The 56,186-nt window shown below is 60.9% G+C and carries 54 protein-coding genes, 5 pseudogenes and 1 CRISPR repeat array (1 of these 60 running past the window's edge); of the genes and pseudogenes, 44 read left to right on the top strand and 15 right to left on the bottom strand.

The genetic code is table 11. The features are described from left to right. The 8 genes in view from EPD82_RS02335 to EPD82_RS02300 are tightly spaced (at most 58 nt apart) and all read left to right on the top strand, a layout consistent with a single transcriptional unit that may run on beyond the window. Positions 1-30, top strand: the final stretch of a protein-coding gene (locus tag EPD82_RS02335) for an NADH-quinone oxidoreductase subunit J (protein ID WP_055423525.1). The gene continues 567 nt to the left of window position 1, outside the view; 30 of the gene's 597 nt are visible here — the last part of the coding sequence; its start codon lies off the left edge, out of view; it ends in the stop codon at positions 28-30. 13 nt (positions 31-43) lie between these two features. Then, on the top strand, positions 44-349 hold the full coding sequence (nuoK, locus tag EPD82_RS02330; protein WP_055423550.1) for an NADH-quinone oxidoreductase subunit NuoK: 306 nt from the start codon (positions 44-46) through the stop codon (positions 347-349). A gap of 13 nt (positions 350-362) precedes the next feature. Continuing rightward, positions 363-2,363 (top strand): NADH-quinone oxidoreductase subunit L, encoded by a 2,001-nt coding sequence (nuoL, locus tag EPD82_RS02325; RefSeq protein ID WP_055423526.1) that lies wholly within the window; start codon positions 363-365, stop codon positions 2,361-2,363. Between the two features lie 58 nt (positions 2,364-2,421). After that, complete coding sequence (locus tag EPD82_RS02320; protein ID WP_055423527.1) at positions 2,422-3,909, top strand: NADH-quinone oxidoreductase subunit M; 1,488 nt, start codon at positions 2,422-2,424, stop codon at positions 3,907-3,909. A gap of 32 nt (positions 3,910-3,941) precedes the next feature. Continuing rightward, positions 3,942-5,414 carry an NADH-quinone oxidoreductase subunit NuoN gene (gene nuoN, locus EPD82_RS02315; protein ID WP_141054986.1) on the top strand — a complete coding sequence of 491 codons (1,473 nt, stop codon included), beginning with the start codon at positions 3,942-3,944 and terminating at the stop codon, positions 5,412-5,414. 15 nt (positions 5,415-5,429) lie between these two features. Next, positions 5,430-5,999 (top strand): NUDIX domain-containing protein, encoded by a 570-nt coding sequence (locus EPD82_RS02310; RefSeq protein WP_206202151.1) that lies wholly within the window; start codon positions 5,430-5,432, stop codon positions 5,997-5,999. Further along, on the top strand, positions 5,996-7,243 hold the full coding sequence (locus EPD82_RS02305; protein WP_141054983.1) for a 6-phosphofructokinase: 1,248 nt from the start codon (positions 5,996-5,998) through the stop codon (positions 7,241-7,243). Before EPD82_RS02310 ends, EPD82_RS02305 begins: the two co-directional genes overlap by 4 nt. A gap of 52 nt (positions 7,244-7,295) precedes the next feature. Next, positions 7,296-7,793 carry a hypothetical protein gene (locus EPD82_RS02300; protein WP_055423531.1) on the top strand — a complete coding sequence of 166 codons (498 nt, stop codon included), beginning with the start codon at positions 7,296-7,298 and terminating at the stop codon, positions 7,791-7,793. Between the two features lie 7 nt (positions 7,794-7,800). Here EPD82_RS02300 and murJ read toward each other — a convergent pair whose 3' ends face one another. Next, a complete protein-coding gene (murJ, locus tag EPD82_RS02295) occupies positions 7,801-9,351 on the bottom strand; it encodes a murein biosynthesis integral membrane protein MurJ (RefSeq protein ID WP_141054979.1) in 1,551 nt (516 codons plus the stop codon). A gap of 72 nt (positions 9,352-9,423) precedes the next feature. Between murJ and rpsT the strand changes: the two genes are divergently transcribed. Then, on the top strand, positions 9,424-9,687 hold the full coding sequence (rpsT, locus tag EPD82_RS02290) for a 30S ribosomal protein S20 (protein WP_055423533.1): 264 nt from the start codon (positions 9,424-9,426) through the stop codon (positions 9,685-9,687). A 44-nt stretch (positions 9,688-9,731) separates the two neighbouring features. Here the strand turns inward: rpsT and EPD82_RS02285 are convergent, their stop codons facing one another. Further along, entirely contained in the window at positions 9,732-10,076 is a 345-nt protein-coding gene (locus EPD82_RS02285) for a DUF3579 domain-containing protein (protein WP_141054976.1), read from the bottom strand. Positions 10,077-10,256: 180 nt separating this feature from the next. Between EPD82_RS02285 and EPD82_RS02280 the strand changes: the two genes are divergently transcribed. Next, positions 10,257-11,846, top strand: coding sequence for a peptidylprolyl isomerase (locus EPD82_RS02280; protein ID WP_170210770.1), 1,590 nt, complete (start codon positions 10,257-10,259; stop codon positions 11,844-11,846). Between the two features lie 39 nt (positions 11,847-11,885). Here the strand turns inward: EPD82_RS02280 and EPD82_RS02275 are convergent, their stop codons facing one another. Both EPD82_RS02275 and smpB read right to left on the bottom strand, forming a co-directional pair. Continuing rightward, positions 11,886-12,677: an enoyl-ACP reductase FabI gene (locus EPD82_RS02275; RefSeq protein WP_141054970.1), complete on the bottom strand. Its 792-nt coding sequence runs from the start codon at positions 12,675-12,677 to the stop codon at positions 11,886-11,888. Between the two features lie 66 nt (positions 12,678-12,743). Beyond that, a complete protein-coding gene (gene smpB, locus EPD82_RS02270; protein ID WP_028874893.1) occupies positions 12,744-13,190 on the bottom strand; it encodes an SsrA-binding protein SmpB in 447 nt (148 codons plus the stop codon). A 69-nt stretch (positions 13,191-13,259) separates the two neighbouring features. Between smpB and EPD82_RS02265 the strand changes: the two genes are divergently transcribed. From EPD82_RS02265 to EPD82_RS02245, 5 genes are all read left to right on the top strand, one after another. Then, positions 13,260-13,703 (top strand): type II toxin-antitoxin system RatA family toxin, encoded by a 444-nt coding sequence (locus EPD82_RS02265; RefSeq protein ID WP_141054967.1) that lies wholly within the window; start codon positions 13,260-13,262, stop codon positions 13,701-13,703. Continuing rightward, positions 13,696-14,013, top strand: coding sequence for an RnfH family protein (locus EPD82_RS02260; protein ID WP_206202150.1), 318 nt, complete (start codon positions 13,696-13,698; stop codon positions 14,011-14,013). The genes EPD82_RS02265 and EPD82_RS02260 overlap by 8 nt, the downstream gene beginning before the upstream one ends. A 45-nt stretch (positions 14,014-14,058) precedes the next feature. Next, the gene (gene guaB, locus EPD82_RS02255) at positions 14,059-15,519 is read left to right on the top strand and encodes an IMP dehydrogenase (RefSeq protein ID WP_141054965.1); all 1,461 of its coding nucleotides are present in this window, start codon (positions 14,059-14,061) and stop codon (positions 15,517-15,519) included. Positions 15,520-15,523: 4 nt separating this feature from the next. Further along, a complete protein-coding gene (guaA, locus tag EPD82_RS02250; RefSeq protein ID WP_141054963.1) occupies positions 15,524-17,092 on the top strand; it encodes a glutamine-hydrolyzing GMP synthase in 1,569 nt (522 codons plus the stop codon). Positions 17,093-17,378: 286 nt separating this feature from the next. Continuing rightward, positions 17,379-18,659, top strand: coding sequence for a tyrosine-type recombinase/integrase (locus EPD82_RS02245; RefSeq protein ID WP_082438393.1), 1,281 nt, complete (start codon positions 17,379-17,381; stop codon positions 18,657-18,659). 10 nt (positions 18,660-18,669) lie between these two features. Here the strand turns inward: EPD82_RS02245 and EPD82_RS12335 are convergent. The 3 genes and pseudogenes from EPD82_RS12335 to EPD82_RS02230 all read right to left on the bottom strand — a co-directional run. Further along, positions 18,670-18,801 (bottom strand): annotated as a pseudogene (locus EPD82_RS12335) (helix-turn-helix transcriptional regulator); the annotation flags it as partial. A gap of 702 nt (positions 18,802-19,503) precedes the next feature. Then, entirely contained in the window at positions 19,504-21,210 is a 1,707-nt protein-coding gene (locus tag EPD82_RS02235) for an ATP-dependent helicase (RefSeq protein ID WP_141054958.1), read from the bottom strand. A gap of 3 nt (positions 21,211-21,213) precedes the next feature. After that, positions 21,214-21,825, bottom strand: a complete 612-nt coding sequence (locus EPD82_RS02230; RefSeq protein WP_170210769.1) for an AcaB family transcriptional regulator — start codon at positions 21,823-21,825, stop codon at positions 21,214-21,216. Between the two features lie 345 nt (positions 21,826-22,170). On the opposite strand from EPD82_RS02230, the gene EPD82_RS02225 reads away from it, so the two are divergent. The 6 genes from EPD82_RS02225 to EPD82_RS11870 all read left to right on the top strand — a co-directional run bounded on the left by EPD82_RS02225 (position 22,171) and on the right by EPD82_RS11870 (position 28,851). Next, entirely contained in the window at positions 22,171-22,518 is a 348-nt protein-coding gene (locus EPD82_RS02225; RefSeq protein WP_141054952.1) for a hypothetical protein, read from the top strand. Positions 22,519-23,374: 856 nt separating this feature from the next. After that, positions 23,375-24,211 carry a PD-(D/E)XK nuclease-like domain-containing protein gene (locus EPD82_RS02220; RefSeq protein ID WP_170210768.1) on the top strand — a complete coding sequence of 279 codons (837 nt, stop codon included), beginning with the start codon at positions 23,375-23,377 and terminating at the stop codon, positions 24,209-24,211. A 151-nt stretch (positions 24,212-24,362) separates the two neighbouring features. Then, a complete protein-coding gene (locus tag EPD82_RS02215) occupies positions 24,363-25,406 on the top strand; it encodes a recombinase RecT (protein WP_170210767.1) in 1,044 nt (347 codons plus the stop codon). 236 nt (positions 25,407-25,642) lie between these two features. Next, on the top strand, positions 25,643-26,299 hold the full coding sequence (locus EPD82_RS02210) for a hypothetical protein (RefSeq protein ID WP_141054943.1): 657 nt from the start codon (positions 25,643-25,645) through the stop codon (positions 26,297-26,299). Positions 26,300-26,667: 368 nt separating this feature from the next. Further along, positions 26,668-27,741, top strand: coding sequence for a DUF7146 domain-containing protein (locus tag EPD82_RS02205; RefSeq protein WP_206202149.1), 1,074 nt, complete (start codon positions 26,668-26,670; stop codon positions 27,739-27,741). A gap of 768 nt (positions 27,742-28,509) precedes the next feature. Then, positions 28,510-28,851 (top strand): type II toxin-antitoxin system PemK/MazF family toxin, encoded by a 342-nt coding sequence (locus EPD82_RS11870; RefSeq protein WP_170210766.1) that lies wholly within the window; start codon positions 28,510-28,512, stop codon positions 28,849-28,851. Here EPD82_RS11870 and EPD82_RS02195 read toward each other — a convergent pair. Further along, a complete protein-coding gene (locus tag EPD82_RS02195; protein ID WP_055424276.1) occupies positions 28,848-29,294 on the bottom strand; it encodes a hypothetical protein in 447 nt (148 codons plus the stop codon). The genes EPD82_RS11870 and EPD82_RS02195 overlap by 4 nt on opposite strands. Positions 29,295-29,503: 209 nt before the next feature. Between EPD82_RS02195 and EPD82_RS02190 the strand changes: the two are divergent. Both EPD82_RS02190 and EPD82_RS02185 read left to right on the top strand, forming a co-directional pair. Beyond that, a pseudogene (locus EPD82_RS02190) lies at positions 29,504-30,408 on the top strand (ribonucleoside-diphosphate reductase, adenosylcobalamin-dependent); the annotation flags it as partial. Positions 30,409-30,675: 267 nt separating this feature from the next. After that, entirely contained in the window at positions 30,676-32,610 is a 1,935-nt protein-coding gene (locus tag EPD82_RS02185) for a hypothetical protein (protein ID WP_141054934.1), read from the top strand. 364 nt (positions 32,611-32,974) lie between these two features. Here the strand turns inward: EPD82_RS02185 and EPD82_RS02180 are convergent, their stop codons facing one another. Then, positions 32,975-33,328, bottom strand: a complete 354-nt coding sequence (locus EPD82_RS02180; RefSeq protein WP_141054931.1) for an acyl-CoA dehydrogenase N-terminal domain-containing protein — start codon at positions 33,326-33,328, stop codon at positions 32,975-32,977. A gap of 102 nt (positions 33,329-33,430) precedes the next feature. Here EPD82_RS02180 and EPD82_RS02175 point away from each other — a divergent pair, with 102 nt between their 5' ends. The 12 genes and pseudogenes from EPD82_RS02175 to EPD82_RS02120 all read left to right on the top strand — a co-directional run bounded on the left by EPD82_RS02175 (position 33,431) and on the right by EPD82_RS02120 (position 45,680). Continuing rightward, positions 33,431-34,279 (top strand): ArdC-like ssDNA-binding domain-containing protein, encoded by an 849-nt coding sequence (locus tag EPD82_RS02175; RefSeq protein WP_141054929.1) that lies wholly within the window; start codon positions 33,431-33,433, stop codon positions 34,277-34,279. Next, the gene (locus EPD82_RS02170; RefSeq protein ID WP_141054926.1) at positions 34,272-34,736 is read left to right on the top strand and encodes a hypothetical protein; all 465 of its coding nucleotides are present in this window, start codon (positions 34,272-34,274) and stop codon (positions 34,734-34,736) included. The genes EPD82_RS02175 and EPD82_RS02170 overlap by 8 nt, the downstream gene beginning before the upstream one ends. Then, positions 34,733-35,401, top strand: coding sequence for a hypothetical protein (locus EPD82_RS02165; RefSeq protein WP_141054923.1), 669 nt, complete (start codon positions 34,733-34,735; stop codon positions 35,399-35,401). The genes EPD82_RS02170 and EPD82_RS02165 overlap by 4 nt, the downstream gene beginning before the upstream one ends. A 286-nt stretch (positions 35,402-35,687) precedes the next feature. Next, on the top strand, positions 35,688-36,284 hold the full coding sequence (locus EPD82_RS02160) for a JAB domain-containing protein (protein ID WP_141054920.1): 597 nt from the start codon (positions 35,688-35,690) through the stop codon (positions 36,282-36,284). 238 nt (positions 36,285-36,522) lie between these two features. Next, complete coding sequence (locus EPD82_RS02155) at positions 36,523-37,101, top strand: hypothetical protein (RefSeq protein WP_141054918.1); 579 nt, start codon at positions 36,523-36,525, stop codon at positions 37,099-37,101. Between the two features lie 143 nt (positions 37,102-37,244). After that, positions 37,245-37,634 carry a hypothetical protein gene (locus EPD82_RS02150; RefSeq protein ID WP_141054915.1) on the top strand — a complete coding sequence of 130 codons (390 nt, stop codon included), beginning with the start codon at positions 37,245-37,247 and terminating at the stop codon, positions 37,632-37,634. A gap of 252 nt (positions 37,635-37,886) precedes the next feature. Continuing rightward, on the top strand, positions 37,887-42,797 hold the full coding sequence (locus EPD82_RS02145) for a helicase-related protein (RefSeq protein WP_141054912.1): 4,911 nt from the start codon (positions 37,887-37,889) through the stop codon (positions 42,795-42,797). A gap of 565 nt (positions 42,798-43,362) precedes the next feature. After that, positions 43,363-43,605 carry a hypothetical protein gene (locus tag EPD82_RS02140; protein WP_141054909.1) on the top strand — a complete coding sequence of 81 codons (243 nt, stop codon included), beginning with the start codon at positions 43,363-43,365 and terminating at the stop codon, positions 43,603-43,605. 84 nt (positions 43,606-43,689) lie between these two features. After that, positions 43,690-44,043: pseudogene (locus EPD82_RS12130) on the top strand (transposase); the annotation flags it as partial. Positions 44,044-44,210: 167 nt separating this feature from the next. Beyond that, positions 44,211-44,339, top strand: a pseudogene (locus EPD82_RS02130) (IS5/IS1182 family transposase); the annotation flags it as partial. Between the two features lie 358 nt (positions 44,340-44,697). Continuing rightward, positions 44,698-45,108 carry a hypothetical protein gene (locus tag EPD82_RS02125; RefSeq protein WP_141054906.1) on the top strand — a complete coding sequence of 137 codons (411 nt, stop codon included), beginning with the start codon at positions 44,698-44,700 and terminating at the stop codon, positions 45,106-45,108. Next, the gene (locus EPD82_RS02120; protein ID WP_141054903.1) at positions 45,099-45,680 is read left to right on the top strand and encodes a DNA-binding protein; all 582 of its coding nucleotides are present in this window, start codon (positions 45,099-45,101) and stop codon (positions 45,678-45,680) included. Before EPD82_RS02125 ends, EPD82_RS02120 begins: the two co-directional genes overlap by 10 nt. Positions 45,681-45,699: 19 nt before the next feature. On the opposite strand, the pseudogene EPD82_RS12330 reads toward EPD82_RS02120, so the two are convergent. The 5 genes and pseudogenes from EPD82_RS12330 to EPD82_RS02095 all read right to left on the bottom strand — a co-directional run. After that, a pseudogene (locus EPD82_RS12330) lies at positions 45,700-45,918 on the bottom strand (VRR-NUC domain-containing protein); the annotation flags it as partial. Between the two features lie 112 nt (positions 45,919-46,030). Further along, positions 46,031-46,249: a WGR domain-containing protein gene (locus tag EPD82_RS02110; RefSeq protein ID WP_141054897.1), complete on the bottom strand. Its 219-nt coding sequence runs from the start codon at positions 46,247-46,249 to the stop codon at positions 46,031-46,033. Continuing rightward, on the bottom strand, positions 46,239-46,889 hold the full coding sequence (locus EPD82_RS02105) for a uracil-DNA glycosylase (protein WP_141054894.1): 651 nt from the start codon (positions 46,887-46,889) through the stop codon (positions 46,239-46,241). The genes EPD82_RS02110 and EPD82_RS02105 overlap by 11 nt, the downstream gene beginning before the upstream one ends. After that, positions 46,852-48,729, bottom strand: coding sequence for a tyrosine-type recombinase/integrase (locus EPD82_RS02100; protein ID WP_141054891.1), 1,878 nt, complete (start codon positions 48,727-48,729; stop codon positions 46,852-46,854). Before EPD82_RS02100 ends, EPD82_RS02105 begins: the two co-directional genes overlap by 38 nt. Positions 48,730-48,976: 247 nt before the next feature. Continuing rightward, a complete protein-coding gene (locus EPD82_RS02095; protein WP_072247997.1) occupies positions 48,977-49,951 on the bottom strand; it encodes a ParM/StbA family protein in 975 nt (324 codons plus the stop codon). Positions 49,952-50,811: 860 nt separating this feature from the next. Here EPD82_RS02095 and mobI point away from each other — a divergent pair. The 4 genes from mobI to EPD82_RS02075 are packed head-to-tail and all read left to right on the top strand — an operon-like array spanning position 50,812 to position 52,273. Continuing rightward, positions 50,812-51,273: a conjugative transfer protein MobI(A/C) gene (gene mobI / locus EPD82_RS02090; RefSeq protein ID WP_141054888.1), complete on the top strand. Its 462-nt coding sequence runs from the start codon at positions 50,812-50,814 to the stop codon at positions 51,271-51,273. Positions 51,274-51,320: 47 nt separating this feature from the next. Further along, complete coding sequence (locus tag EPD82_RS02085; protein WP_198289083.1) at positions 51,321-51,749, top strand: hypothetical protein; 429 nt, start codon at positions 51,321-51,323, stop codon at positions 51,747-51,749. Positions 51,750-51,792: 43 nt separating this feature from the next. Next, positions 51,793-52,017, top strand: a complete 225-nt coding sequence (gene relB, locus EPD82_RS02080) for a type II toxin-antitoxin system RelB family antitoxin (RefSeq protein ID WP_055424293.1) — start codon at positions 51,793-51,795, stop codon at positions 52,015-52,017. Beyond that, complete coding sequence (locus tag EPD82_RS02075) at positions 52,001-52,273, top strand: type II toxin-antitoxin system RelE family toxin (protein WP_141054885.1); 273 nt, start codon at positions 52,001-52,003, stop codon at positions 52,271-52,273. The genes relB and EPD82_RS02075 overlap by 17 nt, the downstream gene beginning before the upstream one ends. A gap of 26 nt (positions 52,274-52,299) precedes the next feature. Here the strand turns inward: EPD82_RS02075 and EPD82_RS12325 are convergent, their stop codons facing one another. After that, on the bottom strand, positions 52,300-52,578 hold the full coding sequence (locus EPD82_RS12325) for a zinc ribbon domain-containing protein (protein ID WP_420824927.1): 279 nt from the start codon (positions 52,576-52,578) through the stop codon (positions 52,300-52,302). Here EPD82_RS12325 and cas1e point away from each other — a divergent pair. The 5 genes from cas1e to EPD82_RS12320 all read left to right on the top strand — a co-directional run. Next, positions 52,462-53,364 (top strand): type I-E CRISPR-associated endonuclease Cas1e, encoded by a 903-nt coding sequence (gene cas1e / locus EPD82_RS02065; protein ID WP_141054882.1) that lies wholly within the window; start codon positions 52,462-52,464, stop codon positions 53,362-53,364. The two genes, EPD82_RS12325 and cas1e, sit on opposite strands and share 117 nt — an antisense overlap. Then, on the top strand, positions 53,345-53,659 hold the full coding sequence (gene cas2e, locus EPD82_RS02060) for a type I-E CRISPR-associated endoribonuclease Cas2e (RefSeq protein WP_055423122.1): 315 nt from the start codon (positions 53,345-53,347) through the stop codon (positions 53,657-53,659). The genes cas1e and cas2e overlap by 20 nt, the downstream gene beginning before the upstream one ends. A 44-nt stretch (positions 53,660-53,703) precedes the next feature. Further along, positions 53,704-54,100: a CRISPR direct-repeat array (repeat unit 29 nt; unit sequence GTGTTCCCCGCGTGCGCGGGGATGAACCG). An 87-nt stretch (positions 54,101-54,187) separates the two neighbouring features. Further along, complete coding sequence (gene trfA, locus EPD82_RS02055) at positions 54,188-55,063, top strand: plasmid replication initiator TrfA (protein ID WP_141054879.1); 876 nt, start codon at positions 54,188-54,190, stop codon at positions 55,061-55,063. Between the two features lie 529 nt (positions 55,064-55,592). Continuing rightward, complete coding sequence (locus EPD82_RS02050; protein ID WP_141054876.1) at positions 55,593-55,994, top strand: hypothetical protein; 402 nt, start codon at positions 55,593-55,595, stop codon at positions 55,992-55,994. A gap of 68 nt (positions 55,995-56,062) precedes the next feature. After that, positions 56,063-56,186, top strand: a 124-nt coding sequence (locus EPD82_RS12320; RefSeq protein ID WP_170210773.1) for a helix-turn-helix domain-containing protein, incomplete at its 3' end; no start/stop codon positions are given.

Genomic DNA, 56,186 nt, shown 5'->3' with positions numbered 1-56,186 from the left:
GTGATCTCCATGCCCGCGGAAAAAGAGTGAGCGGGGAGACATGATGCTGACCTTGTCCCATTTTCTGGTGTTCGGCGCGATCCTGTTCGCGATCAGCGTGGTGGGGATCTTTCTCAACCGCAAGAACCTGATCGTGCTGCTGATGGCCATCGAGCTGATGCTGCTGGCGGTCAATACGAACTTCGTTGCCTTCTCGCGCTATCTCGGCGATATCCACGGCCAGATCTTTGTCTTCTTCATCCTGACGGTGGCGGCGGCCGAGTCCGCCATCGGGCTGGCGATCCTGGTGGTGCTGTTCCGCAACCGCCGCACCATCCACGTCGATGACCTCGACCAACTGAAGGGTTGATCCGATGAGCGCGATGAACGAAATGAAAACGCTCTATCCCTTGGTGCCGCTCGCGCCGCTGGCAGGTTCCATCGTCGCGGGGCTCTTCGGACGCTGGGTGGGTCGCCGCGGGGCGCACACGGTGACCATCCTCGGGGTGCTCGTGGCCTTCCTCGCCTCGGTGGCGATCTATTTCGACGTCAAGGCCGGCAATACCTTCAACGGGCCGCTCTATGTCTGGGGCACGAGCGACGGGCTCTCCTTCCAGGTGGGCTTTCTCATCGATCCCCTCACGGTGATGATGATGCTCGTGGTCACCTTCGTGTCGCTGATGGTGCACATCTACACCATCGGCTACATGGCGGACGATCCGGGCTATACGCGCTTTTTCAGCTATATCTCGCTCTTTACCTTCTCGATGCTGATGCTGGTGATGGCCAACAACTTCCTGCAGCTCTTCTTCGGCTGGGAAGCGGTGGGTCTGGTGTCGTACCTGCTGATCGGTTTCTGGTATACACGCCCCAGCGCCATCTACGCCAACCTCAAGGCTTTCCTCGTCAACCGCGTCGGCGACTTCGGGTTCCTCCTGGGCATCGGGCTGGTGGCGGCCTACGCTGGCTCGCTCGACTATACCGAGGTGTTCGCCAAGGCCGAACATCTGGCGGGGCTCACCGAGACGGTCACCGGTTGGCCGCTGGTGACCGCCATCTGCATCGCGCTCTTCGTCGGCGCCATGGGCAAATCGGCCCAGGTTCCGCTGCACGTGTGGCTGCCGGATTCGATGGAAGGTCCGACGCCGATCTCGGCGCTCATCCACGCCGCGACCATGGTCACGGCCGGCATCTTTATGGTGGCGCGCATGTCGCCGCTCTTCGAGCTCTCCGACACGGCGCTCTCCTTCGTGCTGATCATCGGCGCCACCACGGCGCTCTTCATGGGTTTTCTCGGGATCGTGCAGAATGACATCAAGCGCGTGGTGGCCTATTCGACTCTGTCGCAGCTCGGCTACATGACGGTGGCGCTGGGGGCATCGGCCTATTCGGCGGCGGTGTTCCACCTCATGACGCACGCTTTCTTCAAGGCGCTCCTCTTCCTCGCCGCCGGTTCGGTCATCATCGGCATGCACCACGACCAGGACATGCGCAACATGGGGGGCTTGCGCAAGTACATGCCCATCACCTGGATCACGGCGCTCATCGGCTCGCTCGCCCTCATCGGCACGCCCTTCTTCTCCGGGTTCTATTCCAAGGACATCATCATCGAGGCGGTGGCCGAGGCGAACGTCTTCGGCGCGGGGTACGCCTATTTCTGCGTGCTCGCCGGCGTCTTCGTCACGGCCTTCTACACCTTCCGCATGTACTTCCTCGTCTTCCACGGCAAAGAGCGCTTCGGCAAGGCGCACCATGGGCACGAAGCGCACGGACACGACGAACACCACGGACTCGCGCCGGGAGAGAAGCCGCACGAGTCGCCCCCGGTGGTGACGGTGCCGCTGGTGCTGCTCGCCATCCCTTCGGTGGTGATCGGCTACTTCACGATCGAGCCCATGCTCTACGGCGGCTGGTTCGGCGACGCCATCCGCGTGCTCGCCGAGAGACATCCGGCCATGGAGAAGCTCGCCGAGGAGTTCCACGGGCCGCTGGCGATGGCGCTGCACGGCTTTACGGCCGCGCCTTTCTGGCTCGCGCTCGCCGGCGTGGTGCTCGCCTGGTTCTGCTACCTGGTGCGGCCGCAGGTGCCGGAATTCTTCGCCCGCACGTTCCGCCCGATCTACGTGCTGCTGGAGAACAAGTACTACTTTGACCGCTTCAACGAGGTGGTCTTCGCCGGCGGGGCACGGCTGCTCGGGCGCTTCCTGTGGCAGATCGGCGATCGCACCATCATCGACGGGGCGGTGGTCAATGGCTCGGCGGCGATGGTGGGCGAGATCGCCGGTTCGGCGCGCTCGCTGCAGACGGGGCGGCTCTACCATTACGCTTTCGCGATGATCGTCGGCATGGTGGTGCTGCTCTGGTTCATCTACCGCGGGCATTGAGGCGGGATCGATTCCCGGTTTTCACGATACAACGACGACGCGCACACGGAAGAGCGACATGGCGGGAATTCCTTTACTGAGCTTGGCGATCTGGATTCCGATCCTCGGAGGGCTGCTGGTGCTCGCGGTGGGTGGCAACGACCGCAATGCGCCGCTGGCGCGGGTGACGAGCCTCTTCGCGGCGGCGCTCGGCTTTGCGGTGACGCTGCCGCTGTGGTTCGAGTTCGACGCGGCTACCTCGGCGCTGCAGTTCGTCGAGATCCGTGACTGGATCCCGCGCTACGCGGTGCACTACCACCTCGGTGTGGACGGCATCTCGATGCCCTTCGTGCTGCTCAATTCCTTCATCACGCTCATCGTCGTCATCGCCGGCTGGGAGGTGATCCAGGAGCGCGTGGCGCAGTACATGGCCGCCTTCCTCATCATGTCCGGCATCATCAACGGCATCTTCTCGGCGATGGATGCCGTGCTCTTCTACGTCTTTTTCGAGGCTTCGCTCATTCCGCTGTATCTCATCATCGGCATCTGGGGCGGGCCGAACCGGGTCTACGCGGCGATCAAGTTCTTCCTCTACACGCTCGCCGGGTCGCTCCTGATGCTGGTGGCGCTGCTCTATCTCTTCTACGCCTCCAACGGCAGCTTCGAGATCCTCGACTGGCATCGCCTGCCGCTCGACCTGCGCACGCAGCAGCTGCTCTTCCTCGCTTTCCTCGTGGCCTTCGCCGTCAAGGTACCGATGTGGCCGGTGCACACCTGGCTGCCGGATGCGCACGTCGAGGCGCCCACCGGCGGCTCGGTGGTGCTGGCGGCCATCGCGCTGAAACTGGGAGCCTACGGTTTCCTGCGCTTCTCGCTGCCGATCGCACCGGATGCGTCCATGAGCTTTCAGTGGCTGATCGTGACGCTTTCCTTGATCGCGGTGGTCTATATCGGCTTCGTCGCCCTGGTGCAGGAGGACATGAAAAAGCTCGTGGCCTATTCCTCGATCGCGCACATGGGCTTCGTCACGCTGGGCTTTTTCGTCTTCAACCGGCTCGGCGTGGAAGGGGCGATCGTGCAGATGATCTCGCACGGCTTCGTCTCGGGGGCGATGTTCCTGTGCATCGGCGTGCTCTACGACCGGATGCACTCGCGGCGCATCGCCGACTATGGCGGCGTGGTCAACGTCATGCCCAAGTTCGCCGCCTTCTTCCTGCTCTTCGCCATGGCCAACTCGGGGTTGCCGGCCACCAGCGGCTTCGTCGGGGAATTCATGGTGGCGCTCGCCGCGGTGAAGTCCAACTTCTGGATCGGTTTCGTGGCCGCCACCACCCTCATCCTCGGCGCAGCCTACTCGCTGTGGATGTACAAGCGCGTCGTCTTCGGCCCGGTGGCCAACGAGCGCGTGGCGGCGCTCACGGACATCGGAGCGCGCGAATTCTGGATGCTGGCGGTGCTCGCGTTCTTCGTGCTGCTGCTCGGGGTGTATCCGGCGCCGCTCCTGGACGTGATGCACGCCTCCGTCGATGAACTGCTGCGGCACGTGGCCGCCGGCAAACTGCACTGAGTCAAGCCCTCTACGCTGGGACGGGATAGAACATGGAATTCGAACGACCGGACTTCTCCTTGGCGGCTGCCGAGATCTTCGTGGCGGTGATGGCGCTCGTCGTCATGGTGGCGGGGACGTTCCTGCGCCGCATCAGCCGGGAGCTCGGCTATGCGCTGGCGCAGATCACCGTCATCGGCGCCGCCTTCATCACGGTCTTCTCGGTGACCGAGCCGACGGTGCGCTACACCTTCGGCACGATGTACGTCTCGGATTGGCTCGGCCAGGTGCTCAAGCTCTTCATCTACCTGTCGGTGTTCGCTTCGCTCCTCTACGGACGGCTCTACCTCATCGAGCGGCGGCTGGAGAAAGCGGAGTATTACGTGCTGATGCTGCTGTCGATGCTGGGGGCGATGATTCTGGTGTCGGCGAACAACCTGCTCGTGCTCTACCTCGGCCTGGAGATGATGACGCTCGCGCTCTATGCGCTCGTCGCCTTCGACCGCGACAACGGCCTGCGCTCCGAGGCGGCAATCAAGTACTTTGTGCTGGGGGCGATCTCCTCGGGGCTGCTGCTCTACGGCATGTCCATGATCTATGGCGCCACCGGCTCGCTCGACTTGGGCACGGTGGCCCAGGCGGTCTATCTGGGGGCGGGCGACGAGACGGTGCTCAAGTTCGGCGTGGCCTTCCTCGTGACGGGTATCGCCTTCAAGTTCGGCGTGGTGCCTTTCCACATGTGGGTGCCCGACGTCTATCACGGTGCCGCCACGCCGGTGACGCTGCTCATCGCCTCGGCGCCCAAGCTCGCCGGCTTCGCGCTCGCTCTGCGGCTGCTCGTCGGCGGATTCTTCGGGCTGGCGGAGACCTGGCAGCCGATGCTGATGCTGCTCGCCGTGGCCTCCATCGTGCTCGGCAACCTCGCCGCGATCGCCCAGAACAACATCAAGCGCATGCTCGCCTACTCGGGTATTTCCCACATGGGCTTCGTGCTCTTGGGCCTGCTCGCCGGCGTTACCGACGGCAGTCACCAGCTTGCCTTCAATGCCTACAGCTCGGCGCTCTTCTACGCCGTTTCTTACGCCCTCATGAGCCTGGCGAGCTTCGGCATGGTGCTGTTGCTCGCGCGCACCGGCTTCGAGGCCGAGCACATCGACGACTTCAAAGGGCTCAACCGCCGCAGCCCCTGGTTCGCGGCGATGATGCTCTTCGTCATGTTCTCCATGGCCGGCATCCCCTTCTTTCTCGGCTTCTTCGCCAAGTTCGCCGTGCTCGAGGCGGTGGTTGCCGCTGGGCACACCTGGCTTGCCGTGCTCGCGGTGATCATGTCGGTGATCGGTGCCTATTACTACCTACGGGTGGTCAAGGTGATGTACTTCGACGAGCCGACGGATCGCACGGCCCTCATCGCCTCCAGCGAGACGCGCGTGCTGCTTTCCGCCAACGCCCTGACCCTGGCGGTGGCCGGCCTCATGCCGCAGGGATTGATGTCGGTCTGCGCCTACGCCATCCTCACTTCCTTCTGAGCGAGGACGCTTTCCGTGTCTGTGGCCGACGACCCTCTGCGCGAAGTAACGCAGGCCTCGGATACGGTATGGGAAGGTGTCTTCCTGCGCGTGCTGCGCGACCGCGTGCGCCTGCCCGATGGGCACGAGACGACGCGCGAATACCTGCGCCATCCCGGCGCCGCGGCGATGATCGCGCTCACCGACGCCGGCGAAGTGGTGCTGGAGCGCCAGTTCCGCTATCCCCTGGGATGCAGCATCGTCGAGCTGCCGGCAGGAAAGCTCGACGCGGGCGAACCGCCGCTCGATTGTGCCCGCCGCGAGCTGGAGGAAGAAACCGGCTACACGGCCGAGTGCTGGGAAACGATCGGGCATTTTCATCCCTGCGTCGGCTATTCCGACGAGGTGATCCACGTCTTCCTCGCCCGCGGACTGCGTGCCGGTCGCCGTTGTCTCGATCACGGCGAATTCCTCGAGGTGCTGCACTGGCCGCTGCCGCGCCTGTGGCAGGCGATCTTTGCCGGTGAGATCACCGACGGCAAGACGCTCTCGGCCTTGTTGCTCGCACTGCCGCGGCTGCGCGCGCTCGGGCTGCCCACGCCATGAGCACGCTCCTCTACGCCCAATCGGGCGGAATGACGGCGGTGATCAACGCGAGCGCCGTGGGCGTGATGCGCGCCTGCGCCGCATCGGGGGTGCCCTTTCTCGCTGCACGGCATGGCATCCTCGGTGTGCTCGAAGAAGATCTCGTCGTGCCCGGCGCGCTCGATGCTTCTGTGCTTGCGCGCATCTCGCGCACGCCGGGCGGGACTTTCGGCTCCTGCCGTTTCGATCTGCCGCCGTTCGACGAAGCGCCGGCCCTGCACGAGCGGCTTTTCGCCGTGCTCGAGGCGCATGAGGTGCGCTGGCTGCTCTACAACGGGGGCAACGGTTCGATGGATACGGTGCGCCAGTTGCACTTGAGCGCGCAGCGCCTGGGGTACCCCCTCACGGTGGTCGGTATTCCCAAGACCATCGACAACGATCTCCTCGGCACCGATTTTTCTCCCGGCTATCCATCGGCGGCGAAGTATCTCGCCACGAGCTATCTCGAAGCGAGCCTCGACCTGGCTTCCCTTTACGTGCGCAAGCCCCGGCTCTTCGTCATGGAGACCATGGGGCGCAACGTCGGCTGGCTCGCCGCCAGCACCTCGATCGTGCAACGCCTCGCTCCCGACGAAGGGCCGCATCTGGTGCTGCTGCCGGAGACGCCTTTTCGCACCGAGACGGTTTTCCCTCGGGTGGAGGAGACGCTCTCCCGCCTTGGTTTTTGCTCCCTCGTCGTCGCCGAAGGGGTGAAAGACGAAGCGGGGCGGCTGCTGTCGATGCGGGGAGTGGAAGCGGGGCGCTACGTCCAGCTCGGCGGGGCAGGGCTGGCGCTCGCGCAGCGGCTCGCGCAGGAATTCGGCGTGAAGTACCACGTCGCCGTGCCCGATTATCTGCAGCGCGCCGCGGCGCATTGGGCAAGCCCCATCGATTACGAGGTCGCCGACCGCTTGGGCGAATTCGCCGTGGAGACGGCGCTTGCAGGGATCTCGGCGGCGATGGTGGCGGTGGAGCGCCAAGGCGAGGCGCCGTACCGATACCGCTGCGTGACGGTGCCGATCGATACCCCGGCCAACCGCGAGCGCGGCTTTCCGCCGCAGTGGATCGATGCCTCAGGCTGTGGCGTCAATGAGGACTTCCAGCGCTGGCTCGCTCCGCTCATCGAGGGGACTTTGCCCACCCCTTGCCGTGGCGGATTGCCGGACGTGCATCTGCCCGCATGGGAGAGCCTGCCGAAGCGCTGCGCACCGTGGTCCGCGCCCTGATCGCCCCTCCCTTGCCTATAATGCTTTGCAGGCGATGCAACAGGAGAGAGGGATGCGTGCCCGGTTGCTGCAAGCCGTTTTCTTCACCGTGGTGCTCACGCTGAGCGCGTGCGCCACGCCGCTCATCCACTCGCCCGTCTTCGAGACCGAATCCCAGCTCCTCGCCGCGCGCGGTTCGCCCACGCGCGTGTGGGAGAACCCCGACGGCACGCGCACGCTGGAATACGCCACTCAACCTTACGGCTGGACCTGCTGGATGTACACGGTAGATCGCGACGGTCGCATCGTCGAGCAGCACGATGCGCTCGCGCCGGAGAATCTGGCGCGTATCAAGCCGGGCATGACCAAGGCCGAAGTCGACCGTCTGCTCGGAGCGCATCGCCGCGAGCACTTCTACTCCCTCTCCGGCGAGGAGGTGTGGGACTGGAACATCAGAAATGAATGGCGCGGCGTGCTCTTCACCCTCTTCAACGTGCATTTCAAAGGGGATGTGGTCGAGCGTACCAGCGTGAGCTACGTCTACAACTGGCTCGATCCGGATGCGATGTAACGCCTTTTCAGGCGCCGTGGCGGCGGAAGTCGGCAAGCCGCATCCCTGAGACGTAGAGCGTGCCGAAATAGGCGAGCGCGCAGGCGGCAAGGAGCAGGGCGAGCCGGCCGCTGCGCTCGAGGGCGGGCAGGTGCAGCCAGTCGCCGAGGCCGCGGGCTCCCCACAAGGCCACGATCCCGAGCGCGAGGGTGGCCGCCGTCACCCGCAGCAGGAATCTTCCCCATCCCGCCAGCGGGCGGTACGTGCCGCGCCGCCACAGGCCATGCAGCAGCAGTCCGGCGTTGAGCCAGGCCGCGAGGCTGATCGACAGCGCCAAGCCCGCGTGCGCGAGGGGCAGCACGAAGACGAAGAGCCCGTTCATCGCCTGGGTGGCCACCAGCGAGACGAGGGCGATTTTCACCGGTGTGCGCACGTTCTGCTGGGCGTAGAAGCCGGGGGCGAGGATCTTCACCGCGATCAAGGCCGTCAGGCCCACGCTGTAGGCGACGAGGGCGCGGCAGGTGGCGAGTGCATCCTGTGCGTCGAAGGCGCCATGGAGGAAGAGCGTGCTCACCAGCGGTTCGGCCAGCAGCGCCATGCCCGCGGCCGCCGGCAGGGTGAGGAGCACCGTCAGGCGCAGTCCCCAGTCGAGCAGAGCCTGGTAGTCTTCGCGGCTCGCGCGCGCGTGCGCCCGCGACAGGCTCGGCAGCAGGATGGTCCCCAGCGCCGCACCCAGTAACCCGGAAGGGAATTCCATCAGCCGGTCGGCGTAGTAGAGCCAGGAGACGCTGCCGCTGGGCAGCAGGGAGGCGAACACGGTATTGATGAGGAGCGAGACTTGGGCTACCGACACGCCCAGCACCGCCGGGGCCATGAGCCGCAGCACGCGGCGCACTCCTTCGTCGCGCGGGGCCCAGTCCCAGCGCGGCCAGGTGCCCAGGCGCCGCAGGGCGGGCACGTGCAGCAGCACCTGCGCGAGCCCACCCACGAGCACGGCCCAGGCGAGCGCCGTGACCGGCGGCTCGAAGACCGGCACGCCGGCGAGTGCGAGCACGGTGAAGGTGATGAAGGAGAGGTTGAGCGCCACGGGCGTGGCCGCCGGCAGGGCGAACCGACCCCAGGTGTTGAGGATGGCCGAGGAGAAAGCCACCAGCGCCATGCACAGGATGTAGGGGAAAGTGATGCGCGTCATCGACACGGCGAGCGCGAAGGTCTCGGGGCGGGCAAGGAAACCGGGAGCCGAGACGGCGATGAGCCCGCCGGCACCGACGATGCCCACCAGCGTCACGGCGCTCACTGCGGCCAGGAGCAGGGTGAAGACGCGGTCGATCAGCCGTTGCGTCGCCTGCGCGCCTTCGCGCTCACGAGTGTGTCCCAGCACCGGAACGAAGGCTTGGGAGAAGGCTCCTTCGGCGAAGAGCCGCCGTAGCAGGTTCGGTAGCCGAAAGGCGACGAAGAACGCGTCTGTGGCAGGGCCGGCGCCGAAGACGGCGGCGATCAGCAGGTCGCGCACGAAGCCGAGGATGCGGGAAGCGAGCGTGAAACCGCTGACGGTGGCCAGCGCGCGCAGCAGGTTCATCGTGTCGGTTGCATCAAAATGGCGGAAAGGCTAGAATTATAGTTTCTTCCAAGTATTTCGGGGTTGAAGGACATGGCCAACACGGCTCAAGCTCGCAAGCGCGCCCGTCAGGCGCTCAAGCGCCGCGCGCACAATCGCAGTCTGCGCTCGCGCCTGCGCACCGCCATCAAATCGGTGCGTCAAGCGCTCGCTACTGGCGACAAACAGCAGGCCCTTGCCGCTTTCCAGGCGTCGCAGGGTGTGATCGATTCGATGGCCGGAAAGGGCATCATCCACAAGAACGCCGCCGCGCGCTACAAGAGCCGGCTGATGGCGCGGATCAAGGCGCTCGGCTGAAGAATCGCCAAAGATCCTTCTTGCCTTGGCGAAGAAAAGGCAGCTCAGGGGCTGCCTTTTTCTTTCCTTGCGTTCTCCGGTCCGTCTTCGTCATCGGAAGGTGGCGTTTCTTCGTCGGGGAAACGCAGCTGGAGGTCGTTGTCCTTGGCGAAGTTGAGCAAGAAGTGGTAGGCGAGGGGTTCGATGTCGTAGAGCCGGGCGTCGACCCGCACGGTTTTGGCGCCATTCTCGTCGGGGCCGGGCTGGACGTAGGGCGAATAGCGCATTTTATGGTCGGAGCCGAACTGCGACATGATGCCGCACAGGCGCTCGGCCCAGTCGCTGGGACGAAAGCGCTTGCCTTCGGAAGTGAGCCCGACGATGACGAAATTGCGCACGGTGGGTTTCATGGGAGGCCCGTCGAGAGTCGATCCGGCGTCACGCGAAAAGTCCAATTATAGCCCAGCCCGCCGTCCGGCCGATGTCGGTGCGGTCGCGATCCGGACGCTTCGGGGAATTTTGATGCGATAATCCTTCGTTCGTTGCGCGGTCGAATCGTTGCCGTGCCCATCGTGGAGGGAATTCGCCTCATGTTCGAAGTCATCCGTCGCAAGCGACGCATCGCCCAGGGTATTCTGCTGCTGCTGATCCTGCCCTTCGCCTTCTTCGGGATCGAGCGTTATTTCTCCGGCGGTCCCAGCCATCAGGAGGCGGCAAAGGTAGGCGATGCGGTCGTGACCACGGCCGAGCTGCGCCAGGCGGTGGAAGAGCGCACGGCGCAGCTGCGCCAACGGTTCGGTGAGAATTTCGACGCGCGCATCGTCCGCGACCCCGCGTTCGTCGAGAGGGTGCTGCGCGAGCTCATCGAGCGCCGTCTCGTACAGGTCGAGGCGGCTCGGCTGGGAGTGGTGGTAACGCCCGAAGCCTTGCAGCGGGCGATCGCCTCTTTCGAGGTGTTCCAGCAGGACGGACAGTTCTCCTATCCGCGCTACGAGGCGGTGCTGCGGGCTCAGGGGCTCACCCCTAAGGCGTTCGAGGCGATGCTCGCCCAGGATCTGGCAGTGCAGCGCCTGGTGGAACCGATCGCGCAGGGGGCCATCGTGCCGCGCGAGCAGACGCTGCAGCTGGTGGCGCAGCAGCTCGAAGAGCGCGAGGTGAGCGTGGCGGTGCGCGCCGCTGCCGACGAAGCCGACCCCGCCGGGTTGACGGAGGAGGCATTGCGCGCCTACTACGAGGCGAACGCGGCGCGTTACGTCGCACCGGCCAAGGTTCGGCTGCAGTACCTCCTCGTCGATGAAGAAGAGATCGGCCGTGGGCTTACGCCGAGCGAGGCGGATCTGCGTGCACTCTACGAGCAGGCACCGGAGCTCTTTCGCGATCCGGCCAGCCAGCAGGTGCGGCCCTTCGAGGAGGTGCGCGAGGCGCTGGCCGATTCCTGGCGCGTGCGTCAGGCTCGGCAGCGCTACGGGGAAGTGCGCGAAGAACTGGGCAACGCCGTGTTCGAGGCGATCGACCGGCTCGACCCCGTGGCCGAGCGTTTTGGCCTAAGAATCCACGAAACTGAACTCGTGCCGCTGGAGGAAGTCGAGATCGCCGGCGTGAAGAGCGACAAGCTCATCGCTGCGCTCAAGGAGGCGCAGGCCCAGGGAGGGCAGAATCTCGAACCGGTCGAACTCGCCCCCGGCAAGCTCGCCGCGGTGCGCGTGGCTGAATACGTGCCGCCGCGGGCTCTTTCTTTCGACGAAGCGCGGGCGCGGGTGATCCAGGACCTGGCGCGGGAAAGAGGCCGTGAGCGGCTGCGGGAACTGGCGCCGCAATGGCTGGAACGCCTGGAAAAGGGTGAGACAGTGCCCGAGCTCGCGTGGCAGCCCAAGCGTAGTCTGACCCGGGCTTCCAATGCCTTGCCGCCGGAGCTCGTCGACGAGATCTTCAAGGCCACGCCTCCCTGGCCGCGCTATCTCGGCTGGGAAGCGTCCAATGGGGATCGCTGGTTCGTGCGCATCGAGGGCGTGCGCCGACCGCAGCTGCAGGCGGACGACCCGATGGTACAGTTTGCCGGCGAGCGCATCCGCTCGGTGGTGGGCAACGTGGAGTGGCGCGGCTGGCTGAAGACGCTGGAGACGCGTCACCCCGTGGTGATCCGGCGCGAAGCGCTGCAGGAGCTCACCACGGCGCCCTGAACTCCCGCCCCCGCCGGTCCGGCGCCGACGGGGACCGCGTCATTCCTGCTCGGGATTGCCGAGGGCGGTGGTATTGAAACCCCCGTCGACGTAGAGAATCTCGCCAGTGATGCCGCTCGCCAGATCCGAGCAGAGGAAAGCGGCGGCGTTGCCCACCTCTTCGATCGTGACGTTGCGCCGCAGCGGGGCGTTGTGCTCGTTGAAGCGTAGGAGTTTGCTGAAGCTACCAATGCCCGAGGCGGCCACCGTCTTGATAGGCCCGGCTGAGACGGCATTGACGCGCGTGCCTTCGGGGCCGAGGCAGGCGGCCATGTAGCGTACCGCCGCTTCCAGGCTCGCTTTCGCCAGACCCATGATGTTGTAATTGGGCATGGTGCGCACGGCGCCGAGGTAGGTGAGGGTGAGCAAGGAGCCATTCCGGCCTTTCATCATCGGCCGGGCGGCCTTGGCGAGCAGGGGAAAGCTTGCCGCGCTCACTTCCTGCGAGATGCGGAAGGCTTCGCGGGTGAATCCGTCGAGGAAGTCGCCGTCGAGCGCTTCGGTGGGGGCGTAGGCGATGGAGTGCACCAGGCCATCGAGCCCGTCCCAGTGCTGGCGCAGCGCCGTGAATAGCCCCTCGATCTGCGCATCGTCGGTGACGTCGAGCGGAAAGGCGAGCTCGGAATCGAATTCCGCCGCCAGTTTGCGGATGCGCTCTTCGAAGCGTTCGTTCTGGTAGGTGAAGGCGAGCACCGCGCCTTCGCGGTGCATGGCCTTGGCGATGCCGTAGGCGATCGAGCGGTTGCTCATCATCCCCGTGATGAGGATCTTCTTGCCGGCGAGAAAGCCCATCGGATGTGCTCCATCGTAGTTATCGTGTGGCGGCGATTATACGGCAAGCCCGCAAGGGCTTTCGTATCAACGCTTCTCGCGCATCAGGCGGGCCTTTTCGCGCAACCAGTCGCGCTCTTTCTCGGCCTCGCGCTTGTCGTGCTGCTTCTTGCCCTTGGCGAGCCCGATCGTGGCCTTGATGCGGCCGCGGGAGAAGTGCAGATCGAGCGGCACGAGCGTGTAGCCGGCGCGTTCCACCTGGCCGATGAGCCGGTCGATCTCACGCCGGTGCAGCAGCAGTTTGCGCGTGCGCGTGGGATCGGGGTGGACGTGGGTCGAGGCGCTCGCAAGCGGCGTGACGTGCATGCCGAGCAGGAAGAGTTCGCCGTCCTTGACGATGACGTAGGCTTCCTTGAGGTTCGCCCGGCCGGCGCGGATTGCCTTCACTTCCCAGCCCTGCAGCTCGATACCTGCCTCGAAGGTCTCTTCGATGAAGTAATCGTGGCGCGCCTTGCGGTTTTCGACGATGCTCATGGGCGGCGTTCCGGTGAAGTGCTGGGGTAGAATCGCCGATTATAGGTGAGCAGCCGGCGAAAGCACACGATGGCCGAGGTCCATAAACGCATCTTGATCGATTTGCCGGCGGCGGCGATGTTCGAACTCGTCGACCGCTGCGAAGACTATCCGCAATTCCTGCCCTGGTGCGGCGGCGTCGACTTGCACCAGCGCACCGACACCCTGACCGAGGCGACGCTGCACGTGGATTTTCACGGCATCAAAACCCATTTCACCACGGTCAACGACAAGGAATTCCCCCATCGCATGCACATCCGTCTCAAGGAGGGTCCTTTCCGTCGCCTGGAGGGCGAGTGGCGCTTCGTGCCGCTGGGCGAGGGGGCGTGCCGTGTCGAGTTCGATCTTCATTATGAATTTGCCTCCCGCGTGCTGGAGAAGGTGCTGGGACCGGTGTTCAACCGTATCGCGGCGACTTTCGTCGACGCTTTCGTGCGTCGGGCGCGACAGATGAAGGGTGAGGGCGGTGGCTGAACTGCGCGTCGAGCTCGTCTACGCGCCCGCGCCAGGAGTGATCGAGCGCGTGCCGCTCTTCTTGTCCGCGGGGGCGACGGTGCGCGATGCCGTGCTGCGCTCAGGGCTCATCGAACGCCATCCGGCATTGCAGGAAGGCTGGGAGCGCGCCTGCAGCCTCTTCGGTCGGCTCGTGCCGCCGGAGACGCCGCTTGCCGACGGCGACCGACTGGAACTCACCCGGCCGCTCATCGCCGATCCGAAAGCGGTGCGCTGGCGCCGCGCCCGAACGTCTCGCGACAAAAACCCCGAGGAGCGCAAGGCTCCCTGAAGCCGTCTCGCCGGTATAATTCCGTTTTGGTCCAAGGACTGTACCATGCGACTGCTGAAGAAAGCCCTCACCTTCGACGACGTCCTCCTCGTTCCTGCTCATTCCGCCATCCTTCCGCGCGACGCGGACCTCTCCAGCCAGCTCACGCGCGACATCCGTTTGAATCTGCCGCTGGTGTCCGCAGCCATGGATACCGTCACGGAGGCGCGCCTGGCGATCGCACTCGCCCAGGAAGGCGGCATCGGCATCATCCACAAGAACCTCACGCCCAAGCAGCAGGCGGCGGAAGTCGCCAAGGTCAAGCGGTTCGAATCCGGCATCTTGAAGGATCCGGTGACCATTCCGCCGACGATGACCGTGGGCGAGGTGCTGGCCCTCACTCGTCAGCTCGGCGTCTCGGGCCTGCCGGTGGTCGAGCACGGCAAGGTGGTGGGCATCGTCACCAACCGCGACCTGCGCTTCGAGACGCGATTCGATGTGCCGGTGGCCACCATCATGACGCCGCGCGAGCGGCTCGTCACCGTGCGCGAGGGGGCGACGCTCGAGGAGGCGAAGGCCCTGATGCAGCGCCATCGCCTCGAACGCGTATTGATCCTCGACGAGCACGACGCGCTCAAAGGGCTCATCACGGTCAAAGACATCCAGAAATCGAGCGAACATCCTCTTGCCACCAAGGACGAGCACGGTCGCTTGCGCGTGGGGGCGGCGATCGGCGTGGGCCCCGGGACCGAGGAGCGCGCCGAGTTGCTCGTGGCCGCCGGCGTGGACGTGCTGGTGGTCGATACGGCGCACGGCCATTCGCAAGGGGTGCTCGATCGCGTGCGCTGGGTCAAGCGCACCTATCCGCAGGTGCAGGTGGTGGGCGGCAACATCGCCACCGCCGAGGCGGCGCGGGCGTTGCTCGATGCCGGCGCGGACGGGGTGAAAGTGGGCATCGGCCCTGGTTCGATCTGCACCACGCGCATCGTTGCCGGAGTGGGCGTGCCGCAGATCACCGCCATCGACGACGTGGCCACGGCGCTTGCCGGCACGGGCGTGCCGCTCATCGCCGACGGCGGCATCCGCTATTCCGGCGATATCGCCAAGGCGCTCGCGGCCGGCGCCGATACCGTGATGCTGGGCAGTCTCTTCGCCGGGACGGAAGAGGCGCCGGGCGAGACGGTGCTCTACCAGGGGCGTTCCTACAAGGCCTATCGCGGCATGGGCTCGCTCGGGGCGATGCAGCAGGGGGCGGCCGACCGCTATTTCCAGGACGCGAGCGCCAACGTGGAGAAACTGGTGCCCGAGGGTATCGAAGGCCGGGTGCCCTACAAGGGTCCGGTGAGCGCGGTGATCCACCAGCTGGTGGGCGGCGTGCGCTCGGCCATGGGGTATCTGGGGTGCCGCACCATCGCCGAGCTGCAGGAAAAGGCGAGGTTCGTCGAGATCACCGCCGCCGGCGTACGCGAATCGCACGTGCACGACGTGCAGATCACCAAAGAAGCTCCCAACTACCACGTCGAATGATCCCATGACCCGACACGACAAGATCCTGATCCTGGATTTCGGCTCGCAGCTCACCCAGCTCATCGCCCGACGCGTGCGCGAGGCGCAGGTCTACTGCGAGATCCATCCCTTCGACGTGGGCGAGGACTTCATCCGCGCCTTCGCGCCCAAGGGCATCATCCTCTCGGGGGGGCCGAATTCGGCCTACGCGGCGCTCGATTGGCGCGCGCCCGAGATTGTCTTCCGCCTGGGGGTGCCGGTGCTGGGCATCTGCTACGGCATGCAGACCATGGCCGAGCAGCTGGGCGGCAAGGTGGCGGCGAGCGGCAAGCGCGAATTCGGCTACGCCCAGGTGCGCGTCGTCGCCCCCAACCGTCTCTTCGGGGCGCTCGCCGATCGCCGCGACGAGGAAGGGCGCGCGGTGCTGGAGGTGTGGATGAGCCACGGCGACAAGGTGGTCGAGCTGCCGCCGGGCTTCACCGTGATCGGCAGCAGCGAGTCCACCCCGATTGCCGCCATGGCCGACGAGGCGCGCGGTTTCTACGGCGTGCAGTTCCACCCCGAGGTGACGCATACGCTCAAGGGCAAGGAGATGCTCGAGCGCTTCGTGCATGAGATCTGCGGCTGCGGACGCGACTGGACCATGCCGGATTTCATCGGGGAGGCCATCGCCCGCATCCGGGCGCAGGTCGGCGACGAGGAGGTGATCCTGGGGCTCTCCGGCGGAGTGGATTCGTCGGTCGCCGCGGCGCTCATCCACCGCGCCATCGGCGATCGGCTCACGTGCGTCTTCGTCGACAACGGGTTGCTGCGCCTCGACGAGGCCGAGCAGGTGATGGCCACCTTCGCGCGCAACTTGGGCGTGAAGGTGATCCACGTCGATGCGAGCGAGCGTTTTCTCTCGGCGCTCGCTGGCGTGGCCGATCCGGAGCAGAAGCGGCGCATCATCGGGCGCGTCTTCGTCGAAGTCTTCCAGGAAGAGGCAGCGAAGCTGCCGCGCGCGCGCTGGCTCGCCCAGGGCACCATTTACCCCGACGTGATCGAATCAGCCGGCGGCAAGACGAAGAAGGCGGCGAGCATCAAGAGCCACCACAACGTGGGCGGGCTGCCCGAGACGCTGAACCTGAAGCTCCTTGAGCCGCTGCGTGAGCTCTTCAAAGACGAGGTGCGGGAGCTGGGCATCGCTCTGGGGCTGCCGCACGACATGGTCTATCGCCATCCTTTCCCCGGACCGGGGCTGGGGGTGCGCATCCTGGGGGAGGTGAAGCGCGAATACGCCGACATCCTGCGCCAGGCCGATGCGATTTTCATCGACGAGCTGCGCCGTGCCGACTGGTACGACAAGGTGAGCCAGGCCTTTGCCGTATTCCTGCCGGTGCGCAGCGTCGGCGTGATGGGGGATGCCCGCACCTACGAGTACGTGATCGCGCTGCGCGCGGTGCAGACGCAGGACTTCATGACGGCACATTGGGCGGAGCTGCCGCACGCGCTGCTCGCCCAGGTATCACACCGCATCATCAACGAAGTGGCCGGCATCAACCGGGTGGTCTATGATATTTCCGGCAAGCCGCCGGCGACGATCGAGTGGGAGTGATTAGATGTCTGGAAGCAACCAGAGAGAACAGGCAACAAGTTCTCGGTAAGTCATTGTTAGGGATAAAAAAACAGAAATTTTTCTAGCAAGGTCTAGCAGCGTCAGGCAGGGGTAAGCGGTCGATTTTTGCTGGTATATTTGCTGGCATTCTGCGATCTGGTATCATGGGCTGCGGCGGATGCCATCGACCGAGCGCAGTGCCCGAGATGGTATCGATATCCGATAACTTATTGACGAACAAAGAAAAAATGCCGTATTTCGGCGCTTTTTCGGTGATGGTATCGAGATGCTGTCCGACACCAAGCTTCGCAGCCTCAAACCCAGCGAGAAACCGTACAAAGTCGCCGACCGCGACGGTCTGTATGTGGTCGTCACTCCCGCGGGGACGATCTCCTTCCGTTACAACTACCGACTCAATGGTCGCCAGGAAACGCTGGTGCTCGGCCGTTATGGGGCCGATGGCATCACGCTGGCTGAAGCGCGAGAAAGGCTCCTGGCCGCGAAAAAGTTGGTCAGCGAAGGTAAATCACCGGCGCGACAGAAGTCCAGGGAGATGCGGAAGATCAGAGACGCCGAAACGTTCGGCTCCTGGGCTGAACTGTGGCTCAAGCATTACCCGATGGCTGAGTCCACAAGAGACATGCGCCGGTCGGTCTATGAGCGTGATCTAAAGGAACCGTTTGGTCGACTCAAGATGACGGAGATCGGCCACGAAGATCTTCGGCAACTATGCGACAAAATCGTGGCGCGAGGTGCGCCGGCAACAGCCGTTCATGCGCGTGAAGTCGTCCACATGGTGTATCGGTACGCGCTGGATCGCGGGCATCGTTATGAAAACCCCGCGGAACTCGTGCGGCCCGCATCCATTGCGCGCTTCCAACCAAAAGACCGAGCGCTATCTCCGCAAGAGATCTGGTTGCTTTATCAATACTTGGAGCGCGTATCGACCGCACCGACCATTCGCTTGGCGGTCAAGTTGCTGCTGTTGACGATGGTCAGGAAGTCGGAATTGACCGACGCGACGTGGGACGAAGTCAACTTTACTTTGGCGACCTGGACCATTCCAGCGGAACGGATGAAGAGAAAGCGTCCGCACGTGGTGTACCTGTCCCGCCAAGCATTGGATATTTTTATTGCCCTCAAGACGTGCGCGGGTGGGTCGCGTTACGTCTTGCCGTCCCGCTACGATCCCGACATTCCCATGAGCAAGGCCACACTGAATCAAGTGACGACCCTGGCGTGGAAGGCGGCGCAGGAAGATGGGAAGCCTTTGGGGAAGTTTTGCGTCCACGACTTGCGGCGGACGGCATCCACTCTGCTTCACGAGGCTGGCTACAACACGGATTGGATCGAGAAGTGCCTCGCCCATGAGCAAAAGGGCGTAAGAGCGATCTACAACAAGGCTGAATACGCCGATCAGCGTCGCGTCATGCTTCAGGATTGGGCAGACATGATCGACCTTTGGGTAAAAGGCGACCCGGCGCTTTGGGCTGTTGTGCCGCCGCCTTCCTCTCCGCTATCCATGCTTCGACCTCCCCCAGATCCCATGCCACCGATCGCGGAGTGAGGGCGAATCGTCTCGGGAATTCGCCGCGCTTTTCAAGCTCGTAAATCGTCCGATCCGATAGCGGAACGATCTGTAGAAGCTGCTTGCGGTTGATGAGAACGCGGCCAGGAATCTTGAGTTCGTCTTCTTGGATGATGCGCATATCGGCTGCTCTCAAAAACGTACGCAAAAGTGCGCACTGGTTTTCTTCCTGCCCCGAGCCGTCTCGATGACCGTGCTCGTGCCTGACAGGCGTGACTTTCCCGACTACTCCAGGAACCCCTCCTGAAGCAGCGTCGCCGTTACCGGACGGACTCGCCACGGGTAGGGCAGTTGCGGTTGCCAGCCGTTGAATTTTCCATTAACAGCATCATTAGTTTGCGCGGGAAACCCCGGCCTTTAGGCCGGGGAGGGAGAGCGCGGCGTGCAGGGCACGCCCCTTTTCCCGCTTCCTCCTTTCGTCAAGTCGCTCTCTTGATCCACGAATATCCCTACTTGTTTACGTTCGTCCCTTACGGGACCAGTGACGGGTCCATCAGGACCGCTCCCCTCGACCGTGTGCGATGGCAGCTTCGGCGGTTTCCCGCCGGGAGAGGGACCGTTTCGTGGCGCTCCCTTGCCGTGTCTGCATCCCTCTCTTCCAGAGCTGCGGACTGAGGAAGCATCTGCGGGTGGGTCTTCGCACTTCCATCACACGTCGCGCGATTGCTCGCGCATGGTCTGGTCAACCGAGCTTGGGGCACAAGCTTCGCCCTTTAGGGCGGGGAGGATTGACGGACTAATTTGCACTTTTTGTAGTTTGCGACCAATTTACCAAATGGCAATGCCGTTCTTCCGGGTCAAAAGCGCACACTTTTGAATCATTTCAAGAAAGCCCCGCCTCATCCAGAAAGCGCGATGCAAGACCTTCCTCGATGGCGCTGCTCAGGATGAGCCGATGTCGGGCTCGGGTCATGCCAACATAGAGAAGGCGTCTTTCATCCTCCTCTGTCGAATCCGTGTGGGGCAGGTTGCCTTCCTCGCAACCCATGATCCAGACATTGTCGAATTCGAGGCCCTTCGAGGCGTGCAATGTCATGATCTGCACGGCGGGCTTGCGGCGATTCTGACTTGACCGTCCCAGGATTAAAAGTCGCTTGGCAAGCGATCCGGGCATCCTGACAAGGGATTCCTCCAGCTTTCTCAGCAGGTTCGCCTGGTTTGGCGTGCAATAATCGGACAGGAAAGCGGCGACGCCATGAATGACGAGCGTCGCCCGCCCCTTCGCCGCTTGTTCGCGCCATGAGGTAAGCCCCATGCGCAGGCGCAGGAGCGTCTTCCGACTACCATCGTCGTCTGGAGCTTGTTCGATCGCGGATTCCAGGCGAGCAATGCAACCTCCGAACGAACGACGCGAATGCTCATTGACCCATTCGGCATGGATGCCGCAAAAAGAAAGTGCGTTCGCCAGCCCAGTCCAAGAATCATCCACGACGGAACGCAGCAGGCCGGAAAATACGCTTCCGATCGAATGTTCCCAAACGCTCTTGCCGCCGGTGCGGACGCATGGCCTATCGATGCCGGACAAAGCCAGTTCCGCGGTGTCGAGAATCAGATTGGTTCGGGCAAGGATTGCCCATTCGTCGTCCTGAGCGCCTTTCTCGATGGTTTCGACGATCTGATCGACTTCGGCCCAGCGGTCGGGAGCGCGGATCACCCTGATCTCGCCTACATCTTCGCGGTGGGCGGTGATCTTTTTGGCGGCCCGGTTGCGGTTGTGGGCGATCAGTTTGGCGGCATGAGCAAGGATGTTCGGTGCGCACCGGTAGTTGACCGGCAGGGTGGTCACGGTCGCTGACAACTCGGTTGAGATCTTCTGCAACCCGGCGTATCCCAACGCGTGGCGAAAAGCGTACAAGCTTTGATCGTCGTCGCCAACCAGCGTGATATCGGCTCCGGCGCGCCCATGCAGCAGAATCCACTCCACCTGCACTTCGTCCATATCCTGCGCCTCGTCCACCAGCAGCCAGCGGATCGGGAGCGGTGGCATGCCGCCGCTTGCCATTCGGTGCACAGAGAGCAGTAACAGATCGGCGAAATCCATGGCCCCCTCGGACTCCATGACTTCCTGGTAGCCGTTGAATACGGATTCGAGGGAAGGATCGGAGAACGGAACGGGAGTGAGTCTGGCCTTGCGCGCATCGATAGCTTGTACGACATTTTCGAATGCGATGTTCGGTGCATGCTGTTGCCAGCAACGCCACAAAACGGCCAGGCGCTCGCCTTCAGACAGCAAGCGCGGAGGTTTCCCTCCGCTAAACCGCTTGATCTGCGCAAGCGCCAGAGAGTGAAAGGTGCCAACGGCCAGGCGCCGCGCATGGTCCTGACCGCAGGCAGCAAGAATCCGGGATCGAAGCTCTTCCGCAGCATCGCGGGTAAATGTCACTGCGCAGAGCCGTCCCTTATCGTGATTGGCAAGCAGCCGTGCCGCACGTACCGAAAGAACCCGAGTTTTGCCGGAACCGGGACAGGCGAGAATCGTGCAATGACCAGATGCCGCGACGGCGCGTTCTTGATAGGGGTTGAGTTCCATCAACTATGTGGTGTTCGCGGTCGGCGTCTCGATAGTTTCCGCTTTCGTCGCGACTTCGGCGGTTTCATCGACGGATATGCCTTTCTTGCGTGCAGCCACCATGGCCCGCGCGGAAATCGACCGGGCGGATCCGGCCAGGCGAAGCAGACGGCGCTTCCATCCGAAGATGCTGCGGGAGTAGTCGCCATCAGGGATGACGCCGGATAACCAGAGAGTATCGAACTTGGCTACCATGCCATCGAACTCACGGATGAGACCGACGTAGCGTACGGCACGTGGGGACGAAATCTTCGCTTCGACTTCCTTTGGGTTGGAATATTCGATGCCGTTGAACTCGATCCCGTTCGCTTCCGCAAGCTTCTCGAGGCGGGCGACTTCGCCGCGTATATCCTCGAACATCTTGTTCATCCGCTCATCGACGATGCCCTCTACTTCGCGGGCCTGTTCGTCGGAGCCGACGATTCTCAAGACGACCGACAGGGAGAAGATTGCGTTCGCGTACTGTTCATACCCTCGGTCAAATACCTGTTGCGCATGGAACGAGTGGAGCCTGACCTTCTGGGTGAAGTAAGGATGACTCTTGGATTTGTCTTGCGATGACGTCGGCGCTGCCATAGAACCCCCCGAAGATACCCGCGGCTTCTGTCGCGGAGGACTCGATAAAGGACCACAGACACTCATCCTAGAAAACAGTGTCGCTGAAACCGAGTCGAAAAGCACACCAAAACGTCCTGTTTGGCATCGTGACGGCGCTTGACATTCCCAATTCGGTCGCTAGAATTTATCTAACCATTCGAAGTGCGTGACGCCTTCGAATGTTCACCCTCCTAGCTGGGGAGGCGAAATAAACAGCAATCAGTACGCCGACCGTGCCATGCGCGGCGGCGTGTTTCAACCCCTCGGGGGCATTCACTGCCCTCGCGGGCCGTGGTGCCTCCGCTTCAACCTCAAGGAGGTACCATGGAAAAGTTTTTGCTCATTATGGCCCTGTTTGGGTCTGCGCAGATCGCGCTTCGCGGCTTGGTCAAAGCGGGGAAGCTGGTATTCGCGCTTGCGATGCCGAAACCCGCGCATCCCGGCACTGTCCGCGCGCCGGATGTGAGGCCGATGGCCGTCCGTAAGGATGGCGAGGAAGATTGGTCGAGGTACGAAATCCCGACGTTCATCCGGCGTGGCATGCCGATGCCACAGTTGGAACCGATCCCGGCGAAAACGACCAAGTCCCGCAAGCGTCGCAGCAAGGCGAAAGCCGAAGTCTCCGTGACGCCGGCAACATCCAATACCGCGGCTTTCGAGGTCGTGGCGTAACTTCCCAGGAACTGGCAAAGGAAAATCGTTCATGGACGGGGTACCCCGGTCGGCAAGCGTTAGCTGTTTGCCATGAACTAAGGTTCGAGCCAGGTTCCACCCATTTCATCAACCCTGCGGGGGTATCACGTGCTCCCGCAAGGGGCGTGGTGCCTCCGCTTCAACCTCAAGGAGGCACTATGGAGATCGCAATTATTGCGATGTGCATCTTTGCCGGGCTGATCATCAGCCGCCCGATCGTCCGGGCGCTGGGGCTCCGGTAAAAAAACAAGCCTGCGGAAACCCCCGCAGGCCGGAAGCTTTTCGTGCAGAGAGACTTCCGGCCTGCAGGGGTTGCCACAGAGCGTATCAAAACAGGCAATACCTGCAGGATGCCAATCCTAGTTTTCAATGCCAATCGATTGCGCGATGATGCTGCGTTAACAAGCAGGGAGAATGCCATATGAATCCTATGTTAACCCACTTGTTCCGTTCGATCCCGTTTCGCATGGCCTGCGAACTCCACCAGCGTCTTCAGTCCGGGTGCACGGCACCGGAAACGCGAAAGATGTTGCGACAGGCATTGCGGATGGCCGGGGGCGTTCGCAAAGTGGCTTAATGTTTCGCCGGGCTTTTTAGTCTGGCGTAGATTGAAGCCCCGCGCTTCGGCGCGGGGCTTTCCCAAATGCATCGTGAGGTGCGTTTCGGAAAGCGGAATTGTTCTCTCTGGCTATGCCAAAGAGACATGAAGGTAGCTGGCCTTCTCAAACAAACAGCATCAAAGCGCCGAGCGGGCAACCGCATCGGCATCCATCAACCCCATGCCGGGGACCTCTCCCCGGCTGGGGAGAAGGTGCCCCCGGCGAAAGGAGGCACTATGAAAATTGAAAAAATCGGTCTGCTGTCCATGCCCGCAGATCAATACCATTCCCACTCTGCGGTTGGTCACTCGGCGCTGGTGCGCATCATGCGTTCGCCAGCCCATTACCGGGAATACGTGACCAACCCGCCCGAGCCGACCCCGGCCATGGTTCTCGGGACAGCGTTCCATGCGGCGCTGCTTGAGCCTGATCGGTTCAGCCAATCCTTTGTGGTGGCGCCGAAGTTTGATCGGCGCACCAAGGAAGGTAAGGCGGCAGCAGAGGCCTGGGAGGCGGGAAACGCGGGGAAGACCGCGCTGACCGCCGAGCAGATGGTGGCTATCCAGCAGATGGTCACCAGCGTGATCTCTCACGCTGGAGCGGCCAAGCTGCTGTCCAATGGCCTGGCCGAGATGTCTGGCTTATGGAGTGACCACGAGACGGGCATCGAATGCAAGTGTCGCCCGGACTTCCTGGCCATAACCGGCGAAACAATCACTGGCATCGTCGATGTGAAAACCACTAGCGACGCTAGTGCGGATGGCTTCGCACGTGCCATCGCTACGCTCGGCTACGACACCCAGGCGGCGTTCTACCAGGATGGGCTCAAAGCCCTGACCGGCAGGACAATTCCTTTCTACTTCATCGCCGTCGAGAAGGAAGCGCCCTATGCAGTCGCGGCCTACAAGGCGAGCGACGAGATGATCGAGGTCGGCCGGGCCAAGTATCGCGCAGCTCTTCAGCTTCTGAAGTGGTGCCGCGAGAACGAAAGTTGGCCTGGCTACCAGCCTGGCGGGGAGATCGAGACGATCAACCTACCGCGCTGGGCAGCCAACTTTGATCTCGGCGAGTGAGCGTGGGACGGTAGTGCCCCGATGAACTTCGATCGGGGCGACGGCAGCAAGTAGCAGTCAATTTTTTTAACCGGCGGGAAACGCCATGTCTCCCGTCGGGGGCCATGGTGTGACCGCCTTTTCTTTGTTAGTTAAAAGAAGGAGATCTACCATGGCACTCCAAACTCTCAAAAATATCAATCGTAACAATCAGGTAGAAGTCAAAAGTTTTCCGGCGATGCTGGAAAAATTCAAGGGGGAAATAGCTCGGGCATTGCCCAAGCATATCAACCCCGACCGGATGGCGCGGATCGCCTTGACGGCATTCCGCATGACGCCGAAGTTGGCCGAATGCGACCCCCGGTCGATCTTCGCAGCGGTTATCCAGGCTTCGCAATTAGGCCTGGAGGTCGGACTGATGGGTGAGGCGCACCTGGTCCCCTTCGGAGATCAGTGCCAACTCATCCCAGGCTACACCGGGTTGATGAAGCTCGCTAGACAGAGCGGGCTCGTGCAGGACATCTACGCGCACGAGGTTCGCGTGAACGACAAGTTCACGCTCAGGCTCGGGATGGAGCGCCGTTTAGAGCACGAGCCGCTCACAGGGCCCGGCGGCTTCCCTGCTTCCGATGAGGAGCGGGGTGAGGTTGTCGGGTTTTACGCTGTTGCTGTGTTCAAGGATGGCTCCCGTACCTTCGTGGCGATGAGCCGCAAGGAAGTCGAGAAGATCCGTGACAACAGCAAAGGCTACCAGGCAGCCAAGCGGTACAAGAAGGAATCCGTTTGGGATTCCGACTTCGTGGCAATGGGGCTAAAGACGGTGATCCGGCGGCTGTGCAAGTTCCTGCCGAAATCCCCGGAGCTGGCAACGGCTTTGGCGATGGATGCGGCTTCAGAGCAAGGAAAAGCGCAGAACTTGAATCTGGACGATGTCATCGAGGGTAACTACACCCCGGTGATAATCGACGATGATCAAGTTCCTGAAGAGAAGGAGCAGCGTGAAAGCCCCCCAGGTCAAGGGAACGAGGGCACGGCCTTCGTTGCCGAGCCAAATGCCAAGCTCGCGACAGCGATCAAGGCTATGGAAAAGGCCCCATCGAAAGAAGCTTTGGACGAAATTTACATCCGTCTTGAGGCCGACTTCGAGGGAACCGATCTGGAGGTGCTGATGCGCGAATATCGTCGCATCAAGGCCAACATCGGTAGCCTGATCTAAGCAATACCCCCGCGCTTCGGTGCGGGGTTTTCCGGAGCGCATTCTTCGGAGTGCGCCGCGGAAAACCAGATTTCTCGTTCTGGCGTAAGCCAGGAGAAAAGAAGGTAGCTGGCCTTCGAAAAAAAGCAGCATTGAGGCGGCAGACGGGCGACCGGCTGTCATTCAGAAACCCCGCCGGGGACGCCAATGTCCCCAGCAGGGGATCGGCGCCTCCGGCAGACTCTCTTGGAGGCGCAATGAACATCACAGTAAATCCTCAGCAGGAGCTTTTCATTGTTTCTGCGGATCGATGGGTTTCGACGATGGGGTTCGACTATGTCTTCAGACAGCTGAAGCAGCTGGTCGCAATCCTCAACCTCCCGATCACGGTCCGTGAGGACGAGAAGGGGACAGTTAGGCAATACGCTGATTATCAGCGTGCGCTAGATGAGGCCAGGAAGGCAAATCTCAGCGTCACTTGGTTTCACCCCGACACGCCAATCGAAGTGCGCCGCATTCTTGAGCGATATCGCAAGAGCGGCAAACCGCTCCGTCTCTTCTACGGAGATAAGGAGACAGGCCGCGATTGGCTGGAGGAGAGCGATGTAGTGGGCACGGTTGCCCGCTCATGCGGCGTCCTCAAAGTGCCGATTCTCCTTGCGAAAGGCGAATCATGGGGCGTCAGCATCCTCGATCACTGCATCGTCAAACTGGTGGATGTGGAGTCCCGGAAGGAATTGTGGGCTCATCCGAAGTACCAGCCACCAGCGATGGAGATCGTCGCCGAACGGCAAGGCAGATACACGCATGCCGTCTATGTCGATGGTGTTATCCACGCGCGCTTCACCAGCTATGCCAAAGCAGCCCAGTGGGTTGCGTTCATGGCGGGTGAGTGCATGGAAGCGCCGCAGTAACGCAGTAATCTCCACTCGATAACCCGGCGGGAACGCCATGCTCCCGCCGGGGGCATGGTGCGACCGCCTTTTTCTTATTCTGAAAGGAGAATCACCATGCTGAACAAAGTGCAACTGATCGGCTTCGCGAGACCCGCGAAATACTGATGCGCGAACGTGCATCCAGTGATCGCTTGCAGCGAGCATTGGACGAGGCGTTCAACTCAGGGTCGGGTCCATACATTCCTTGATCAAGACCAACCCCAGCCGGGGAGCTTCTCCCTGGCTGGGGGGCTCCTCGTGCTGGTTTCTTTCAACCCCGTCGCGGGGCATCCAAGAGTGCCTTGCAGGGGTACTCCTGGATGTCTCGCGACAGAAAGGAGGAAACCATGAAAGCCGAGGAAGTAAAACATTTGGCGCAATGGCGTTGGGAAGAAATCATTAGGGCGCTTGCGCCCCATCTGACACCAGCGCTGGAACGCAAAGGTCGTCATGTTCCATGCCCGGTGCATGGTGGCAGGGACGGCTACCGTGTATTCAAAGACGTCGAGGAAACCGGCGGGAGCGTCTGCAACACCTGCGGCGTTTTCCCCGACGGGTTTGCCACGCTCATGTGGGCAAACGGTTGGAATTTTTCAACCGCCCTCAGGGCGGTAGCCGAGTACCTGCATGCGGGCAGTGTAAAACCTGTAACCAGGATTGCGCAACAGGAGCGTGCGGACCGCAAGGACGACGAGAAGTTGCGTTTCTCGCTTAATCGGGTATGGAGGGAGTCGATCTCGATCTCGGATCGCGACGCCGAGCCGGCCAGGCTCTATCTGGCCCGGCGCGGAATATCGATCCTACCGCCCGAATCTCTCCGGTTTCATCCGTCGCTGGCGTACTACGACGGCGACAAGAAGATCGGGGAATATCCAGCCATCATCGCCATGGTGTCTGGAGCTCAAGGCAATCCGGTAACGATTCACCGGACGTACCTGACGCAGGATGGCAAGAAGGCGCCTGTCGATTCGCCCAAAAAGCTGATGAGCTATCCGAAGGATCGAAAGATCATCGGTGGAGCGATTCGGCTGGTCGATCCGGGTCCGGTACTCGCAATCGCCGAAGGGCTGGAAACGGCCCTCGCGGTCATGGAAGGAACGGGACTTCCGGTGTGGAGTGCGGTCAACGCACTCCTGCTGGAGAACTTCGTTCCCCCAGCCGGAGTGAACCGGGTTATAGTCTTCGCCGACAAGGATCGACCGACAGAACAGCACCCAAAAGGACATGGACAGGAAGCTGCGAAGCGACTGGTCCAACGCCTATGGAAGGCTGGGGTCAAGGCAAGCGCCATCGTCCCGGCAGGGGAGATTCCGCCAGGCCATAAGTCTCTGGACTGGCTTAATATCCTCAACCGAGACGGACGTGACGGCTTCCCTGCCGTCCAATCCATCGATGCGCATCTGATGCGCCGCATTGCTTGAGGGGATGATGCCATGTATGGGATTGTCCACTTCAGCCGGATCGACACCGAACCAGGGGCAGCCTCGGCGTTCGCGCCGCCTTTGGGCTTCGATGGCGACTATCGCGAATACATACGGGAACGTTGGAAGCTGGATCCCGGTGTCCGCCAGCATGTGGCAGTCGTAGGAAGGATGCTCGTCAGGGAGGAACAGGTCGTGTTTTGCGGACGTTTTGCCGAAGAGGCAAGGCGAATCGCGGAATCGATCTGGTAGCAACAACAGCAGGACCCCGCCGTAAGGCGGGGCTTTTCGGAGCGCATCGAACGGTACGCTGCGAAAAGCCGGGTTTCTTCCTGTCGGAATATTCCGATGGGTGGATGGTCCTAGCTGGGGACCTGAAACAAACAGCACTGTGCGACGTGATGTCGCGTAAGTGATTGTTCTGCAAGGGATAATCACACTTAGAGCCCACACGGGACGAAGATGCCCGTATGGGCATCCAAACCCAAGGCTTAGGTGCGCCTTGACAGAACCGACCGTTCAAGGTGGTAAGTGAACTGCCGGCTCCTGTCAAAAGGAGCTTTGCAGAGGCTTGAGCCGTATGCGGGGAAACTCGCACGTACGGTTCTTAGGGGGCGGGGCGGCAGTAATGCCGTCCTGCTACCCGGCGAGCGTGGCATGGCGGTAGCAATACAATCATGCCGTAAATCACAACCCTCGCGGGGAGCCCTTTCCCGTGAGGGGCGTCTCCGCGACCGACGCCGGACGGCTTCCGGTTTGGAGACGATCGTGAAAGAAGGCGATATTATTTTGGCCCCGTTTCGTTTTTCCGAAACGGAGGAAAGAAAGCTGCGGCCATGTCTTGTTCTTAAAGTGGCTGCTGTATGGCTCGAAATAGCGTTCATTTCGAGCCAAAAGGTGGCGAAGGCCTTCGCCACCGAGGTCGTCATCGGGGAGGACGAAGCAAAACTGGTCGGACTAAAAAAGACCAGCAGGATTGACTTCGCCAAGAGGGACAAAATCCCCATCTGCGAGGTCAAGAGGCAGGTCGGGAATATCCGCAGCCTCCCCAAGAGGCGGCTGCGGGAGTGCTACGAAGCCGCGAAAGCCGCCGGGCTTCTCGATGACTAGTCGAGGAAGTTGTCGGCGGCAGCCTCGGGCGAGGTTTCCTTGAGGAACCGCGCCTTGAGGCGGCGTTTCTCGTCCGGATCGGATGCGGCCCGAATCGCGGCCTGCTGTTCTTTGCTGAGGAAGCGAAACAGCAGGTCGTTTTCGAGGCTGTCGTCGTCATCGTGCGGGAGAGGCACCCTATTTGAGACCCGCTCCCGCACCCGGTCGAGAAAAGCAGGGTCGGTATGGAGGTATGTAATTCCTCCGACCTTGACGCCGTTGCGCTTGAACTCAAGCGCTTCGAGCATCTCTTCGTCTGCGGCGAGACGCTCCCAGGCCTGGTTGATCGCGTAGGCAGCCGCTTTGTTCTGGGACACCCCGAGAAATTCGGCGATGTCCTTGAGGCGCTGATGCGTGGTCTCGAAGCGTGAGACGGTATTGCTAAATCGGACGATGAGGTTCATAACGATCTCCTAGAGTAGTATCACATTGATACTATACAGGAGGATTTTGAAACAATCAACCCCAGCCGGGGAGATGCCCCGGTCGGGGCTCTCCTTTGCGCTGGGTGTTTGTTCAACGCCCCTCGACAGGGCCTTCCATAGCGCCTGGTCGCGGGCGTTACGGCAGGCCCTGTCAGGGGTAACTGTCAACCAGCACGAAGGAGAAAGCAATGAAGATGAAAAATCTGAGACTTGGCGCCCAACCGGCGCTGCAAAGCGTCTCTTACGAGACGCTTATGACCAAATACGGTCGAGGCGAACGCTCGCCAGAAGAAATCCTGGATCGCGTGGCGCGCGGGCTTGCCTGCAACGAATCGGACCAGGAGAAGTGGGGCGTCATCTTCCGGAATGCGCTGGAGTATGTCATCCTGGGCGGTCGAATCAACGCGACCGCCGGGGTTGAAGGCGTGAACACGACGATGGTGAACTGCTTCGTGCAACCCATCGCTGATTCCGTCTTCGATCCGGTGGATGGTGTGCCGGGCATCATGGAGGCGGCGCGCCAAGCGGCGCAGACGATGCGACTGGGTGGTGGGGTCGGATACGACTTCAGCCCCATCCGGCCGAAAGGGGCATGGATCAAAAAAACCAAGTCCCTTGCGTCCGGGCCGATCTCGTACATGGAGATTTTCAACTCCATGTGCTCGACGGTGATCTCCGCAGGCAGCCGGCGCGGCGCTCAGATGGGCATCCTGCGCTGCGATCACCCGGACATCGAGGACTTCATCGTGTGCAAGCGCGTCGATGATCCGAACATGCCGTGGGATCGCCGCCCGTTCAGGAACTTCAACCTGTCGGTCGGGGTCACGGATGCGCTGATGAAAGCTGTCGAAGCCGATGGCGAGTTCGAGCTGGTCCATGTGGCCGAGCCAGGACCCGACATCAAGGCGCGAGGGGCTTACCGGCGCGAGGACGGGAAGTGGGTGTACCGCAAGGTGCGCGCCCGCGACCTGTACGACAAGATCATCCGCGCGACCTACGAGCGCGCGGAGCCTGGGGTGGTGTTCCTGGATCGGATCAACCGGGACAACAACCTCCGGTATATCGAGACCATTGCGGCGACCAATCCGTATGCATGCGGCCTGCCGGCGGAATCCGGCATGGAAAAACCCGCTCTGATCGACTCGGAAGCCCAGGCGTGGGCGACGAGGGGCAAGCAGGCGAATGCCGTGCAGCCCGAACGACTGAGCGAGCGGGCGTCCACCTTGGACGGTGCAACAGTCTGAACTCCCGTATGACGCGACAGGAGAAGCGGGAGAGGAAACCTGAAGCGGTTTCCCGCCAGCCCGACGGCTGGTCGGTAGGCGAAGGCCGAAAGTAACAGAATGGTGGGGAGCAGCCTCTGCCTCCCTATGGTTGCTGCGATCTGGGGCACGTGAATCTGACCAAGCTCGTGCGTGAGCCTTTCACGCCGAAGGCCTGGTTCGATTTCGACAAGCTCGAAGAAGTGGTTCCGGTACTCGTCCGCATGCTGGACAACGTGCTCGATCTCACGCCTTGGCCGCTGCCGGAGCAGAAGCGCGAGGCGCAAGCCAAGCGCCGCATCGGTATCGGCATCACCGGTCTCGGTGACGCGCTCATCATGCTGGGCCTGAAATACAGCTCGGCGGAGGGGCGTGAGTTCGCGAGGCAAGTCATGGAGCGGATACGCGACGTGGCTTACCTGGCGTCGGTGGAGCTGGCGAAAGAACGCGGGGCATTCTCCCTGTTCGACGCCGAGAAGTACCTGGAGGAGGGCACGTTTGCGAGCCGCCTGCCTGCGGACATCATGCAGGAGATATGGAAGCACGGCATCCGCAACAGCCACCTTCTGAGCTTGGCTCCAACCGGCACGGGGTCGCTGACCTTCGGCAACAACTGCTCAAGCGGTTGCGAGCCGGTCTTCGATTTCGTTCAGAAACGTTTCATTCTGCAACCGGATGGAACGCGCCAGGAGGTGGAGCTGGTGGACTATGCCTACCTCGTCTATCGCGAGATGGGCGGGGACACCGGCAACCTGCCGGAATACTTCGAGTCGGTGGCGACCCTGAAAGCGGATGACCATATCAGGATGCTGGAGGTCCTGGCGCCGTATGTCGATGCGGCGATCTCGAAGACGGTCAACGTGCCCGTTGACTACCCATTCGAGGATTTCAAGGACCTCTATCGACGGGCGTGGGAATCCGGTCTGAAGGGTCTGACCACCTATCGGCCGAACGATGAGATCGGCGCCGTGCTGATTTCGTCGTCGGATGCCAGGAAACAGACGGAAGACCTGGACGAGTCTGATCCTGATCGGCGTCTCAAGCTCGCAGTAGTGCCGGAAACGGTGCTCAAGAGCATGCGCTGGTTGGATCGCCCGCACATGGTGGACGGCAACCCGTCCCACACCTACATGGTGGAGTCGCCGGAAGGCGATTTCGCCGTGCAGATCGGACACTTCGTCAATGGCGACGTGCACCCGTTCGAGGTATGGGTCAATGGTTCCGAATGCCCGCGCGGGCTTGGGGCCATCGCGAAGACGCTTTCGGCTGACATGCGGTCTTATGATCGCGGCTGGCTGAAGCTCAAGCTCGAAGCCTTGCAGAAATGCAGGGGCGAGCCATTCGAAATGCCCATGCCCCCGGACGGAAAAACCAAAACCATGCCAGGCGCGGTTGCCGCGCTGACGTGGCTGGTTGCCTATCATTGCGCCAAGATTGGATGGTTCGACAAAGAGGGTGACAACACCCTCACGTCGGCCATGATGTTCCGCAAGGAACCCAAGACGGGCACGGGCGGCACGCTGTCCTGGACGGTGGATGTCAAGAACCCGGCAACGGGGGATGACTTCGTGCTGTTCGTCAAGGAACTGGAGATGCCTGATGGCACCCGCCGGCCGTACTCGGTCTGGCTTGCCGGAGAGTATCCCAAGACCTTGGACGGCCTATGCAAGCTGCTGTCCATCGACATGCGTATCGTCGATCCGGCGTGGATCGGGATGAAGCTGCGGAAACTGCTGAGCTACAATGAACCTCAAGGGGATTTCCTCGCCAAGGTTCCGGGAAGCGAGAAGCAGCAAAACTTCCCGTCCACGGTCTCGTACATTGCGAGGCTGCTGCTGCATCGGTATGCGCAACTCGGCATCCTCGACGAGGAAGGCCGGGTGAGCGGAAGTGTGGAACCGGCATTCGCCGGCGAAGCGCCGAAGTACGGTGTGGCAGGCCGCGAGTGCCCTGAGTGCGGCGTCAAGGCCGTGATCAAGTACAACGGCTGCGACAAATGCACGAACTGCGGGTACACCGGCTCGTGCGGGTAATCCGTGTTCCCCCTGCGCCGCGAGGCGCGGGGGATTTTCAAAGAGGCGCGATGCGCGTCTTTGAAAATCCTCTGGGTTCCGTAATGGACGCAGGGATAAGCGGTAGCTGGCCGCGCTCAATGAGCGAAACAGCACTCAAGCAGGCGCTCGGAGAACTGGGCGCCATCCATCAACCCCGCCGGGGACGCTCGTTCCCGGTGAGGGGACGCATGCGCCCAGGCGATTCATCGAAAGGAGAATCAAATGGGCATCTTATTCGACATGGCCGCCTTTTACAGGCGGCTTGAGCAGGCATCGGACCGTGAGCTTCTTGCTCGTCGTGATGATGCGCTCAACATGGAAGCTCGTCTGAGTGACGAGGAACTCAAACGGGACTTGCGTCGCTTGGTGCGAATGATCGAGGAAGAGTTGGTAGCTCGGAAGTTTCGAGTCTGAAATTCTTGCGTCGTCCTCTTGCCAGAATATCGGAAGCGTTACCGCTTCCTTCCATGACGGCAAGCACGGCGGCGGCCTCATAACTGGTTTTGGCTTTATGCCTGATTCGCATCAGGCCCAAGTCAAACGCTTCTGATCGCGACAGCTTGAAAAGCTCGCAGAGCCGATCAAACTCGTCGTGATCGAAAACCCACGGCTGGTTGAACAGGAGATATTTTTTGCGCTCCAGTTCTTCCTTGCCGCCATTGATGACCGTGAAGGGTGGTTTGCGTGACTCGTTCATGCGGCCAGTATAGCACGGTTGTTTTTCAAACCCCAGGCGGGGACACCCTCTGTCCCCCCCTAGGGGCATGGTGTCTCCGCCTTTTGTTTCAAGGAGACCACCATGCCACAACAAAAGCGTGAACGCCCAGATTGGGGGGAGCTGTTTCAGTCCATCCTTATCGAACCTGGGAAGCTCCGTGAGTATTACAACCTCTTCCATCGTTACAGTCTGGGGAACCAGGCTTTGGCGATGTTTGAGATGACGCTGCGGGGTATTCCCATCGGACCCATCTCTAGCTTCAACGGCTGGAAGAAGTTAGGACGAAAGGTTAAGAAGGGCGAAAAAGCCATCGCCCTTTGGATGCCGATTGTAAAAAAAGAGCTCATCCGAAAGGATGATGGCACAGAAGAAGAAGCAACCAAGCTGTTCTTTGTCATGAAGAACAACTGGTTCGCCCTTGCACAGACCGAGCCGACCGATCCGGAAAACCCCGGCACCGTGTCTACTCCGGAAACCCCGGAGTGGGATCGGAGGATGGCCCTGGAAAACCTTGGAATCACCGAAGTGCCGTTCGACCATGTCGACGGCAATTGCCAAGGTCTTGCTCGGCCAAACAAAGGCGAGATTGCCATCAACCCGCTGGCGGCGCTGCCGTGGAAGACCACCTTCCACGAACTGGCGCACTGCTTGCTGCACAGCAAGCAGGCAGAGTCTGCTTTCATCGACGATGGCGTCGTCGACACCGCCATTGAGGAAGCGGAGGCGGAGTCCGTGGCTTTCCTCTGCTGCGCAACCCTGGGATTGCCCGGTCTCGAAGAAGCCCGAGGCTACGTCCAGGCATGGCTGGGCTCGTCGGCAAAAGCCGAAGAGTTCGCCAAGAAGAGCGCGGCCAGGGTGTTCTCTGCGGCGGACAAGATCCTCAAGGCCGGCACCAATGCCTCGAAAGAGGGGGAGGTGGGCAATGAGTGATCGCATCAAACTTGTCCCCAGTGGCCGTTTTATCACGGACCAAGAAGGAAGAAAGGTCTGTGAGATGATGTGGCCGGGAAGTCCTTCCGAGCAGGAAGAAATCAAGCGGCGCATCGTTGCTGCTTACAATGCCTGTCGGTGGGATCATCAACCTGAGGCGCGGAACGTAAATTCGGTATGGTTCATCGATGACAACGTTCCGGGTGCAAACTTAGGCTACCGTGCCATCATCGACGAAGACGGGTATGTCGTGTGCAGCCCGTCCCCGATGGGTGAGGCCAATGCGCGTCTCATCGCCGCGGCGCCGGATCTGCTCGAGGCGTTACAAGACTGCATTGAGCAAATCGCTCAAATGCAGCCGCTCTTCGACGACGAGGACGGCGCAATCAGAGCCGCCTTGGATAAAGCACAAAGGGCTGTTGACAAGGCGACGGTGGGCTCTGAAAGGGGGCAATGATGGACGGCATCAGGGTTCAAGCTGAGCGCTGGGAGGCGTTGGCCGCTGCCAACTCCTGCCATCTTGCGATCGGACACAAGGGAAACAAACCAGTTCCTGTCCGGGTGGCCGAATACGGCGGATTCCTTTACACGGTCTTTGCAACCATTACGGGACCGTACGGAGGTGCCGTGCCACCGCATGTCGAAGCGTACAGGCTCGTTCCGCCGTCGCTGTACGCCGGGGAAACGACTCTGGTGTACCATGACGAGAAAGCGATCCAATCCGGTCGCCGCAAACGTGGCGACAAGACGGGATTGATCGTGGCGGTAAATGGCAAGACGATGGTATGCGCGCAGGTGGTCCGTTTCGTCTTGGATCTGCCTGGCACGCGCCCGCTACCGCTTGCCGAAGCGAAGGACTACGATGCACGCCACCGTAGGTCTGGTTGGCGAGCGTTGTGGTTTGCGGGCAAAGAGCCGAAGTGGTTCTCGCTGCGCGGTCACCCGGTGGCCGTGTATTGCGACCACAAAACCCTTGGCAACGATCACGCCGTCCTGCTGTGGAAAAGCAATGGGCAGATCCGTGAGCTTCCCATAGCCAAAGACGTAATCTTGTCACCATTAGAGGAGCTAACCGCATACCCTGGTGTCCCAACGCCTGGGGCACAGTTGGCGCTCTTCTGATTTGTGCTTGGGAGTGGCTGCCCGCAAGGGAGCCGCTCCCGGCATGTTTCCCGCGACACAAGACCGAGATTTCTTGGTATGCTTTGCTGAACGCATTTAGGTGTGCTGAGCAAAGCGGAATTCCTGTCGCTGGCTACGCCAACGGCTTGATCCTCCTAGCTGGGGAGGCAAAACAAACAGCACTCAAAGGCGATCAGATCGTCCCTGATCGCATTTATCAACCCCGTCGGGGCATCACGTCCCGGCGAGGGAGGTGGTGCCCCTTTTTTTTGTTCAAGGAGGTACCATGAATCAAATAATGTCTAACACCGACCTACTGGCGACGCTGGTGGGTCGGGAAACAGCCAAACTGCTTGCGGCCAAGCCGCTGGCGGAGCTATTCGGTTTTACCAGGCCTCGCCAGCCGCAATTGTGCGAGAGCGTGGCACCCTACACAGTTCATCCTGCCCTGGCTGCGGCGAAGGAGCTTTTTGTCCGCTGCATCCAGGAACGGATGCAGGAAGAAGACCTGTGCTTCTCCTCGCCGGAAACAACCAAGACGTTTCTGTGCTCGAAGATCGGGCACCTGGAACATGAGTCGTTCTGGTGCTTGTGGCTCGATTCACAAAACCGGCTCATCGAAGCGGGCGAGCTTTTTCGCGGCACGGTCAATCAAGCCAGCGTCTATCCGCGCGAGGTGGTCAAGAAGGCCCTTGCCGTCAACGCAGCGGCAGTGATCTTCGCTCACAACCACCCATCTGGATCGCTGGAACCATCGAGAGCCGATGAGGTGATGACGAACACTCTCAAGTCTGCTCTTGCTTTGGTGGATGTCAGAGTGCTGGATCATTTCGTTGTCGCTGGAACTCAGGCTACCTCATTCGCGGCAACAGGGAGGCTGTGATGGTCCATGTCGAAAACCTCGGCCGGTACCTCTGGGCGAAAGGCACCAAAGCTCATTGCATGCGACTCGGTAAAGAGCTTGAGCGCACGCAAGGGCTGAAATCTTGGACAGTTGCCCCATTGGATGCCGACAAAGGCATCTGGGGTCTGTTCGTTTAACCCCGCCAACTGGCGGATTCCCCAACCGGGGCCATCACCCCGGTTGGGGTGGTGGCTCCATTACCTTTTGGAGGAACCACATGAAATACGGCAACGACGGCAGCCAAAATTGGGTTGCCGATGCCTTGCTGCGGGCAGAAAACAAAAGGATCGTCAATCACATGATCCACGATGCAGGGCTTCCCTGGCGAGTCATTCCAGATGGGATGTGGCTCGATGGGGATACCCTGCGGCCAACCCACAACGAGGAAACCGGTGAACCCCTGGTGGCGCCGTATCGCGGACGACACATCGTCGATGGCTCCGGTCGCCCGATCGCCGAGTTCATCCATGATGAGTGGGACGCTCGCCGCATCGTGGCCTGTGTCAATGCCTGCAAGGGCATCCCGACGGAGGCTCTCGAGTGCCAGGCGAAGAAGGACATCACGGCCAAGCTGATCGAGCGCAACCAGGCGCTTGTGAAGGCGCTGGAAGACCTCGTTAGTCTTGCCGAAGCGGAGATGCGTGAGGCGGGTGAATTTGACATCGACGCAGAACTGGCAGATGCCAGAAAACTGCTCGAAGATGTCAAAGGAGACTTGGCAGGATTGCGTGCGCTATATCGATTTTGGCGGCAGTCCCTTGCCTCTGCCGGATCGCCTTACCAAGACAGGCGGTAATAGCCTGCATTATGGAGATCCGCCCAATATAGGCTGCTGTGCGGTCGGCCCCATCGAGGCTGGGATGAAGATGATGGAGCCGCACTTGCCATCGGAAAAGCTCGCCCAGTTGAAAAGCTTGATCTTCGATGGGGAGGTTTTCGATGATTTCCCTGATGGAAGCAAAGTCAACAGGGCTTGATGATGCCGTGAAAAAGCTCCTTTCCGGCTGGACGATTCGCTCTCTTGAGCAGCCGTTCTATCGGGGAGGGGCCAGCTACCGTCACGCCATCGTCTCGGACAGCGATGCTCGTGTCGTCTCGGATCTTGTCTGGAGGCATCTTTCCAGATGGATTGAGATCAACGGGCAGCGAGCAATCGTGAAACGCACCAATGGAAGTTATTTGGTGCGCGGGAAGTCCGGCATGACCGCCGGACATCTGTGGAGATCCGGCAATTGCTGGGTTTTACAGATGACCGAAACTCAGCCTGAGACCTTCGGCTCCCTCAAGGCTGCGCAGGTCGCAGCACTTGAGGCTTCTTTGAGGTATTGAGACTGAATTATCAACACCCCGCGCCTTGAGCGCGGGGCTTTCCGGAGCCGATGCCTTGCGTCGGTTGCGGAAAGCAGGATTCTTCCTCTCGGGTAACCGAAAGGGTGATGGTCGTAGCTGGCGACTAGAAACAAACAGCGCTTAGTGCTCATCGCGGGACGCCGCGATGGGATTTTCAAACCGCCCCTGCGGGATGCTTTCGTCCCGCAAGGGGCGAGGTGTCTCCGGGGGCTTTTTGTTTCCGGAGACAAAATGAGACTGAAGAAGATCGCCGAGGCATGCCTTTGGCTGCCAGGATTTGCGCCAAACGAAGATCCCATCGAAGTTCTTGGGGTCATCGGCCAGCGCGAGGTGGAAATTACCCACCAAGAGAAGGAGGTCGTAAGCAACGACACGACCACCAAGCCAACCTGGCCTCGCATCAATGCGTCTGTCTTTGCCGGTCTGACCGGCGACGTGACAAAGTACGAGGCCAACATCGCCGCCGTCGAACTTCTGCGCAAGCTGGAGTCCGAAGACCGGCAACCGACCGTCGAGGAGCGGACTGTTCTCAACCGGTACACTGGTTGGGGCGGTCTACCCCAGGCGTTCAACCTGGAGCAAAGCGATCCAAACTGGGTTGCTCGCGCCGAGCGCCTTAAGGCCTTGCTGTCCGCGGACGAGCATCGCTCCGCCGAGGCCAGCACGCCCAATGCCTACTACACCTCGCTGGAAGTCATCGAGGCGATGTGGCGGATGGTGGAACGCCTTGGCTTCAAGGGCGGTCGCGTCCTGGAGCCTGCCGCCGGCGTGGGTTACTTCGTCGGCGCGATGCCTGAGCATCTTGCTCGCAGCAGCAAGGTGACGGCCATCGAGCTTGATGCGCTGTCAGCCGGGATCACGAAGGCGCTCTATGAGCCTTTCGGCGTCCATGTCTACAACATGGGCTTCGAGGCGATGCACGTACCAGCCGGGTTCTTCGATCTGGCGATCAGCAACGTGCCATTCGGCAACTATCAGGTGGCCGAACTGCGCAACGTCCCGTATGCCAACTACTCGATCCACAACTACTTCTTCGCCAAAGCGCTGGAAGCGGTTCGACCGGGTGGGCTGGTGGTGTTCATCACGTCCAGCTTCACGCTGGATGCCGCAGATGAGCGCGTGCGGGCGTATCTGGCATCACAGGCCGATCTGGTGGCCGCAATTCGGCTGCCGAACAAGGCATTCAAGCAAATCGCCAACACCGAGGTCACGACCGACGTGGTAATTTTGCAAAAGCCCCTGAACGGCAAAACCGTGAAGGGGAAAGGGTGGCTGGCTGCGGTTGACTTGGACCCAAGCTCGCCGATCTACGGTGGGTTCAAGTCCTACTACAGCCGCGACTATATCCGGTGCAACCAGTGGTTCGCTGAAAACCCGGAATGGGTGATCGGCAAGCTCAAGCTCACCGATAACGGGTACGGCAAATCAACCGGCTGCGTGTTCGAAGGCGACAACCTCGCCGAAGAACTCGCCCGCCGCGTCGAGATGCTGCCGCAGGGCATCTACACCTCCCACGAGGAAGATGTCGAATGCGGCAATGTCGTGCGTCTCGACTTCACCGAGCAGCATCGTCCGGGTTTCCGGGTGATCGACGGCAAGGTGTATGAGGTGGCCTGGCCCGAGGCGCTGCTTTACAAGGCCCCGCAGAAGACCCTGGAGCGGATCGCTGGCATGGTGGAAATCCGCGATGCTGCGAGAAAGCTCATCCGGGCGCAAACCGAGACCGAGGACGATGCCGTTCTCGATGTGTACCGGGTCGCGCTCAATGCGTCCTATGACGCTTTTGTTGCCAAGCATGGCTTCATCCATGCGAAGGTGAACAAGGCGGCATTCAAGGGCGATCCCGATCTGCCGCTGTTGCTCTCGCTGGAGCGGTGGGACGAGGAAAGTCAAACCGCAGAGAAGGCGGACATCTTCTACCGGCGCACGGTAGGAGTATTCAAGCGCGTCGAGCGGTGCGACACGCCGCAGGATGCGCTTCTGGTCTGTGTCGCAGAACACGGACGAATCGTCGAGGAACGGATTGGCGAACTGCTTGGGAAACCGGGCGGCGAAGCCATGAAGGAACTCGAAGAGATGGGCGCTGTTTTCCTCGACCCGGAAACGGAGAAATGGGAGACGGCAGATGCCTATCTTTCCGGCAACGTCCGGCACAAGCTGGTCGTGGCTCGGCTCGCGGGAGATCGTTTCGCCGGTAACGCAAAAGCGTTGGAAATGGTCATTCCGGCCGACCTGACGCCAAGCGAAATCGGTGCTCGACTGGGGTCCACCTGGATTCCGGCGAGCGACTACGAAGCGTTCATCAACGAAATCCTGGAAACGACAGACACCAGGATCTCGTTCAGCGCCAAGGCGGGTGCCTGGAATGTGGAGCCGGACTATCGTACCAAGTGGTGCGTGGCGGCGACACAAACCTACGGCACAAACCGGGTCAATGCCATCACGCTCTTCGAGCAGGCGTTGAACCAGACGGTGCCTACGGTCTACGATCGTGACCCGATCAAAGACAAGCAGGTGGTCAACCAAAAGGAGACCATCGCAGCCCGCGAGAAACAGCAGCTGCTCAAGGACAAATTCCAGGAGTGGTTGTGGGCTGACGAAGCCCGTGCGCAACGGTTGGTCAGGTTGTACAACGACCAGTTCAACAGCGTCATACCGCGTCGCTTCGACGGCAAGCATATGGTGCTTCCTGGGTTCTCACGGGTGTACCGGCTGCATGACCATCAGCTCGATGCCATCTGGCGTATTGCGGCAAGCGGCAACAACACGCTGCTTGCTCACGTGGTCGGTGCGGGCAAAACCCTCACCATGATCTGCGCTGGTATGGAGCTTAGGCGTCTGGGCAAGGCGGCAAAACCCCTGTATGTGGTGCCGAACCACATGCTAGAGCAGTTCGCTGCCGAATTCCTGCGGGCCTATCCGGGTGCCAACATCCTGATGGCGAGCAAGGACGATCTGCAAGGTGATAAACGCAGGGCGCTGCTGTCAAGGATCGCCACAGGCGACTGGGACGGCGTGCTCATCACGCATGCGTCGTTCGAACGGATCAAGATGAGCGATGAGTTCATGAAACAGTACATCGAGGATGAAATCGCTGTGATCGAGGACGCCATCCGCGCTGAAAAGCAGGACCGCGGAAATCGCATCGTCAAGGAACTGGCTCGCGCCCTGAAGACGTGGGAAGCCCGTCTCGCCAAGCTCTCCGCGAAGGACAAGAAGGACGACCTTCTCAACTTCGAGGATCTGGGTGTGGACTGGCTGTTCGTGGACGAGGCGCACCTTTTCAAGAACCTCTGGAGATTCACCAAGATGACGAGGGTGGCCGGGTTGCCCAACAGCAACTCGGAGCGGGCATTCGATATGTTCGTCAAAACCCGATACATCATGGGTAAGCAAGGAGGACAGACGGGTGTGGTCTTCGCCACTGGGACGCCGGTATCGAACAGCATGGCCGAGATGTGGACTATGCAACGGTATCTGCAACCCAAGACGCTGGAGGCCCAACAGGTGGAGATGTTCGATGCCTGGGCGGCCAACTTCGGCGAGTCGGTGACGGCGCTGGAGCTTTCTCCGGACGGCAGCGGCTATCGGATGCAGACCCGCTTTGCGCGGTTCGTGAATCTGCCTGAACTGATGTCCATGTTCAGGGAGGTCGCGGACATTCGCACGGCGGAGATGATCAAACTTCCGGTGCCAAAAGCCAGAAAGGAAACGGTAACGGCCCAGCCGACTGAAGACCTCAAGGCCTTCGTCCAAACCCTCGTGGCGCGGGCGGAGAAAATCAGGAACGGTGAAGTTTTGCCGTCCGAAGACAATATGCTGGCCGTGACCAACGATGGCCGCAAGGCAGCGTTGGATATGCGGCTGATCGACGTGTTCTCCTCAGACTGCGAGGGGAGCAAGGTCAATCTCTGCGCCCAAAAGGTGCATGAGATCTGGGTTGAAACGGCTGCCTTCCGGGGTACGCAGATCGTGTTCTGCGATCTGTCCACCCCACAGGCCTGTAACTGGTTCAACGTCTATCACGACCTGCGCAAGAAGCTGGTCGAGATGGGCGTTCCGGGGCATGAGATCGCCTTCATCCACGACCACGAGAGTGATTCCGCCAAGGAGGAGCTTTTCAAGGCTGTGCGAGAGGGGCGCGTTCGAGTGCTCATGGGCAGCACCAGCAAGATGGGTGTCGGGACCAACGTCCAGACCCGTCTGGTGGCACTGCATCACCTGGATGCCCCGTGGCGTCCGGCAGATGTGGAGCAGCGGGAAGGTCGCATCATTCGGCAGGGCAACCTGAACGAAGAAGTGCGGATCTACCGTTACGTCACGGAAGGGAGCTTCGACGCCTACATCTGGCAGACACTTGAGACCAAGGCGCGCTTCATCGCCCAGGTCATGCAAGGAGACACCCAGATGCGAAGCGCCGAGGACGTGGAACTTGCCGCCCTGTCCTATGCCGAGGTGAAAGCCTTGGCGTCGGGCAACCCGCTGGTGCTGGAAAAGGCCGGTGTCGATACCGAGCTTGCCAAGCTCACGCTGCTGAAATCCCAGTGGGAACAGCAGCAGTGGCGCAACAAGCATGAACTGGCGGTGCTGCCAAGTCGCATCGAGACGATCCAGAAGCGGATCGCCGCGATCGAGGCGGACATCAAGACCCGTCAGGATGTGTCCGGAAACCGTTTCGTCATCGAAATCGATGGCAAGCGGTATCAGGATCGCGCCGAGGCCGGCAAGGCCATCATGATCGCTGCTCACGGCGTCCGCGTCGGAGAAGAGCGGATCATCGGCCGGCTTGCCGGGTTCGGAATCGGTGTCGAGGGATCCACTCTCCGCGAGTTCGGCAAGAGCATGTTCATTCGCGGCGGGATCGACTACGAGGTCGGGAAAGCGGAAACGCCGACCGGCTTCGTGATGGTGCTGGAGCATACGCTGCGCCGGATGGAAGAGGTGCTCGAAGCAGAGCGTGAGTATCTTGCCCGGACGGAAAAGCGTATGGCCGACATCCAAGCCGAAGTCGCTAAGCCTTTCGACAAGGCCGAGCGGCTCGCATGGTTGCGGCAGCGCCAGCAGGAGATCGATACTCAACTCGGCATCCTTGAGGGCGATAATCAGGCTGTGGATGAGGCAGAAACCTCGGAATCGGTCTGACAACCAACCACACAACCCACCCCGGTTCCTCGAAAGAGGGCCGGGGATTTTTTTGCTCATCGCCGGCAATGTGCTTGCTGCCGCGCATGCTATCCACAGAAATTGTGGATAACAAACTGAATATTAGCTCTAACTGCTTTAGCCGCACGGGGTTTGCGAGGTTGTCCAAAATTTGGACAGCCCAGGAAGCAGATTGCGGCATACTTCATTCATGATAACTGCTATTATCATGAATGCGATTTTTTGCGTGTAAATCGGTCCTCCCAAGATATGGACAATAAAACCCTAAAGATAACAATTGCTTGCGTCTGGGTTTGCTGTTATAGTGGCAGCGGCAGATGGCTGGAGCCAACTCTCGTATTACAGTCAGAGACGAGCACGGTCATCGAGACGGCTCGGGGCAGGAAGAAAACCGTGCGCACCTTCGCGTACGTTTTTGAGAGCAGCAGTTTCGTGGCTTAAGCCTCTGCCGGACAAGCTGCGCTTGCCGGAAACGTGTCGATACGGCTCTAGGTGAAGTTAATCGTGCGCGTGGTTGCGAACTTTCTTGAGAGCGAGAAAAGAGATGGGACTACTGACTCGACAGCAAGCGGCCGATCTGATGGATGTCCCTGTTTCATGGGTCGATGCGTTTTTACAGTTTGGCTCGCTAGAACGCTACGAAGGACCGAACGGAGAGACTCTGGTCGATGCCGACGAGATCCTGTTGAAACGTTTTGCGGCAACCCGACATGAAGAGGTTTCCCTTGCTCACGTCCGCAGCATTCTGAAAAAGCTTGGCGTGGGCCACCCAGAGGCAAGCGATTAGGGAAACGCTGATTTATCCCCCCTTCCCGATGTCGACCCGACCTGGGATAATGCCGGAGACCATCCAGCCGAGGGGGAGACTGCCATGCAGTCGAGCTGTCCCGAACTCGAGCATGCCGCGAAGAAGAAACAGACGCGCCGGGACCGTTTTCTGGCGCAACTCGAGGCAGTGACGCCCTAGAAAGCGCTAGTGGCGACGCTTGATCCGTTCTACACCAAGAATGAAGGGCCTGGCCGGCCGACGATCGGGCTGGAGCGCATGCTTCGGATGTACGTGGTACAGAACTGTTTCGGGCTGTCCGACGAGGGAACCGAAGACGCGATCTGCGACAGCCAGGCGATTCGCCGCTTCGTGGGCATCGACCCGAGCCGGGAAGCGGCACCTGATGCCACGACACTGCTCAAGTGTCGCCCGCTACTCAAGCCCCATCAGCTCACCTAGCGAGTGTCCGCGCCAAGGTCGAACACCCCTTTCACATGGTGAAGAACCTCTTTCTTGACATCCTCCCCCGCCTAAAGTCGGGGGATTCCTACGGCGCTCACCCCGGCATCGAGCCGGAATGAGTCGCTTCGGTGGGTTCCTGGGCCGAGGCTTGCCGCGCACCTGGTCATCGCAAGACCCGCTATCGGGGCTTGGCCAAGAACACTGCCCAGCTCTTCACCCTCTTTGCGCTGGCCAATCTGGTGCTTGCGCGACGCTGGCTTTTGGCACCAGACAGCCAAATTGCGTCCTGAACCAAGGCGCAAGGGGGTTATTCAACACCCAGACGAGGATCAGGGCCCGAGGAATGAGCATCGGGGTGTTGGTTCAGCAGTTCTCTAAAGGACGGCTCTGGTATGCAGAGCGACACAACCGCCAGAGAACCGCCAGTAGCAGGCGCCAAACGCTACATCCCCAGAAGGCTTTTCAGTAAACCGCCACTGCACCGTTAGTAACCAACGCGCGGTTCTTCTCTTTGCGCGACCATATCGGCGAGTAAACTTCCAGAGAACCGTCAGTACTACGCAACGCATGCCACACAAACCGGCCCATGTTAACTTGAATAATATTGTATGTTGTAGTAGTATCGTATTAATACAGGAAGGATCGTATATGAAAGAGTTGCTCCTGCTCATGCGCGAGACCATCGTGCGAGCTTTCGAAATCGCGACGTTTCGGTCTGCAGGGTCTGATCTTCCGGAATCGAAGGGCTTTGCCACGTGGTTAGCTGCCTTGTCAGCCGCATTCGTCGCTGGCGAGCAACTGGCGCGCGGCCACGGCATCGTCGGCATGCTCATCGCTCCGGCCGCCTGGCTGTTCGTGGTTTGGACGGCCTCGCGGGTAGGCCGGAAGATCGACTATCGCATCGCATCAGCCTTGCTATTGGGGTCGCTTCCTGTGTGCGCCGTTCTGATCCTGGTCGCTGGCAGCGATCTGTGGGAGTGGGCGGCGGCCGCATGGGGTGCTTTCGTGATGCTCAACGTGCTTGCGCGGCAGCATAAGGAGTGGTCGCCATGGCGCTGACCAGGGACGACATTTGGGCGGTCGCTGACCGGCTCGACGCAGAAGGGAAGGCGCCGACCCTGGCAGCCGTTCGTAAAGCGCTTGGCAGCGGAAGTTTCACGACGATTTCCGAAGCCATGCGCGAGTGGCATCAGCGACGGAAGGAGAGGACGGACAAGGCGCAGGAAGCCGGCCCCGTACCACCCGACCTGGACGAGGCCGTCCGCCGTTTCGCTCAGGAAGTCTGGGCGAAAGCTACGGAGATCGCCAAGGCGGAGGTGGTGAAGCTGGCGCACGAGTACGCCGAGGCCAGGAAAGAATGGGACCGCGAACGGCAGGAGCTGGAAGCGGTAGCCGAAGACCTGTCGACGGCGTTGGAGGAGTGCCGAGCCAAATCGGACGAAGCCGGTGCCGCGCTTGCGGACTTGGTTCGTCGTCACGCCGAGACCGAAGCCATTGTGCTCAAACTCAAGGAGCAGGTGAGGGAGAACGAGGCGCGGATCGAGGAGTTGCGGCAGGAAAACCAGCGCCTGCATGATCTGTTGCGTCAGATGGCTTCCGGCCGAGCAGAAAACGATCGACGACAGCCCTGAATTCTTCGAATGACCGGCACACGGCAACAAGGTAGCCAGAGCGCTCCAGCCGGTCGAGCCAAGCGGCCTGAGCCGGGGAGAGTCGCCCGGCAAGAGACTTCAGTTCCACCGCTAGGCCAGACCAGTCGCCGTTGGGAATTGGCAGCAGGAGATCCGGCACACCGGGCTTGACTCCCATCGCCTTTAGCCGCCCCGCTTCCCCCTTCGGGCGCTTCCCGCCATTGGGGACATGCAGCATCCATTGCAGAATGGGATGGCGGCCGGTAAGCCACGTAAGCAACTCGACGCAGGCCCTGTGCAACGATTCTTCGTCGCTGGCAAGGCGGCGCCGTGGGCCGGAATACCTTCTGCTATTGGCCGACCGGCACATAGCCGTGCCTTTCCCGCACGCACATGATCCGGCGCACTTCTCTCAGGGCATCCTCTTCGCGCTCGAACACCTGGCGTTTCATCCCTCCCCGACGGTTGTAGAGTCCGTACCAGCGCCGATACAGCACGAAGGACCCGAACAGGTCGAGTTCCAGCCATATGGTATAGCCGCGCCGGTCGGTCCTGTACTCAAGTAACATGCGATGACTTCAGGCATTCGACGGCCAGTTCAACCTGCTCCTCCCCAATCTCGCGCCACACCTTCCCGTTGGGCGCTCTGCGGTTCCACGCCATGCCGGAAGTGTGCGGCATGGGAACGGCGAAAACTCCGTCCAGCATGCCGTGCAGCAACCGGATCGCATGTCGCAGGGTCGGGAGCGCATCCTTGGCGAGCAGAACCGGAGACTTTCTGGATCGCTCGATGTGCCAGTACAGCGGCCCTGGGCCAAGGAACACTTCCGTCGCCATGCTTCCGACCAGCAACAGAACCTTGGGGCGGTTCCTGAGCAGGAAAATCGATAGCCATAGCAGGCAGTTATCGGTCTCATGTTTGTACGGTTTGCGGTTGTCTTTCGGGCGGCAGCGGACGATGTTGGCTACACCGTAGTCCCGGTTGCGTTCGATTCCATATTGCACCAGCAAGGCATCGAGGGTGCGGCCGGCTCGTCCGACAAATCCTTCGCCGATGTCATCCTCTTCCATGCCCGGAGCCTCGCCGATGGCGAGCAGGCCGCCTGGCGGGCAAGGCGTCGGGAAGACGATCTGGGTACGGCTTGCCACGAGCTCTGGGCACAGCCGGCACTCATGCTCTCGCGTCGATTTCGGTCCAAAGTTGTTCATCGTCCGTCTCCGTGTAGATGCTGGTGGTCGCCAAGCTGGCGTGCCCCAGAAGCTTTTGCACCAGATTCACTGGCACCCCGCTCGATGCAAGATGCGCACCGCACGTATGCCGCAGCCAATGAACGCTGGCTCGGCGGAATGCCTTGGCTTCTTGGTCCCTGCCATCTGCGACCAAGCTTTCGGCCGCTCGATGGAATACCGTCCGCAACGACTTGTACAAGGCGCTTCCCGACAACGGCTCTTGGCTGCTCAGCCGGGAAATCAACGGCGTCTCGGGCGGATTGGCGAGCGGATCGGGATCGAGGCCGCGGTATGCAAGGTATTCCCGGAGGCGATCCATGACCCTGTTTGGTAAAGGTACGGCTCGCCACTTGCCGCCTTTGCCAAGCACCTTGAGCATCCAGCGAACGCCAAGACCTTCCTTGAGCGGCATGGTATAGAGCCGACCGATGCTCGAATCCACCAGTTCGGATAGGCGCAAGCCTGTGGCCTGGGCAAAGGGCAACACGAATCGCAGCCGGGATGTCGCATCGTCGGCAGGCAAGGCGTCGAGGAACGTCATCAGGTAGTCCCACTGGCCGGTCGAGAACACCCGCGTCAATTCCACGTCATTGGGCGTGTCCGTGCGTGCGGCCGGCTTCCGGCCCACGGCGTCCCAAGGATTGAAAATACAATACTGGACACGAACCATCCACTCGAACATGCTCGACAGGATCGTCAACGCCTGCCGGACACTCGCGGCGGACAGAGGGCCGTCGAATGGTCGCCAGTTCGGGCTGAAACGGTGTGTGTTTCGCTTGCCGATCCATTCGCTTTGAGGAATCCGAAAGGGCCACTGCTCAGGGTTCGTCCGTCCAAGACTGGACAGCCAGTCCCGATAGAGTGCGCAGTCATCGACGGTGAGATCTGAGAGTGCCTTGCCGCGCTCGATCACGGCCCAGAGAAGGAGCCGTTCGGCTTCCTTGCGGTAGGCTCTTGATGTGTGCGGGCTGCCCGATTTCGTGGCAAGCCAGGACTCGATGGCCTTTTGGTCGTTGTCCGCCCGAATGCGGGGGGAGCCTGGATGTCTGTTGGACCCGGTTTCGCCAGACAACATCTGCGGTGCCGCGAATGCCTCGATGGGTACGATGGCGGTTTCCCGAGGTCGCGCTCGAACCAACGATGGTGCATGTTGGCTGCGGATGGGTGTCATCGCATGTTCTGGCAACGCCCCCAAGGCCGACTCATATCCTTGCAGCCAGGCGACGATCCGGGAGGCTCCTTTTTCGCCCAACTTCGGCACGGTGACCCACCAGCGATAGCCGCGATCCCGGATTCGCTCCATCAAGGCTCCGATGGTCGGGATGCCGGCAAGAACGAGCCGATTCGCCACCTGCTTGTCGAACCAGGCGGATACCGGATCGGCAGGATTTGGATCGGTGACAAGCAGGTCTTCGATCCAGACGAGGGCTGCGAGTTGACGTTCGATCAAGCGCTGGCGCTGACGGCCTCGCTTGTCGCGGGCTTCGGGAAACGTTTCGAGATAGAGCTGGATCAGCTCCTCCTCATCGTAGAAGCCGTCAGGATCGTGTTCGGCGCGGAAGTCCTCCAATGAGGGAATGGCATGCGCTTTCTGAATGGGTTCGGCTGCCAAGTGCAAGCGCAGTAAGCGGGCTTCGCCGCGCCGGCCATGGCGCAGGGCAGCCTGGCTCAGAGTATCCCGCAACCAGGTGAGCGTAGATTTGGCGCGCCGCAAGTCGAGCCCTGTCTCGAGATAGCGGTCGGCCAGATCCCTGAGATCGAGGCCCTGCAACCACCCACGATAGAAAGCGAGGTGATGTCGACCGATCTTTTTGGTCACACCTCATCCCCTAGCGACTTTGCGAAACGCAGCGCTCGACTCGAGGCCTGCGCATCCTGTTGTGCAACTTCTGTCTGGGTAGGTTGGTCGATGGCCGGCTTACCGGAGATTCCACCGCTAATGGCAGCGATCCCGAGCGTTGCGAGCGTTCGGACACGCTCGGCCCGCAGTCTGGCCGGAACGTCCTTCAATGCCGCAAAAAGCTCAGGACTGGCCTGGGTCACGGTAAGAACGATCCGAATGCCGCTCACAAAGCCGCCCCCATCAACCAGAATCCACGAGCGTTGGAGAACACCGGATCCGCCGGCGTAACTACGGACAGCCGTGGAAAGGCGGCCTGCACCGCGTCGCGGAAGAACATGGCACCACCCCCAACGAGGACCACGAGGTCGACCATCGTGCTTTCCGTGCGCAGCGACTTCTGGATGGATTCGACGACGACCGGGCCGACCGTCTTCGTGGCCTGCTCGATGTAGGGGGCTATCTCGACGCGCTGACCGAGCACCAGAACGGTCGGTTTGCCTGAGCGGATGGCGTTTTCGAGAGTCTCAGTATTGACCGCCGTGCCGTGATCCTTGGCAATCAGCCTGGAGGCCTCTTCGAGGACGACCGATGAGGCATTGAGGCTGGTGCCGGAGGATTGACGGTGCAGATCCTTGTGGGCGATGACCACCCAATCGACCGAGAAGAAGCCGGGATCGACCACGAGAACCCGCGCATCCTCTATATCGGCATCTTCTTGAGCGATGTAATCGAGGAGTCCGCCGATGGGCTGCGGGATGACCTTGACCCTCTCGACCGTGACGGTGCGCTTGGCGGTAACTTGATGCGTTCCCAGCATGTACTCGGCTAGGGCTTTTCTGCGGTTTTCGTCCAAGTATTGTGTCACCGGAAGCCCGGTGACGAGCATGTCGATCCTGTCCATCTCCGAAAGGAGAAGGCCGGCGTAAAACAACGCCTTGTAAGAGACGCTGGAAGGATAGTCCGCGTGCAGGGAACGGCTCCACATTTCAGCGCGATCCGGTGAGACCCCCGCAACGAACTCTTGCCCGTCTACCAGGACGTGCAGGAAGTCTTCGTGCGCCTTTCCATCGAAGCGCGACCCAAAGCGATCGGCGGGCGCCGCGCCCGAAGGGCGTAAGTATGTTCTTGGAGATTCGCCTTTATGGCCAAAGGCGAGTTTCAGGTTGGAGTACCCGATGTCGATACCGATGATATTCAAGTCAACCTCCTGTGAACCGTGAGTAAACAATTTTCAGTTCGTCTTGCCTCGACGCGATTCCGTGTACCGGCAATCAACTTCCAGATAACCGCTAGTAGCACCGGCATGATCGTCCGGCGAGCGAGTACCGCTAGCATACCACTTGAGAACATATCAGACGTTCCGGTGAAAACCCGACCGAAAAGAGCAACAAAACGCCTTGTTTAGCGACATAAACCTTGTAGGTGTCGAGTTACAGTTGTGCGCTGCAATGCCTTTCCAGTCTGCAAAGGAAACGCTTCGCGATGTCCACATGGCAAGGCTGCAAGGACAGCGAGTCCAGTAATCCTTTCCAGTCTGCAAAGGAAACGAAGCGCCATGCCTTAGATTTAAAGGAACGAAAAATGGCGACCTCGCAGGGGCGAACCGATCGCCTGGCAATCGACCGGTGGCAGCAAGGCCGCAATGCCTTTCCAGTATGCAAAGGAAACGCTTCGCGATGTCCACATGGCAAGGCTGCAAGGACAAGGGGGGCCGCAATCCTTTCCAGTCTGCAAAGGAAACGAAGCGCCATGCCTTAGATTTAAAGGAACGAAAAATGGCGACCTCGCAGGGACGAACCGATCGCCTGGCAATCGACCGGTGGCAGCAAGGCCGCAATGCCTTTCCAGTCTGCAAAGGAAACGCTTCGCGATGTCCACATGGCAAGGCTGCAAGGACAAGGTAGCCGCAATGCCTTTCCAGTCTGCAAAGGAAACGAAGCGCTATGCCTTAGATTTAAAGGAATTCTGCCAGCGTTAGGAAGAACCGGCATGGCGAGATGGTTTTCTATATAAGGCATGGCGTTTTGCTGCCTCTCTAGTAAACATAAGGAAAGCGCGATGAACGAAACGAAGAAGGAAAACGACCTGGAAGAGATCAAGGCCGCCCTGGAAAGGCACATGGAAAGCCTGTACAAACGGGCACTGGCTGTGGTGAACGAGTACTACGATTTCAAGGAGGAGATGAACAAGAAGATGGACTGGCCGAAGAAAAGCTCTCTCAAGCCCAGAGTCCGCCAGCGAGGGCTATCGATAGCGGCAGAGTGGTACGACAAGCGCTGGTACGGTTCCAAGGCGAAGGGAACGCGCAGGGCGTTTACGACGTACATCGCCAAGCCGAAAGCCTCGCATGGCTACACTCTGAGCAAACTGCTGGAATATGCCCAGGACTGGGAGAAGGACAAGGTGGCCGAAACTGAGACCGCCTTGGCGGCGATCCGGTACGAGGCGAGTTGCGTCATGAAGGCCCTGTCCTATCTGAACATGGCCGCCAAGAAAAGCCTGATTGACACCAGGTTGTGACGGTTGACCTACGCCCGCTGCATCAAGGTCAGGAATACCGACAACGCTTGCCCCGCTGGCCGCGTTTTCCGGGCCGTGGCGGGCCGTTTACGCCCACTCTGGCGGGCAAGGCCGAGCAGCAAGCCGCCGACTTGGCCGACCAGGCGCAGCGCATCGAGCGCGAGCAACAGGCCGCCGAATCGGCGCGGGTGGAGCTGGCCACGGCCCGCCTCAAGATCGAGGCACAGGCCGAACGGCAGACCGAGCAGGCCGCCGAGATCGAGCGCCTACGCGCCGCGCTGGCCGATGCGCAGCAGGGCCGCACCGCCGCCGAACAGCAGGCCGCCGTGCTGGCCGCCAAACTGGAGGCATGCGCTGAACGGGTGGCCCGTGCAGAGGCCCGCGTCGAGCAGATCGAGCAGCAGGCCGCCGAGGCGCGCGAGCAGGCCAAGGCGCAGAAGATCGAGCGGGATAACTCACCCAGCGTTTCGCGGTAGTTGTGCTATACTTGTATAGCGTTTTCAGAACAGGAGCCGAAACATGCTTGCAATCCGACTGCCCGCCGAAGTGGAAGCCCGCCTTGAAGCACTGGCACAGGCCACCGGGCGCACCAAGACTTTCTATGCCCGCGAAGCCATCCTTGAGCACTTGGACGACCTCGAAGATTTGTACCTTGCAGAGCAACGCCTGATCGACGTTCGCGCAGGCCGCAGCCGCACCTACACGCTAGACGAAGTGGAGCGCGATCTTGGCTTGGCGGATTGAGTTCGACGACAAGGCCAAGAAGGACTTGGCCGCGCTGGACAAGACCGTTGCCAAGCGCATCACCGCTTTTCTGCGCGAACGAGTCTCGGGACTCGACGACCCGCGCAGCATCGGCGAAGCCCTCAAAGGCTCCAAGCTTGGAGCCTTCTGGAAGTACCGCGTGGGCGACTATCGCATCGTTGCCAGCATCGAGGACGGCGCTTTGCGCATCCTCGTTGTGCGCATCGGCAACCGCAAGGAGGTGTACCGGAAGTAAATAACCCGCGACTGAAGTCGCAGGCTTTATTGTGAAGCGCAGACATGGTTGCCCATATCCACACTCCCAACATCAGGCGTATTTACGACCGCCCTCGACAGCGGGGCACCGCTGCCGATCCGGGCAAGGTTCCGACTTGCGTTCAAGTCGCTGTGCGCCCGGAGACCACAGTGAGGGCACTCGAAACGATGTTTCGAGCGCTTCCCCAACTCTCCACAACACGAGCAGGTCTGGCTGGTGTAGGCCGGGTTGGCGTACTCGACGGCGCTTTCGTCGTCGTGGATGTCAACGGGGTGCGCACCCATATCCCCGTGGGCGGCGTGGCCTGCCTGATGCTGGAGCCCGGCACGCGCGTCTCGCATGCCGCCTGCGCGCTCGCGGCGAGGGTGGGTACCTTGCTCGTTTGGGTGGGTGAGGCCGGCGTTCGCCTCTATTCTGCCGGGCAACCGGGCGGTGCCCGTTCCGACCGGCTGCTGTATCAGGCAAAGCTCGCCCTGGACGATGAGCTGCGCCTCAAAGTCGTGCGCCGCATGTTCGCCATTCGCTTCGGTCAAGAGCCGCCGCAGCGACGCTCCGTCGAGCAACTTCGCGGCATCGAGGGGGCGCGCGTGCGCGAAATGTACAAGCGGCTGGCCGAACGCTACAAAGTGCGCTGGGTGCATCGTGACTACGATCCCGAATCCTGGGAGTCCTCCGACCGACCCAATCGCTGCCTGTCGGCTGCCACCGCAGCGCTCTACGGCGTCACCGAAGCGGCGGTGCTTGCCGCAGGCTATGCACCTGCGATCGGTTTCATCCACACCGGCAAGCCGTTGTCCTTCGTCTACGATATCGCGGACCTTTTCAAATTCGATACCGTCGTGCCGGTCGCTTTCGAAGTGGCCGCCTCGGCGAAGGCGAACGCCGAGCGGGAGGTGCGCCTGCGCTGCCGCGACGTATTCCGCCGGACGCGGCTTCTCGAAAAGATCATCCCGACCATCGAGGATGTGCTTGCCGCCGGCGGCATCGCGCCTCCTGAGCCGGCGCCTGACCAAGTGCTGCCGGCCATTGCCGACAAGGAGCCTTTGGGCGATGTTGGTCATCGTGGTTGAGAACGTCCCGCCCCGGCTACGGGGTAGATTGGCCGTCTGGCTGTTGGAAGTGCGTGCTGGCGTCTACGTCGGCAATTACTCGCGCAGGGTACGCGAGGAGATCTGGCGCCACGTCGAAGCCGGCGTCGGCGAGGGCAACGCCGTGATGGTCTGGCGCACGAACAACGAGGCAGGCTTTGAATTCGTGACGATAGGGGCCAACCGGCGCGTGCCCGTCGAACTGGACGGCGTCCAGCTCGTGTCGTTCCTACCGCCAGAGCCGGTGTCGCCAAACGGTGGGTCGGCGGTAGGTTAGCGGGCAGTGTGCAACTTATTTAAAAACATGGGAAAATTTCAAGTGTGTTCCCCGCGTGCGCGGGGATGAACCGCTGCCGTCCCAGACGCCAGAATACTGGCGTGTGTGTTCCCCGCGTGCGCGGGGATGAACCGTAGATGGACTGCAGGCCAGCGACCAGGCCCTCGTGTTCCCCGCGTGCGCGGGGATGAACCGGGACATCAAAAGAGCATTGACCCGATCCGCGTGTGTTCCCCGCGTGCGCGGGGATGAACCGGCCAAGATCGTCATCAGCGCCCCATTGCCGATGTGTTCCCCGCGTGCGCGGGGATGAACCGTGGGGACCGAGACGAAGGGTTTGTGGTGCAGCCGTGTTCCCCGCGTGCGCGGGGATGAACCGAGTTCGCGGCGCCGCTCACCCCGCCGCGCTCGCGTGTTCCCCGCGTGCGCGGGGATGAACCGGATGTCATTCAGAAACGATGCCGAAATACTGCCTAAAAGTGCGTATTTAGCCCAAATTTTACCCGTCCGTCCTGATATAAGGACGGTATGGACAACGCTACTTCTCAGATCCCCATTCCCTTTCACGAGTCGTCCGGTGAACCGATTCCGGATCCTGGTATTGCCAAAGCCATGGACCGGATACGAGAAAGCCTGGAACAGAAGGCCATCGCTGCGGGTCTGCCTGTGCCATCGAATGGCAAGCCGCTCCCGAACGATGTTCTTCGCTCGGCGCTGTTTGGCGTTTCGGAGAAGGTTTTTCGGCGAGAAGAAAAAATCGCTTCCGTGGAAGGCTTGGATGTCTACATGGTGCGGGGCTATCGGCCAACGCAAGCCCATCTCGACGTGTGGGAGCAGTGCCTGGATCTAGCAGCAAAACACGGCACTGGAAAGCGGATTCGCTTTTCCGCGTACTCCTTTCTCAAGGCTATTGGACGAAACACAGGGAAATCCGACTACGAGTGGCTGAAAGAAGCCATCAACGACCTTGCGGGCTGCCTGGTGCGTATCTCAAACGGCCGTCACTCGTACTTCGGCACCCTGATCCAGGACGGTTTCAGGGACGAAGAGACCAACGAGTACGTGATCAAGATCAACGAGGCGCTCGCATTGCTCTTCATGGGCGGGAACTGGACGGCTCTCAACGGGGAGCAGCGGAAGATGCTGCGCAAGCGCCCGCTGGCTCAATGGCTGCATGCGTTCTACTCGACCCACGCCAAGCCGCACCCGTACAAGGTCGAAACCATCAGGCAACTGTGCGGAAGCGAGGTAAGCGAGCTTAAGAAGTTCCGCCAGATGTTGCGGCGCGCGCTCAAGGAACTGGCCTCGGTGACAGGATGGTCGTGCTCGATAGACGAAAACGACTGCGTCGTAATCAAACGGGAAGCAAAAACCGTGCCAAATCCCTATCGGGATAGCGGGTAGGGTCGAAAACGATGCGTTATCCACAGATCGGTCAATTTATCCACAGATCGGGCGAATTATCCACAAGCTCTGCGAGGACATGGATTGGCGCTATCGGGATAGCGGGTACTGGGTATCGGGATAGCGGGTACGGAAAGGCTAAAAATATCGGGATAGCGGGTACCGAGTATCGGGATAGCGGGTACCAAAATATCGGGATGACGGGTACCAAAATATCGGGACAGCGGGTACGGCCGCGCCTGTGGAAAACTTGTGAAATCCATTGCAAACATTGGCGAAAAAAAGTTATCCACAATCGCCCTAATCTTTTTTTAATCTTTTTTTAATCATTAAAAACTAAAGGCATCGCAACGTTGGCGCTGTGGATAGATGCGCATCGACTTCGCCCACCGCGTCCTGAGGCTGGGATTTTCCTGCAGAAGCGGCATAACAGATCAGTTCAATGCTCTTTTCGAGCAGGTTCGGGACGAACGCTGCGCTATTCTTTGTCCATGGCAAGTCGAACCGCAAGCGAAATTCATCACTGAGAATGAAAACCGTTCATCAGCAAAACCTGCATACGACCTGGCTGTACGACGGCGAACCGGAATACGTCGACCTCAACGTCGAAGCCGCGCTTCTGGAGCAAGGCGGCTACGTCGTCGTTCTGGAACTCACGAACGGCAAGTTACGGCTAGCCGCAACGCGCCATCCGGCGAAGTATGTCAAGGAATGGCGTCACAACGTCCGACGCTACGGCGCCCTGGACATCGTTCGCGTACTCGTGTCGCGCCCCTATCTGCGCTACGAGGCCGCCAAGCGTCTGTTGGCAACCAAGCTGGCGGAATACAAGGACGACGAATCGGATGCATACCGGCTCGATGTCGAGACGTTCAAGGAAAAGGCAAAGGAGCTAACTCTCGTATTACAAAAAGTGCAAATTAGTCCATAATGGTGTTCATGGAAAACACCATGAGCACAGGCAAGGCGGCAAAACTTCTTGGCGATGAGTGAATGACCATGCGCCTTACCCACAAGATCGCCCTTCGTCCCACGCCCGAGCAGGCGGATTACTTCAAACGCGCCTGCGGCACGGCCCGGCGCGTGTGGAACTGGGCGCTCGCCGAATGGAACCGGCAGTATG

The organism is Tepidiphilus succinatimandens (assembly GCF_006503695.1).
Taxonomy (GTDB): Bacteria; Pseudomonadota; Gammaproteobacteria; order Burkholderiales; family Rhodocyclaceae; genus Tepidiphilus; species Tepidiphilus succinatimandens.
Note: the sequence above shows the minus strand (reverse complement) of the source record. Positions and strands in the feature narration are given on the sequence as shown.

Coding starts and splice junctions, on each gene's coding strand:
- nuoK (WP_055423550.1), top strand. CDS start 44: ATGCTGACCTTGTCCCATTTTCTGGTGTTCGGCGCGATCCTGTTCGCG.
- nuoL (WP_055423526.1), top strand. CDS start 363: ATGAACGAAATGAAAACGCTCTATCCCTTGGTGCCGCTCGCGCCGCTG.
- EPD82_RS02320 (WP_055423527.1), top strand. CDS start 2,422: ATGGCGGGAATTCCTTTACTGAGCTTGGCGATCTGGATTCCGATCCTC.
- nuoN (WP_141054986.1), top strand. CDS start 3,942: ATGGAATTCGAACGACCGGACTTCTCCTTGGCGGCTGCCGAGATCTTC.
- EPD82_RS02305 (WP_141054983.1), top strand. CDS start 5,996: ATGAGCACGCTCCTCTACGCCCAATCGGGCGGAATGACGGCGGTGATC.
- EPD82_RS02300 (WP_055423531.1), top strand. CDS start 7,296: ATGCGTGCCCGGTTGCTGCAAGCCGTTTTCTTCACCGTGGTGCTCACG.
- murJ (WP_141054979.1), bottom strand. CDS start 9,351: ATGAACCTGCTGCGCGCGCTGGCCACCGTCAGCGGTTTCACGCTCGCT.
- rpsT (WP_055423533.1), top strand. CDS start 9,424: ATGGCCAACACGGCTCAAGCTCGCAAGCGCGCCCGTCAGGCGCTCAAG.
- EPD82_RS02285 (WP_141054976.1), bottom strand. CDS start 10,076: ATGAAACCCACCGTGCGCAATTTCGTCATCGTCGGGCTCACTTCCGAA.
- EPD82_RS02280 (WP_170210770.1), top strand. CDS start 10,257: ATGTTCGAAGTCATCCGTCGCAAGCGACGCATCGCCCAGGGTATTCTG.
- EPD82_RS02275 (WP_141054970.1), bottom strand. CDS start 12,677: ATGGGCTTTCTCGCCGGCAAGAAGATCCTCATCACGGGGATGATGAGC.
- smpB (WP_028874893.1), bottom strand. CDS start 13,190: ATGAGCATCGTCGAAAACCGCAAGGCGCGCCACGATTACTTCATCGAA.
- EPD82_RS02265 (WP_141054967.1), top strand. CDS start 13,260: ATGGCCGAGGTCCATAAACGCATCTTGATCGATTTGCCGGCGGCGGCG.
- guaB (WP_141054965.1), top strand. CDS start 14,059: ATGCGACTGCTGAAGAAAGCCCTCACCTTCGACGACGTCCTCCTCGTT.
- guaA (WP_141054963.1), top strand. CDS start 15,524: ATGACCCGACACGACAAGATCCTGATCCTGGATTTCGGCTCGCAGCTC.
- EPD82_RS02245 (WP_082438393.1), top strand. CDS start 17,379: ATGCTGTCCGACACCAAGCTTCGCAGCCTCAAACCCAGCGAGAAACCG.
- EPD82_RS02235 (WP_141054958.1), bottom strand. CDS start 21,210: ATGGAACTCAACCCCTATCAAGAACGCGCCGTCGCGGCATCTGGTCAT.
- EPD82_RS02230 (WP_170210769.1), bottom strand. CDS start 21,825: ATGGCAGCGCCGACGTCATCGCAAGACAAATCCAAGAGTCATCCTTAC.
- EPD82_RS02225 (WP_141054952.1), top strand. CDS start 22,171: ATGGAAAAGTTTTTGCTCATTATGGCCCTGTTTGGGTCTGCGCAGATC.
- EPD82_RS02220 (WP_170210768.1), top strand. CDS start 23,375: ATGAAAATTGAAAAAATCGGTCTGCTGTCCATGCCCGCAGATCAATAC.
- EPD82_RS02215 (WP_170210767.1), top strand. CDS start 24,363: ATGGCACTCCAAACTCTCAAAAATATCAATCGTAACAATCAGGTAGAA.
- EPD82_RS02210 (WP_141054943.1), top strand. CDS start 25,643: ATGAACATCACAGTAAATCCTCAGCAGGAGCTTTTCATTGTTTCTGCG.
- EPD82_RS02205 (WP_206202149.1), top strand. CDS start 26,668: ATGAAAGCCGAGGAAGTAAAACATTTGGCGCAATGGCGTTGGGAAGAA.
- EPD82_RS02195 (WP_055424276.1), bottom strand. CDS start 29,294: ATGAACCTCATCGTCCGATTTAGCAATACCGTCTCACGCTTCGAGACC.
- EPD82_RS02180 (WP_141054931.1), bottom strand. CDS start 33,328: ATGAACGAGTCACGCAAACCACCCTTCACGGTCATCAATGGCGGCAAG.
- EPD82_RS02175 (WP_141054929.1), top strand. CDS start 33,431: ATGCCACAACAAAAGCGTGAACGCCCAGATTGGGGGGAGCTGTTTCAG.
- EPD82_RS02170 (WP_141054926.1), top strand. CDS start 34,272: ATGAGTGATCGCATCAAACTTGTCCCCAGTGGCCGTTTTATCACGGAC.
- EPD82_RS02165 (WP_141054923.1), top strand. CDS start 34,733: ATGATGGACGGCATCAGGGTTCAAGCTGAGCGCTGGGAGGCGTTGGCC.
- EPD82_RS02160 (WP_141054920.1), top strand. CDS start 35,688: ATGAATCAAATAATGTCTAACACCGACCTACTGGCGACGCTGGTGGGT.
- EPD82_RS02155 (WP_141054918.1), top strand. CDS start 36,523: ATGAAATACGGCAACGACGGCAGCCAAAATTGGGTTGCCGATGCCTTG.
- EPD82_RS02150 (WP_141054915.1), top strand. CDS start 37,245: ATGATTTCCCTGATGGAAGCAAAGTCAACAGGGCTTGATGATGCCGTG.
- EPD82_RS02145 (WP_141054912.1), top strand. CDS start 37,887: ATGAGACTGAAGAAGATCGCCGAGGCATGCCTTTGGCTGCCAGGATTT.
- EPD82_RS02140 (WP_141054909.1), top strand. CDS start 43,363: ATGGGACTACTGACTCGACAGCAAGCGGCCGATCTGATGGATGTCCCT.
- EPD82_RS02125 (WP_141054906.1), top strand. CDS start 44,698: ATGAAAGAGTTGCTCCTGCTCATGCGCGAGACCATCGTGCGAGCTTTC.
- EPD82_RS02120 (WP_141054903.1), top strand. CDS start 45,099: ATGGCGCTGACCAGGGACGACATTTGGGCGGTCGCTGACCGGCTCGAC.
- EPD82_RS02110 (WP_141054897.1), bottom strand. CDS start 46,249: ATGTTACTTGAGTACAGGACCGACCGGCGCGGCTATACCATATGGCTG.
- EPD82_RS02105 (WP_141054894.1), bottom strand. CDS start 46,889: ATGAACAACTTTGGACCGAAATCGACGCGAGAGCATGAGTGCCGGCTG.
- mobI (WP_141054888.1), top strand. CDS start 50,812: ATGAACGAAACGAAGAAGGAAAACGACCTGGAAGAGATCAAGGCCGCC.
- relB (WP_055424293.1), top strand. CDS start 51,793: ATGCTTGCAATCCGACTGCCCGCCGAAGTGGAAGCCCGCCTTGAAGCA.
- cas1e (WP_141054882.1), top strand. CDS start 52,462: ATGTTTCGAGCGCTTCCCCAACTCTCCACAACACGAGCAGGTCTGGCT.
- EPD82_RS12325 (WP_420824927.1), bottom strand. CDS start 52,578: ATGGGTGCGCACCCCGTTGACATCCACGACGACGAAAGCGCCGTCGAG.
- cas2e (WP_055423122.1), top strand. CDS start 53,345: ATGTTGGTCATCGTGGTTGAGAACGTCCCGCCCCGGCTACGGGGTAGA.
- trfA (WP_141054879.1), top strand. CDS start 54,188: ATGGACAACGCTACTTCTCAGATCCCCATTCCCTTTCACGAGTCGTCC.
- EPD82_RS02050 (WP_141054876.1), top strand. CDS start 55,593: ATGAAAACCGTTCATCAGCAAAACCTGCATACGACCTGGCTGTACGAC.